General features: G+C 58.5%; 53 protein-coding genes, 1 tRNA gene and 1 pseudogene (1 of these 55 running past the window's edge). 33 read left to right on the forward strand and 22 right to left on the reverse strand.

All coding sequences use genetic code 11. The features are described 5' to 3' along the window. Positions 1-98 precede the first annotated feature (98 nt). Both RMV17_RS08945 and RMV17_RS08950 read right to left on the reverse strand, forming a co-directional pair. Positions 99-890 carry a hypothetical protein gene (locus RMV17_RS08945; RefSeq protein WP_311886293.1) on the reverse strand — a complete coding sequence of 264 codons (792 nt, stop codon included), beginning with the start codon at positions 888-890 and terminating at the stop codon, positions 99-101. Between the two features lie 99 nt (positions 891-989). Then, a complete protein-coding gene (locus RMV17_RS08950; protein WP_108226921.1) occupies positions 990-1943 on the reverse strand; it encodes an alpha/beta hydrolase in 954 nt (317 codons plus the stop codon). 130 nt (positions 1944-2073) lie between these two features. On the opposite strand from RMV17_RS08950, the gene aroC reads away from it, so the two are divergent. The 5 genes from aroC to mtnC all read left to right on the forward strand — a co-directional run bounded on the left by aroC (position 2074) and on the right by mtnC (position 6293). Further along, entirely contained in the window at positions 2074-3165 is a 1092-nt protein-coding gene (gene aroC, locus RMV17_RS08955; RefSeq protein WP_008080929.1) for a chorismate synthase, read from the forward strand. Between the two features lie 31 nt (positions 3166-3196). Then, entirely contained in the window at positions 3197-4342 is a 1146-nt protein-coding gene (locus RMV17_RS08960) for an MFS transporter (RefSeq protein WP_311886294.1), read from the forward strand. After that, positions 4339-4965, forward strand: a complete 627-nt coding sequence (locus RMV17_RS08965) for a methylthioribulose 1-phosphate dehydratase (protein ID WP_108226880.1) — start codon at positions 4339-4341, stop codon at positions 4963-4965. The genes RMV17_RS08960 and RMV17_RS08965 overlap by 4 nt, the downstream gene beginning before the upstream one ends. A gap of 94 nt (positions 4966-5059) precedes the next feature. Next, positions 5060-5605: an acireductone dioxygenase gene (locus tag RMV17_RS08970; RefSeq protein WP_311886295.1), complete on the forward strand. Its 546-nt coding sequence runs from the start codon at positions 5060-5062 to the stop codon at positions 5603-5605. Positions 5606-5609: 4 nt separating this feature from the next. Next, entirely contained in the window at positions 5610-6293 is a 684-nt protein-coding gene (gene mtnC, locus RMV17_RS08975; protein ID WP_311886296.1) for an acireductone synthase, read from the forward strand. Positions 6294-6484: 191 nt separating this feature from the next. On the opposite strand, the gene RMV17_RS08980 is transcribed toward mtnC, so the two are convergent. Beyond that, positions 6485-6763, reverse strand: coding sequence for a DUF3509 domain-containing protein (locus RMV17_RS08980; protein WP_008080936.1), 279 nt, complete (start codon positions 6761-6763; stop codon positions 6485-6487). A 390-nt stretch (positions 6764-7153) separates the two neighbouring features. On the opposite strand from RMV17_RS08980, the gene RMV17_RS08985 reads away from it, so the two are divergent. The 10 genes from RMV17_RS08985 (at position 7154) to RMV17_RS09030 (ending at position 16359) form a co-directional block, all read left to right on the forward strand. Beyond that, positions 7154-8992, forward strand: coding sequence for a long-chain-acyl-CoA synthetase (locus tag RMV17_RS08985; protein WP_311886297.1), 1839 nt, complete (start codon positions 7154-7156; stop codon positions 8990-8992). 97 nt (positions 8993-9089) lie between these two features. Further along, a complete protein-coding gene (locus RMV17_RS08990; protein WP_108226877.1) occupies positions 9090-9608 on the forward strand; it encodes an ankyrin repeat domain-containing protein in 519 nt (172 codons plus the stop codon). Positions 9609-9694: 86 nt separating this feature from the next. Further along, entirely contained in the window at positions 9695-10225 is a 531-nt protein-coding gene (locus tag RMV17_RS08995; protein ID WP_077571791.1) for a hypothetical protein, read from the forward strand. 77 nt (positions 10226-10302) lie between these two features. Then, positions 10303-10494 carry a PLDc N-terminal domain-containing protein gene (locus tag RMV17_RS09000; RefSeq protein WP_007914053.1) on the forward strand — a complete coding sequence of 64 codons (192 nt, stop codon included), beginning with the start codon at positions 10303-10305 and terminating at the stop codon, positions 10492-10494. Positions 10495-10731: 237 nt separating this feature from the next. Continuing rightward, entirely contained in the window at positions 10732-11607 is an 876-nt protein-coding gene (gene speE / locus RMV17_RS09005; RefSeq protein ID WP_311886298.1) for a polyamine aminopropyltransferase, read from the forward strand. Between the two features lie 246 nt (positions 11608-11853). Then, on the forward strand, positions 11854-12087 hold the full coding sequence (locus tag RMV17_RS09010) for a hypothetical protein (protein WP_007914057.1): 234 nt from the start codon (positions 11854-11856) through the stop codon (positions 12085-12087). A 209-nt stretch (positions 12088-12296) separates the two neighbouring features. Then, a complete protein-coding gene (locus RMV17_RS09015; RefSeq protein ID WP_007914059.1) occupies positions 12297-12644 on the forward strand; it encodes a ribonuclease E inhibitor RraB in 348 nt (115 codons plus the stop codon). A 542-nt stretch (positions 12645-13186) separates the two neighbouring features. Then, entirely contained in the window at positions 13187-14596 is a 1410-nt protein-coding gene (locus tag RMV17_RS09020) for a circularly permuted type 2 ATP-grasp protein (protein ID WP_007914061.1), read from the forward strand. Positions 14597-14608: 12 nt separating this feature from the next. Then, positions 14609-15559, forward strand: coding sequence for an alpha-E domain-containing protein (locus tag RMV17_RS09025; protein WP_016982907.1), 951 nt, complete (start codon positions 14609-14611; stop codon positions 15557-15559). Then, a complete protein-coding gene (locus RMV17_RS09030; protein ID WP_102901166.1) occupies positions 15556-16359 on the forward strand; it encodes a transglutaminase family protein in 804 nt (267 codons plus the stop codon). Before RMV17_RS09025 ends, RMV17_RS09030 begins: the two co-directional genes overlap by 4 nt. A gap of 121 nt (positions 16360-16480) precedes the next feature. Here the strand turns inward: RMV17_RS09030 and RMV17_RS09035 are convergent, their stop codons facing one another. Beyond that, positions 16481-17302 carry a cytochrome c gene (locus RMV17_RS09035; RefSeq protein ID WP_311887024.1) on the reverse strand — a complete coding sequence of 274 codons (822 nt, stop codon included), beginning with the start codon at positions 17300-17302 and terminating at the stop codon, positions 16481-16483. Positions 17303-17887: 585 nt separating this feature from the next. On the opposite strand from RMV17_RS09035, the gene RMV17_RS09040 reads away from it, so the two are divergent. The 3 genes from RMV17_RS09040 (at position 17888) to RMV17_RS09050 (ending at position 22077) form a co-directional block, all read left to right on the forward strand. Next, the gene (locus RMV17_RS09040; protein ID WP_034151730.1) at positions 17888-19093 is read left to right on the forward strand and encodes an acetyl-CoA C-acetyltransferase; all 1206 of its coding nucleotides are present in this window, start codon (positions 17888-17890) and stop codon (positions 19091-19093) included. A 24-nt stretch (positions 19094-19117) separates the two neighbouring features. Further along, a complete protein-coding gene (locus RMV17_RS09045; protein ID WP_311886299.1) occupies positions 19118-21262 on the forward strand; it encodes a 3-hydroxyacyl-CoA dehydrogenase NAD-binding domain-containing protein in 2145 nt (714 codons plus the stop codon). Positions 21263-21354: 92 nt separating this feature from the next. Next, positions 21355-22077, forward strand: coding sequence for an amidotransferase (locus tag RMV17_RS09050; RefSeq protein ID WP_034151728.1), 723 nt, complete (start codon positions 21355-21357; stop codon positions 22075-22077). 108 nt (positions 22078-22185) lie between these two features. Here RMV17_RS09050 and RMV17_RS09055 read toward each other — a convergent pair whose 3' ends face one another. From RMV17_RS09055 to RMV17_RS09065, 3 genes are all read right to left on the reverse strand, one after another. Continuing rightward, complete coding sequence (locus tag RMV17_RS09055) at positions 22186-23157, reverse strand: magnesium and cobalt transport protein CorA (protein ID WP_034151727.1); 972 nt, start codon at positions 23155-23157, stop codon at positions 22186-22188. Between the two features lie 134 nt (positions 23158-23291). Continuing rightward, positions 23292-24014, reverse strand: coding sequence for a 1-acylglycerol-3-phosphate O-acyltransferase (locus RMV17_RS09060; protein ID WP_311886300.1), 723 nt, complete (start codon positions 24012-24014; stop codon positions 23292-23294). Between the two features lie 217 nt (positions 24015-24231). Beyond that, on the reverse strand, positions 24232-24921 hold the full coding sequence (locus tag RMV17_RS09065; RefSeq protein ID WP_034151725.1) for a crotonase/enoyl-CoA hydratase family protein: 690 nt from the start codon (positions 24919-24921) through the stop codon (positions 24232-24234). A gap of 295 nt (positions 24922-25216) precedes the next feature. On the opposite strand from RMV17_RS09065, the gene RMV17_RS09070 reads away from it, so the two are divergent. Continuing rightward, a tRNA-Ser gene (locus RMV17_RS09070) sits at positions 25217-25306 on the forward strand. A 144-nt stretch (positions 25307-25450) separates the two neighbouring features. Continuing rightward, positions 25451-25771, forward strand: coding sequence for a YbjQ family protein (locus tag RMV17_RS09075; protein ID WP_016985528.1), 321 nt, complete (start codon positions 25451-25453; stop codon positions 25769-25771). Positions 25772-25832: 61 nt separating this feature from the next. Here the strand turns inward: RMV17_RS09075 and RMV17_RS09080 are convergent, their stop codons facing one another. Continuing rightward, positions 25833-26117, reverse strand: a complete 285-nt coding sequence (locus RMV17_RS09080) for a hypothetical protein (RefSeq protein WP_034151723.1) — start codon at positions 26115-26117, stop codon at positions 25833-25835. A 240-nt stretch (positions 26118-26357) separates the two neighbouring features. On the opposite strand from RMV17_RS09080, the gene RMV17_RS09085 reads away from it, so the two are divergent. The 4 genes from RMV17_RS09085 to RMV17_RS09100 all read left to right on the forward strand — a co-directional run bounded on the left by RMV17_RS09085 (position 26358) and on the right by RMV17_RS09100 (position 28089). Then, positions 26358-26546, forward strand: a complete 189-nt coding sequence (locus RMV17_RS09085) for a hypothetical protein (RefSeq protein ID WP_034151771.1) — start codon at positions 26358-26360, stop codon at positions 26544-26546. A gap of 324 nt (positions 26547-26870) precedes the next feature. Next, positions 26871-27242 carry a glycine zipper domain-containing protein gene (locus tag RMV17_RS09090; RefSeq protein WP_016983669.1) on the forward strand — a complete coding sequence of 124 codons (372 nt, stop codon included), beginning with the start codon at positions 26871-26873 and terminating at the stop codon, positions 27240-27242. A 137-nt stretch (positions 27243-27379) separates the two neighbouring features. After that, positions 27380-27799 (forward strand): YMGG-like glycine zipper-containing protein, encoded by a 420-nt coding sequence (locus tag RMV17_RS09095; protein ID WP_007914081.1) that lies wholly within the window; start codon positions 27380-27382, stop codon positions 27797-27799. A gap of 122 nt (positions 27800-27921) precedes the next feature. After that, positions 27922-28089: a hypothetical protein gene (locus RMV17_RS09100; RefSeq protein WP_007914082.1), complete on the forward strand. Its 168-nt coding sequence runs from the start codon at positions 27922-27924 to the stop codon at positions 28087-28089. A 112-nt stretch (positions 28090-28201) separates the two neighbouring features. On the opposite strand, the gene RMV17_RS09105 is transcribed toward RMV17_RS09100, so the two are convergent. From RMV17_RS09105 to RMV17_RS30105, 5 genes and pseudogenes are all read right to left on the reverse strand, one after another. Next, a complete protein-coding gene (locus RMV17_RS09105) occupies positions 28202-28594 on the reverse strand; it encodes a DUF6896 domain-containing protein (RefSeq protein ID WP_311886301.1) in 393 nt (130 codons plus the stop codon). 404 nt (positions 28595-28998) lie between these two features. Continuing rightward, on the reverse strand, positions 28999-29133 hold the full coding sequence (locus RMV17_RS30100; protein ID WP_409373131.1) for a DUF6896 domain-containing protein: 135 nt from the start codon (positions 29131-29133) through the stop codon (positions 28999-29001). A gap of 166 nt (positions 29134-29299) precedes the next feature. After that, positions 29300-29641, reverse strand: a complete 342-nt coding sequence (locus tag RMV17_RS09110) for an Imm50 family immunity protein (protein WP_311886302.1) — start codon at positions 29639-29641, stop codon at positions 29300-29302. Positions 29642-29950: 309 nt separating this feature from the next. Next, a complete protein-coding gene (locus tag RMV17_RS09115) occupies positions 29951-30265 on the reverse strand; it encodes a contact-dependent growth inhibition system immunity protein (protein WP_311886303.1) in 315 nt (104 codons plus the stop codon). After that, positions 30255-35042, reverse strand: a pseudogene (locus RMV17_RS30105) (RHS repeat-associated core domain-containing protein). Before RMV17_RS30105 ends, RMV17_RS09115 begins: the two are co-directional and overlap by 11 nt. Before the next feature lie 248 nt (positions 35043-35290). Between RMV17_RS30105 and RMV17_RS09140 the strand changes: the two are divergent. Beyond that, positions 35291-35986: an HAD-IA family hydrolase gene (locus RMV17_RS09140; protein WP_034152892.1), complete on the forward strand. Its 696-nt coding sequence runs from the start codon at positions 35291-35293 to the stop codon at positions 35984-35986. A 74-nt stretch (positions 35987-36060) separates the two neighbouring features. On the opposite strand, the gene RMV17_RS09145 is transcribed toward RMV17_RS09140, so the two are convergent. Further along, a complete protein-coding gene (locus RMV17_RS09145; protein ID WP_034152891.1) occupies positions 36061-36807 on the reverse strand; it encodes a 3-oxoacyl-ACP reductase family protein in 747 nt (248 codons plus the stop codon). A 126-nt stretch (positions 36808-36933) separates the two neighbouring features. Between RMV17_RS09145 and RMV17_RS09150 the strand changes: the two genes are divergently transcribed. Then, complete coding sequence (locus tag RMV17_RS09150; RefSeq protein WP_311886305.1) at positions 36934-37860, forward strand: LysR family transcriptional regulator; 927 nt, start codon at positions 36934-36936, stop codon at positions 37858-37860. A 118-nt stretch (positions 37861-37978) separates the two neighbouring features. On the opposite strand, the gene RMV17_RS09155 is transcribed toward RMV17_RS09150, so the two are convergent. The 3 genes from RMV17_RS09155 to RMV17_RS09170 form a co-directional block, all read right to left on the reverse strand. After that, positions 37979-38707 carry an aspartate/glutamate racemase family protein gene (locus RMV17_RS09155; protein ID WP_311886306.1) on the reverse strand — a complete coding sequence of 243 codons (729 nt, stop codon included), beginning with the start codon at positions 38705-38707 and terminating at the stop codon, positions 37979-37981. 54 nt (positions 38708-38761) lie between these two features. Further along, positions 38762-40300 carry an NCS1 family nucleobase:cation symporter-1 gene (locus RMV17_RS09160; RefSeq protein ID WP_311886307.1) on the reverse strand — a complete coding sequence of 513 codons (1539 nt, stop codon included), beginning with the start codon at positions 40298-40300 and terminating at the stop codon, positions 38762-38764. Between the two features lie 578 nt (positions 40301-40878). Continuing rightward, a complete protein-coding gene (locus tag RMV17_RS09170) occupies positions 40879-41613 on the reverse strand; it encodes a phosphoadenylyl-sulfate reductase (protein WP_034152888.1) in 735 nt (244 codons plus the stop codon). Between the two features lie 165 nt (positions 41614-41778). On the opposite strand from RMV17_RS09170, the gene thrH reads away from it, so the two are divergent. Continuing rightward, a complete protein-coding gene (gene thrH, locus RMV17_RS09175) occupies positions 41779-42396 on the forward strand; it encodes a bifunctional phosphoserine phosphatase/homoserine phosphotransferase ThrH (RefSeq protein WP_095047760.1) in 618 nt (205 codons plus the stop codon). A gap of 94 nt (positions 42397-42490) precedes the next feature. Here thrH and pabB read toward each other — a convergent pair whose 3' ends face one another. The 4 genes from pabB to RMV17_RS09195 all read right to left on the reverse strand — a co-directional run bounded on the left by pabB (position 42491) and on the right by RMV17_RS09195 (position 47145). Next, the gene (gene pabB / locus RMV17_RS09180; protein WP_311886308.1) at positions 42491-43834 is read right to left on the reverse strand and encodes an aminodeoxychorismate synthase component I; all 1344 of its coding nucleotides are present in this window, start codon (positions 43832-43834) and stop codon (positions 42491-42493) included. Positions 43835-44081: 247 nt separating this feature from the next. Next, complete coding sequence (locus RMV17_RS09185; protein WP_077571819.1) at positions 44082-45068, reverse strand: alpha-L-glutamate ligase-like protein; 987 nt, start codon at positions 45066-45068, stop codon at positions 44082-44084. After that, positions 45068-46603: an inactive transglutaminase family protein gene (locus RMV17_RS09190; protein WP_102900791.1), complete on the reverse strand. Its 1536-nt coding sequence runs from the start codon at positions 46601-46603 to the stop codon at positions 45068-45070. The genes RMV17_RS09185 and RMV17_RS09190 overlap by 1 nt, the downstream gene beginning before the upstream one ends. A 5-nt stretch (positions 46604-46608) precedes the next feature. Further along, complete coding sequence (locus tag RMV17_RS09195) at positions 46609-47145, reverse strand: ATP-dependent zinc protease (protein ID WP_016983749.1); 537 nt, start codon at positions 47143-47145, stop codon at positions 46609-46611. 357 nt (positions 47146-47502) lie between these two features. Here RMV17_RS09195 and RMV17_RS09200 point away from each other — a divergent pair, with 357 nt between their 5' ends. From RMV17_RS09200 to prpD, 6 genes are all read left to right on the forward strand, one after another. Beyond that, positions 47503-48225 (forward strand): GntR family transcriptional regulator, encoded by a 723-nt coding sequence (locus RMV17_RS09200; RefSeq protein WP_311887027.1) that lies wholly within the window; start codon positions 47503-47505, stop codon positions 48223-48225. Beyond that, entirely contained in the window at positions 48222-49112 is an 891-nt protein-coding gene (gene prpB, locus RMV17_RS09205; protein ID WP_034152882.1) for a methylisocitrate lyase, read from the forward strand. The genes RMV17_RS09200 and prpB overlap by 4 nt, the downstream gene beginning before the upstream one ends. 126 nt (positions 49113-49238) lie before the next feature. After that, a complete protein-coding gene (gene prpC / locus RMV17_RS09210; RefSeq protein ID WP_311886309.1) occupies positions 49239-50366 on the forward strand; it encodes a 2-methylcitrate synthase in 1128 nt (375 codons plus the stop codon). 205 nt (positions 50367-50571) lie between these two features. Then, positions 50572-53166 carry a Fe/S-dependent 2-methylisocitrate dehydratase AcnD gene (gene acnD / locus RMV17_RS09215; protein ID WP_311886310.1) on the forward strand — a complete coding sequence of 865 codons (2595 nt, stop codon included), beginning with the start codon at positions 50572-50574 and terminating at the stop codon, positions 53164-53166. 54 nt (positions 53167-53220) lie between these two features. Then, a complete protein-coding gene (gene prpF / locus RMV17_RS09220; protein WP_311886311.1) occupies positions 53221-54411 on the forward strand; it encodes a 2-methylaconitate cis-trans isomerase PrpF in 1191 nt (396 codons plus the stop codon). Between the two features lie 361 nt (positions 54412-54772). Continuing rightward, the gene (gene prpD / locus RMV17_RS09225; RefSeq protein ID WP_311886312.1) at positions 54773-56257 is read left to right on the forward strand and encodes a 2-methylcitrate dehydratase; all 1485 of its coding nucleotides are present in this window, start codon (positions 54773-54775) and stop codon (positions 56255-56257) included. On the opposite strand, the gene RMV17_RS09230 is transcribed toward prpD, so the two are convergent. Beyond that, positions 56250-56717: the 3' portion of an EamA family transporter gene (locus RMV17_RS09230; protein ID WP_196251128.1), read on the reverse strand. 438 nt of this gene lie beyond the right edge of the window; 468 of the gene's 906 nt are visible here — the last part of the coding sequence; its start codon lies off the right edge, out of view — the gene reads right to left on this strand; its stop codon occupies positions 56250-56252. The genes prpD and RMV17_RS09230 overlap by 8 nt on opposite strands.

Genomic DNA, 56717 nt, shown 5'->3' on the forward strand with positions numbered 1-56717 from the left:
ATTCCCACGCGGAGCGTGGGAACGATCAAGCACAGGGAAATGCATTCCAAGGTGGGAGCGAGCTTGCTCGCGAATGGCCGCGACGCGGTTTCAAGCGATCAGCGGTGCGTGGCAATCCAGATCAACAACCCCGCCTGAAACACCGCAAACGCCACCAGACAGGTTATCGTGAAGCGCAGCCCGGCATCTTCACGCTTGAACTTGCTGACCTTGTCTTCCTGCTTTTTCAGCTTCACTTCCTGCTCAGCCAGATTCTGTTCGGCTTGCTGAAGCATCTGCGCCGCTTCAAGAATCTCGACGATCTGCAGCTTCTCGCTGTTCCAGTCGCCGAGCAAATCGCTGACCAACACATCCTTGACGCTGCCCTTCAAGTGCTGGGCATCGGCGTACACCACATCAAAACCATGCACACGCAGGAAGTGATCGCGACGCAGGCGCGTGTCTTCGTTCAACGCGTCCTTGTTGTTCAAGTCCATGCCGTCGACGGTGTAGGTCGGCCAGCGTTTTTTCGCCCAATTGATGCCTTGCGCGGCCATGTAACGGCCGATGCCACGGTTCATCGGTTCGATCTGCAAGCCACTGTCGGGGCCGAAGTGCACACGCTTGGTGGTGTGATCCACCCACACGTCCAGCTGATTCTGCTCTTTGCGCACACGCTGGCCGGGCAGTTTGATCGCCATGCGCATCAGGCTTTTTTCTTTGCTGTTGCGCTCGGCATAGCCGAATTCGACGAAGCGCAAGGGGCGCCCGCCGGTGTTGCGATCGGTTTGCAGCGGGGCCAGGCGGAGCATCTTGTGGTGCTCGACGTGGACATCCGCCCACGGCAGCTCGACCGCTGGCGGTGCGTCTTTTTCAGCGGTGGTGTCGGGTGAAGTCTGGGTATCAGTCATAACGGCGAGATCCTGTCCAAGCCCTGCTTGTCGCCAGCCGTTGCGCTGGCGACAAAGACTTATCGGCCGTTTCTGTCAGGACTAGAGGGCAAACAACCGTTAACGGGTGCGAAGTCCGTCAATAAACTCGATGATCTTGCTGCCCAGTTCCGCTGCCAGGGGCAAATTTGGATCCTTGTACGAAGCCAATTGCCGCTTCATATCGTTGTGGACGATGCGCATGACGTGGTTCATGCCGTCGATCACCGCCAGTTCGGCGTCGGGTTTGGCGGCTTTCAGCGCCTGCGCATCGCCAACGCCGACCTGCATGTCGTTGCTGCCCTGGACGATCAGCGCCGGCATCTTCAATTGCGCGAAGGCTTTCGCCGGATCCTGACGGAACAGCGAAATCAGATACGGCTGCACGCTCGGGCGGAAAATCACCTGCAACGGTTGCGGCACATTGTCATCGGTGTGGCCGGCCTTGAGGCTGTCGAGCAGTTCGTTACTGCGCAGCATCAGCGGCGGCGGCAGGCTGCGGGCCAGTTGCTCGCGGATCACCTGATCGACCGGGCGGGCGCTGCCGGACAGGGAAATCACCGCTGCAGCATCGACTTTCGGCGCGGCGAGGCTGGCAATCAGCGCGCCTTCACTGTGGCCGAGCAGGATCAATTTGCCGAAACGCGGATCGGCCTTGAGTTTTTGCCCCCACGCCACCGCGTCCGCCGCATAGGCTTCCACCGACAAATTGCGCTCATCCGGCGTCGCCGCCAGGCTCGCCGCAACACCGCGCTTGTCGTAGCGCACGCTGGCGATGTTGTGTTTGGCCAGCACCCACGCCAGCCGTTTCAAGCTGTCGTTGCGCCCGCCGTCGGGGTTGTTTCCGTCGCGATCCGTAGGACCTGAGCCAGAAATGATCAGGACAACCGGCACCGGGTTGTCAGATTTTGGCAGCAGCAGCGAACCGAAAAGTTCGCCGGTGCCGGTATCCAAAGTAACCGGGCGTTGTAGGACAGTCGCTTGGGCAAAGCCCGTAAACAGGGTAAGACTCAAGATCAAAACTCGCAGCATCATCACGCCATCATTCGCCAAGGTGCCGGTTGGACTCGCCAGCACCAATAAGGTTCGAGGATGAACTACTCGGTTAGCCTGCGTATACTGGCGCGCATCACGAATTTGGGTTTGATTTCACGGAGCGTCCTGCATGTCCGGCAATACCTACGGCAAGTTGTTCACTGTCACCACCGCTGGCGAAAGCCATGGTCCGGCGTTGGTCGCCATTGTCGACGGCTGCCCGCCGGGCCTGGAGATCTCCCTCGAAGACCTGCAGCGCGACCTCGATCGCCGCAAGCCCGGCACCAGCCGCCACACCACCCAGCGTCAGGAAGCCGACGAAGTCGAAATCCTCTCTGGCGTGTTCGAAGGGCGCACCACCGGTTGCTCGATCGGCCTGCTGATCCGCAACACTGACCAGAAGTCCAAGGACTACTCGGCGATCAAGGATCTGTTCCGCCCGGCCCACGCCGACTACACCTACCACCACAAATACGGCGAGCGCGACTACCGTGGCGGTGGCCGCAGCTCGGCCCGCGAAACCGCGATGCGCGTGGCGGCCGGTGCGATTGCCAAGAAATACCTGGCCAGCCAAGGCATCGTCATCCGTGGCTACATGAGCCAGCTCGGCCCGATCGAAATCCCGTTCAAGACCTGGGATTCGGTGGAAGAGAATGCCTTCTTCAGCCCGGATCCGGACAAAGTCCCGGAGCTGGAAGCCTATATGGACCAGTTGCGCCGCGACCAAGACTCGGTCGGCGCCAAGATCACCGTTGTCGCCGAAGGTGTGATGCCGGGCCTGGGCGAGCCGATTTTCGACCGCCTCGACGCTGAGCTGGCTCATGCGCTGATGAGCATCAACGCGGTCAAAGGCGTGGAAATCGGCGCCGGTTTCGCCTCGGTCGCCCAGCGCGGCACTGAGCACCGCGATGAAATGACCCCGCAAGGTTTCCTCAGCAATAATGCCGGCGGCATTCTCGGTGGTATTTCTTCCGGTCAGCCGATCGTTGCGCACCTGGCGTTGAAACCGACGTCGAGCATCACCACCCCGGGTCGTTCGATCGATATCCACGGCAACCCGGTCGATGTGATCACCAAGGGCCGTCACGACCCGTGCGTCGGCATCCGCGCCACGCCAATTGCCGAAGCGATGATGGCCATCGTGCTGATGGATCACTTGCTGCGTCACCGTGGCCAGAACGCCGATGTGCGCGTGAGCACGCCGGTGCTGGGTCAGCTTTGATGGCGGGCTCTAAAGCCGTCGCGGCATAACCGTGGCGGCGCTCCCTTACTGGCGGCTGTCCAGTTTCTATCTGTTCTATTTCGCCTTGCTCGGTTCGACAGCGCCGTTTCTGGCGCTGTACTTCGACCACCTCGGCTTCAGTCCGGCGCGGATTGGTGAGCTGGTTGCGATCCCGATGCTGATGCGCTGTGTGGCGCCGAACATCTGGGGCTGGCTCGGCGATTACACCGGCAAACGCCTGGCCATCGTGCGTTTTGGCGCCGTGTGCACACTGCTGACCTTCTCGTTGATTTTCGTCAGCAAGACCTACGCCTGGCTGGCGATGGTCATGGCTCTGCACGCATTCTTCTGGCACGCGGTGCTGCCGCAATTCGAAGTGATTACGCTGGCGCATTTGCAGGGGCAGACCTCGCGTTACAGCCAGATCCGGCTGTGGGGTTCGATCGGTTTCATCATCACCGTGGTGGTGCTCGGCCGATTGTTCGAATGGCTGAGCCTTGATATCTACCCGGCAGCGCTGGTGTTGATCATGGCCGGCATCGTGCTCAGCAGTCTGTGGGTGCCGAATGCGCAACCGCCGCAAGGCAATCGGCCGAACGGCGAGGGCTTTCTCAAACAGCTGCGCAATCCCGGCGTGCTGGCGTTTTACGGTTGCGTGGCGTTGATGCAGATGAGCCACGGCCCGTATTACACCTTTCTGACCCTGCACCTTGAACGGCTCGGCTACACACGCGGCACGATCGGTATGCTCTGGGCCGTGGGAGTCGTCGCCGAAGTGCTGATGTTTATGGCAATGAGCCGGATTCTCGCGCGGTTTTCCCTGCGCCGGGTGCTGATGGCGAGTTTTCTGCTGGCGGCGCTGCGCTGGTTGCTGCTAGGTTCGTTCGCCGAGTTTCTCTGGGTGCTGTTGTTCGCGCAGATTCTGCACGCGGCGACCTTCGGCAGTTTTCACGCCGCTGCCATCGCCTTCGTGCAACGTAGCTTCGGCGCCCGCCAGCAAGGGCAGGGCCAGGCGTTGTACGCCGCACTGGCCGGCACCGGCGGTGCGCTTGGCGCGTTGTATTCCGGTTACAGCTGGAATGCCCTCGGCGCGACATTGACCTTTAGTATTGCCAGTCTCGCGGCGCTCGCTGCTGCCGTTATCATTGCCACACGTATGCAAGAGGACAGGCCATGAGCCTTACGCGTGAACAACTCGCCCAGCAAATCGTCGACGCCGGGCGCTTTCTTTATGGTCGCGGCTGGTCGCCGGCCACCAGCAGCAATTACTCGACGCGCCTGTCGCCGAGCGAAGCGCTGCTGACCGTGTCCGGCAAGCACAAGGGCCAGTTGGGCCTGGACGATGTGCTCGCCACCGATCTTTCCGGCAACAGCCTGGAGCCGGGCAAAAAGCCGTCCGCCGAAACCCTGCTGCACACTCAGCTTTATAGCTGGCGGCCGGAGATCGGCGCAGTGCTGCACACCCATTCGGTGAATGCCACGGTGCTGTCGCGCCTGACCCCTGAAGACTTTATCGAGTTCGAAGACTACGAATTGCAAAAGGCCTTCAGCGGCATCTCGACCCACGAATCGCCGGTGCGCGTGCCGATTTTCGACAACGATCAGGACATTGCGCGCCTCGCCGCCAAGGTGCAGCCTTGGCTCGACGCCCATCCCGATTGCGTCGGTTATCTGATTCGCGGCCACGGCCTCTACACCTGGGGCGCGCAGATGAACGACGCGCTGCGACAAATCGAGGCCTTTGAATTTCTGTTTGAATGCGAGTTGAAAACCCGCAGCGTCATGAACCGCCAAGGCTGACTTCACCGGAAGTAGCCCATTTGCCTGATGAAATGCTGTGCCCGACCGGTCTGCAAGAACCGGACGGCAAGGCCGATACCGAGGAATTGCCCCAATGAGCAGCCTGTCCGTCTATCACGTCTCAAGCCCCGAGATTCCTAACAAAGTGCTGACCCACTTTGAAGACATCGCCTCGACCCTGGCCGAGCAGGGCGTGCGCTTCGACCGCTGGCAAGCCGCCGCAAAGATCCAGCCCGGCGCCACGCAGGAAGAAGTGATCAGCGCTTATAAAGAACAGATCGACAAACTGATGACCGAGCGCGGTTATATCACCGTCGACGTCATCAGTCTGAACAGCGATCACCCGCAAAAAGCCGAACTGCGCGCCAAGTTCCTTGAAGAACACCGCCATGCCGAAGACGAAGTACGCTTTTTCGTTGCTGGCCGTGGCCTGTTTACTCTGCACATCGACGATTACGTCTACGCCGTACTGTGCGAGAAGAACGATCTGATCTCGGTGCCGGCCGGCACCAAGCACTGGTTCGACATGGGCGAGCACCCGCACTTCGTGGCGATCCGCCTGTTCAACAACCCTGAAGGCTGGGTTGCCAACTTCACCGGCGAAGACATCGCTGGTCGTTTCCCGCGACTGGAGGACTGATTCGATGTCGATCAAAGCCATTGTCACTGACATCGAAGGCACCACCAGCGCGGTCAGTTTTGTGTTTGACGTGCTGTTTCCCTACGCGGCCAAACATTTGCCGGATTTCGTTCGGCAGAACGCCGAACGCGCCGATGTTGCTGAGCAACTCGACGCCGTACGCCGTGACAGCAATGCACCGCAGGCGGATGTTGAACGGGTTGTTGAAATTCTCTTGAGCTGGATCGAGGAAGATCGCAAAGCCACGCCACTCAAGGCCTTGCAAGGCATGGTCTGGGCCCAGGGTTATCACGCCGGACAGTTGAAGGGGCATGTTTATCCGGACGCCGTTGAAGCGCTGCGACGCTGGCATGCGGCCGGTTATCAACTGTTTGTGTACTCGTCGGGGTCGATTCAGGCGCAGAAACTGATTTTCGGCTGCTCGGAGGCGGGGGATCTGACGCCACTGTTCAGCGGCTATTTCGACACGACTTCGGGGCCTAAGCGTGAGGCGCAGTCGTACACCAATATTCAGCAAGCCATTGGCGTCGCGCCCGAGGAAATTCTATTCCTCTCAGACATCGTCGAGGAACTCGACGCCGCGCAAGCAGCCGGTCTGCAAACCTGCGGCCTGGCCCGCGAAGGCGGCGAGCTGGGCAGCCACATCACCGTCGACACCTTCACCGGAATAGAACCCGAAGCTTTCTGATCCACACAATCCCTGTAGGAGCTGCGGAACGCTGCGATCTTTTGATCCTGATCTTCAAAAACAAGATCAAAAGATCGCAGCGTTCCGCAGCTCCTACAAAAAGTTAGCGATCGCAGTAAAGATCGCGCACAAAAAAAACAGGCCGTGAAGCGAGAGCTCCACGGCCTGTTTTGTTTAAAGCGGTTTAAGCGTTACAGCGAGTGATAAGTCGGCAGGGCAAAACGCTGCTGGCTCTGCAGCATGGCAATTTGCGGCAGTTCACTGGCTTGTTCAGCCAGGTCGCGGCGAATGGCACTGATCGCCCACGACAGTTGGTCGCCGGCATGCAGTTGTTGATAAGTCAGTGCGCGTTTAAACACTTTGCCGTCGCTGCTACGCAGAGTCAGCAGGATCCCGCCATCGGGACGTGGCGCAGTGGTGACGTCGAAGTTGGAGAACAGGGAGGTAAATTTTTCTTGGATCAGGCTCATGTCTTTCAGCTCCGTATGCACTTGAATGGCAAGCATGCAGAGGAGGTTGCAGCGATTGTGCCAGCATTTGAAAATAATAAATCCCTTTAAAATCAATAACTTATAAATTTAGAAAATTTCAGGCGTCGTGCAAACTGCATGAATGGCCATCGTGCATCCTGCATTTTGCGGGATCGTTGTCCAATCCACGGAACCAATCGCCAACCCGGTGATCACCGCAGCCGCCGGTCGATCCGCGGATACAAAACATTGCAAAAACCGCGTGTACACCGTGAGAAGCGCTGACGTATTTTCGATCTCGACCCACGCTCGCACGCGTCGGTTGCTTCAAGCCAAAGCCCGAAAAATAAAAACATCGACCTGCACGTCAAGGTCGAACGGGGAGCTTCCATGAGTCACGCGCCAAGCGACACGATTACCTGGGGCATGATGCTCCGCAAACTGCCGATGATTGCCAAAGCCATCCCACGGGTGGTCAAGGGCATGAAGGTGGCCAATGTCACGGATCCGACCCAAAGCTGTGGCCTTGGCTGGACGTTCGAGCAAGCGACGCTGCGCAACCCCGAAGGGCCGGCGTTATTGCAGGGCGATGTGCGGCTGACCTATGCGCAGGTCAACCAGTGGGCCAACCGCATCGCTCACTATCTGAACGGGCAGGGCATCGGCAAGGGCGACGTGGTCGCGGTGTTTATCGAAAACCGCCCGGAATTGCTAGTGACCATTCTGGCGCTGGCCAAGGTCGGTGCGGTCAGCGCGCTGCTCAATACCTCACAGACTCGCGACACGCTGATCCACAGCGTGAATCTGGTGGCGCCGGTGGCGATTGTCGTGGGTGAAGAACTGCTTCCCGCTTTTGCAGCGATTCGTGATCAAGTGACGATTACCGCGCCGCGCACCTGGTTTGTCGCCGATCAGGACACCTATAGCCATCCGGGCATCGCGCCCGAAGGTTACGTCAATCTGATCAGCGCCAGTGCCGACGCCTACAGCGAAAATCCGCCGAGCAGCCAGCAGATCTTTTTCGACGATCCGTGTTTCTACATTTACACCTCAGGCACCACCGGCCTGCCCAAGGCTGGAGTGTTCAAGCACGGGCGCTGGATGCGCAGCTCCGCCAGTTTCGGCATGATCGCCCTGAACATGAGCGCCGACGATGTCGTTTATTGCACTTTGCCGCTGTACCACGCCACAGGTTTGTGTGTGTGCTGGGGCTCGGCAGTCAACGGCGCCTCGGGCTTCGCGATCCGCCGCAAGTTCAGCGCCAGTCAGTTCTGGAATGACGTGCGCCGCTATCGCGCGACGACCATCGGTTACGTCGGCGAACTGTGCCGTTATCTGGTCGATCAACCGGCCTGCGCCGACGACAGCCGCCACGATGTGCGCAAGATGATCGGCAACGGTTTGCGCCCGGGCGCCTGGGCCGAATTCAAGACCCGTTTCGCTGTCGAGCACATCTGTGAACTGTATGCGGCGAGCGACGGCAATATCGGTTTTACCAACATTCTCAACTTCGACAACACCATTGGTTTTTCCCTGATGGCCTGGGAATTGGTGGCCTACGACCATGACAGCGGTGAACCGGTCCGCAGCCCTGACGGTTTCATGCGCAAGGTCGGCAAAGGCGAGCAGGGCTTGCTGCTGGCGCGGATCGACGAGAAGGCGCCGCTGGACGGCTACACCGATCCGCAGAAAACCGCCAAGGTCGTACTGCACGACGTATTTAGCAAAGGCGATCGCTTTTTCAACACCGGCGACCTGCTGCGCGATATCGGTTTTGGCCACGCACAATTTGTTGATCGCCTCGGCGACACCTATCGCTGGAAGGGCGAAAACGTCTCGACCACTGAGGTCGAAAACCTTTTACTGCAACATCCGCACATCTCCGAGGCGGTGGCTTATGGCGTGGAGATCCGCAATACCAACGGCCGCGCCGGCATGGCGGCGATTACCCCGGCGGAATCCCTCGCGACGCTGGATTTCGCCGAGTTGCTGAGCTTTGCCCGGGAGCGCATGCCAGCCTATGCCGTGCCGTTGTTCCTGCGAGTGAAGGTCAAAATGGAAACTACAGGCACCTTCAAATACCAGAAAACCCGACTGAAGAATGAAGGCTTCGACCCCGGCCAGACCAGCGATGACCCGATTTACGCCTGGCTGCCTGGCACGCAGACTTACGTGCGGGTCACCGACGAAGTGTTCGCGGAAATTCATCAGGGCAAGCATCGTTATTGAATCTGGCTATGGCGCGACTTGAGAAAAAGGGGGTGACAGCCAGCGTCTCGCTCTGGAAACTGTCGGCTTTCCGATTGACCGAAAGTGGAGTTGCCCCATGTCCGACCAAAGCCGCCAGATGACCCCTGAAGAAGCTGCCGAATTCACCGAGCAGGTTTTCAACAAGGCGCGCGACGGTGATGCCGAGATGCTTGATCGCCTGGTCACCGCCGGTTTGCCGGTCAACCTGAAAAACAGCAAGGGTGACACGCTGCTGATGCTGGCCAGCTACTACGGCCATGTCGATGCGGTGAACGTACTGCTCAAACACAAGGCCGATCCGGAAATGCGCAATGGCAACGGCCAGAGCCCGATTGCCGGTGCTGCGTTCAAGGGCGATCTGGCGGTGGTCAAGGCGCTGGTCGAGGCGGGCGCCGAGATCGAAGGCTCGTCGTTTGATGGGCGTACGGCGCTGATGATGGCAGCGATGTTCAACCGTGTTGAAATCGTCGACTACCTGATCAGCAAGGGTGCCAACGCGCAAGCCAAGGACGCCAATGGCGTGACGGCGCTGGACGCTGCACGGACGATGGGCGCGGTTGATACCACTGCGCAGCTGGAAAAGCTGTCGGGCTGAAATCCCTTCTGATGGACTGTGGCGAAGGGGAGAATGCGCTATCCTTCGCGCCCTCGAAATTCACCTTCGCCACAGGATCCGCCCTCATGAAAGCCGCACTCGTCGAACTCATCAGCAAAATCAGCTCCGGCTGCATGGGCGAGGACGAGATCCTGAAAGTCGCCGACGAAGCGGCACAGGCCTACGCCGATGCCGATGCTTTTCTGGCAGCCAACCCCGACATCAACTACGACGATACCTTCCCGATCCCGCTGGGCGAGTGGGTCGTGGTCGGCAGCCTGCCGGAAACCGTGCTGTTCCAGGCTGACACTTACGTCGACCTGTTCGCGCAGATCGTTGCCTCTTTTGGCCCGGGCGTTGATTTCAACCTCAAACCCAAGCAACTGGCCAAGACCGAAGCCCTGACTGCGCTCAATCGCATACAGGTGCAGATGAGCAGCATGAACAAGGAAAACGGCGGCTACACGCTGATGAACTTCAGCCAACTGCTCGACGACGAATTGCAAATGGTGTTGGTCTTCGGCAACGACGTGCCTCGGGTGCTGGAACTGTGCGCCGAAGTCGGCATCGCCGCCGCGCCATCGCTCGAAGCCCTGAAGATCGCCGTTCACGTCTGAGCGCAATTGCAATAAAAGGGAACCCTGCGCGCGACCGTCTATCCTAAAAGTGCATGCCACTATTCTGGAGCGACACCATGGGTTCCACGTTCAACGGTCTGATTGGCCTGATCATCCTTGCCCTCGACATCTGGGCCATCATCAATGTGCTGAAAAGCGGTGCCACCACCGGGATGAAAATCGTCTGGGTGCTGCTGATCATCCTCCTGCCGGTGCTGGGCCTGATCATCTGGGCGATTGCCGGACCGCGCGGCAACGTCAGAATCTAGCCGCAAACTTCGTGAGCGACCCAAAACCTGTGGGAGCTGGCTTGCCAGCGATAGGATCACTGCGGTGTCACTGACAAACCGAGTTGACCCTATCGCTGGCAAGCCAGCTCCCACAGGGATTGCGGGTTGTCGATGAAGTGAGGTTCGACCTGTCATCTTCGGCAACGTAGAATGCGCGCCTTTCCCGGGCAATCGTCCCCACGATTGGCGCCCGCGCATTCATCGGAGCACTTGACCATGACCGTCACCAAAACCAGCGAGTACCTGGAAACCCTCTACGAAGGCTACGGCCAGCGTTTTCGCATGGAAAAACTGCTGCACGAAGTGCGCACCGAACACCAGCACCTGGTGATTTTCCAGAACCCGCGCATGGGTCGTGTAATGGCGCTGGACGGCGTGATCCAGACCACCGAAGCCGACGAATTCATCTACCACGAAATGCTCACTCACGTGCCGATCCTCGCTCACGGCAGCGCCAAGCGCGTGCTGATCATCGGCGGTGGTGACGGCGGCATGCTGCGCGAAGTGACTAAGCACGCCGGCGTCGAGCACATCACCATGGTCGAGATCGACGGCACCGTGGTCGACATGTGTAAAGAGTTCCTGCCGAACCACTCCAGCGGCGCCTACGACGATCCGCGTCTGAACCTGGTGATCGACGATGGCATGCGTTTCGTCGCCACCACCACGGAAAAATTCGACGTGATCATCTCCGACTCCACTGACCCGATCGGCCCGGGCGAAGTGTTGTTCTCGGAGAACTTCTATCAGGCCTGCCATCGCTGCCTGAACGAAGGCGGCATTCTGGTGACCCAGAACGGCACGCCGTTCATGCAGATCGACGAAGTGAAAACCACCGCCGGGCGTCTGAACAGCCTGTTCCCGGACTGGCACTTCTATCAAGCGGCAGTGCCGACCTACATCGGCGGTTCGATGACCTTCGCCTGGGGCTCGACCAACCCGGCCTACCGCAAGCTGAGCCGTGAAATCCTGCAACAGCGCTTCATCGGCAGCGGCATCGTCACCCGTTACTACAACCCGGAAATCCACATTGGCGCGTTCGCCTTGCCGCAGTACGTGCTGCAGGCGATCAACAAGCCAAGCAACGACTAAAGAACACTGCAATATCCCTGTGGGAGCGAGCCTGCTAGCGAAATCGGACTGTTGATCGTTCCCACGCTCTGCGTGGGAATGTAGCCGGGGATGCTCTGCGTCCCAAAAGATCGCAGCCTTCGGCAACTCCTACCATAGATGTCGTTTTTTTCATCTGCGCCCGCTGTAATCCTTTTGAACCAACTTTCGGCGTACACAGTCGAGATAGGTGTAAGCCCATTTGCGGGTTTGATCGAGGAGGCACCGATGCAAAAGTGGAAAGTCACTTTCGTGGACGATCATGGTGAAATTGTCGATGAGGTGTTCGAGCGCGCGGAATGCCCCAGCGATGATGAGGCCGCTCGATTGATCAAGGCACGGCTTCTGCCCGTCGCCGCCGAACTGGACCTGAATGATCTGGAAGGGCGTACCGCCGATGCCGGGGTGAAAAGCCTGAAAACCCAGAACAGCATCGAAATCCGCAGCATCACTCCAATCTGAAAATCTTCCTTCATCCGAAGCAACCAGGCCTTGGCAGCAGCTCTATCTTGGGGCTACTCTGCAAGCGAGATCAGCGAACGGATCGCTAAGGTCTGGTCTTGTCAGCTACATGCTTGTTCCCGCGTGCAACCACGTTGCCGTCGTACTTTGGCCTAAGGCCCGGGGCGGGAATACGGAAAGTCTATCCATCTATGCGAGGGGGACGATTCATGAGCACAGCCTATCAAGAAGACATCAGCAGCAATGTTCTGCGCCGCATGAAAGAAGGCGGTTTCGATTTTTCCCGGTTCCATCCCATCGAGTTCTACGCGATTTTCCCGGACGAGGAGCGGGCGCGCAGGGCGGCAGGCAAATTTCGCGGTGAATCCATCAATGCCCAGGTCAGCGTGCGTGATGACGGTGCGTGGGCGCTGGAATTAAGCAAAGTGATGTACGCGACATATGACGATATCGGTGACTTCGAGCAGGGATTCTCTGCCGTGGTTGAACCTCTGGGCGGTATTATCGAAGGCTGGGGCGTGAAGCAGGAGGTGCGCAATCGCCACCGTTTGAACTGATCTCAGGTTATTTGATTACCAACGGCTGACCTCTGGGTTGGCCGTTGCCATTTTTAAAGATCAAAAGATCGCAGCCTTCGGCAGCTCCTACACAGATTCATGTAGGAGCTGCCGAAGGCTGCGATCTTTTGCTTTTGCTTTCAAAACATTTCCAAAAGGCAAAAAAAAGCCACCGGAGAGGGTGGCTAAAAGGGAAGACCGATAAGGAGAGGAAACCGGTCAGGGTTACAGCGGGGCGGGCTGCGAGGGCAGTCCAGGTCAGTTGAGCTGGCGACTTCGCGGCGCTGTGCGCGGGGAAGTTTTGCAGCGAATGCGCGGATTATCCGCAAGCAGCGCCGGGCAGTGAAATCAACTCTGACTATGCTGGTGATAGGCGATGCAGTGCGTCGCAATGAAGCGGGGGCAATCCGGTTGGGGCATTTGCCGCACAGGAATGGTGCGGTGCCTGCGGCGTGTATTTCCAACCGATTGAAATCAAAGCGTTTATGCCGATGGCACGGGCCTTGCGAAGGCCTGTATGTCCGGGTGACAAGGAGTACGGCATGATCCGCACCTATTTTGATGAGATGTACGATGCCGGCGGCCAGGTTCGCCCGCATTATCGGGAGTTCGCCCGCTGGCTGGCCGACACGCCTGACGAACTGCTGGCCCAACGGCGACGCGAGGCTGACTTGCTGTTCCATCGCGCCGGCATCACCTTCACGCTCTATGGGGACGAGCAGGGCACCGAGCGCCTGATTCCTTTCGACACCATCCCGCGCAGTATTCCCGCCAGTGAATGGCGGATCGTCGAGCGCGGCTGTATTCAGCGGGTCAAGGCGCTGAACATGTTCCTCGCCGACCTCTATCACGAGCAGCGCATTATCAAGGCCGGAATCATTCCAGCTGAACAGGTATTGGCCAACGAGCAATATCAGTTGGCGATGCAGGGCCTGGATCTGCACCGCGATATCTATTCGCACATCTCCGGCGTCGATCTGGTGCGCGATGGCGACGGCACCTATTACGTGCTCGAAGACAACCTGCGCACACCGAGCGGCGTGAGCTACATGCTCGAAGACCGCAAGATGATGATGCGCCTGTTCCCGGAGCTGTTCGCCGCCCAGCGCATTGCGCCGATCGATCACTACCCGAACCTGTTGCTCGATACCCTGAAAAGCTCAAGTCCGATCGACGACCCGAGTGTGGTGGTGCTGACGCCGGGTCGCTTCAACAGTGCATTCTTCGAACACGCGTTTCTGGCGCGGGAAATGGGCGTGGAACTGGTCGAAGGCGCAGATCTGTTCGTGCGTGACGACAAGGTGTTCATGCGCACCACCGACGGCCCGAAAGCGGTGGACGTGATTTACCGCCGCCTCGACGACGCGTTCCTCGATCCGCTGGCGTTCAACCCCGACTCGATGCTCGGTGTGCCGGGGCTGCTCTCGTCTTATCGCTCGGGCAACGTCGTGTTGGCCAATGCCATCGGCACCGGCGTGGCGGACGACAAATCGGTGTATCCGTTTGTCACCGACATGATCCGTTTCTACCTCGACGAAGAGCCGATCCTGAAGAACGTGCCGACCTGGCAATGCCGCAACCCGTCTGAACTTTCCCATGTGCTGGCCAATCTTCCGGATCTGGTGGTCAAGGAAACCCAGGGTTCCGGCGGTTACGGCATGTTGGTGGGGCCGGCATCGACGAAAGCGGAAATCGATGCCTTCCGCGAGCGGATCAAAGCCAAGCCCCACGCATACATCGCGCAACCCACATTGTCGCTGTCGACCTGTCCGACCTTTGTCGAAAACGGCATCGCGCCGCGCCATATCGACTTGCGTCCGTTTGTCTTGTCCGGGCGCGAAACCCGCGTGGTGCCCGGCGGTTTGACCCGCGTCGCATTGCGTGAAGGCTCCCTGGTGGTGAATTCCTCTCAGGGTGGCGGAACCAAGGACACCTGGGTGGTCGAGGATTGAAGGAAGCTTGCCATGTTAAGTAGAACTGCCTCGGATCTGTATTGGATGTCGCGTTACCTGGAGCGGGCGGAAAACCTCGCACGGATGCTCGACATCAGTTATTCGCTGTCGCTGATGCCGCAGGACGGTCGCGGCGATGGTTTGCACGAATTGGCCATGCCGCTGTTGATCACCGGCACCCTCGACGATTATCTGGAACGTCACGGCGCGCTACATGCTGAACGCCTGCTGCACTTTTTCGCTCTCGATGCGGCCAACCCGGCGAGCATCTACAGCTGCCTCGGCGCGGCGCGGGCCAGTGCCCACGCCGTGCGCGGGCGCATCACGGCGGACATGTGGGAAAACATCAATTCGACGTGGCTGGAGATTCGCGGGATCGCCGAACAGGGCCTTAGTCGCTATGGCATGAGCCGTTTCTGCGAATGGATCAAGGAGCGTTCGCACCTGTTTCGTGGTGCGTCCTACGGCACGATCATGCGCAACGATGCATTTCGCTTTATTCGCCTAGGCACCTTCATTGAGCGTGCGGACAACACACTGCGGTTACTCGATGCCCGCTATGAAATGGCTGGCGACCAAGCTGAAGCGGTCAGTGATGGCACCGCCCACGCCTATTACCAATGGAGTGCGTTGCTAAGAGCCTTGTCGTCGTTTGAGGCCTACACCGAAATCTATCGCGATGCGCCCGGCGCCCGGCATGTCGCCGAGCTGCTCTTGTTGCGCGCCGATGTGCCCCGCTCGCTGCGGGCCTGCACCGAAGAGATCGATCAGATTCTCGCGCAGTTGCCCGGCGCCAACGGCCGACCGGCGCAGCGTCTGGCGGCAGAGATGGACGCGCGCCTGCGCTACACCGGCATCAACGAAATTCTCGAGGAAGGCCTGCACGCGTGGCTGACCGAATTCATCCCGCTGGTGCGCCAGTTGGGCAACGCCATTCACAGTTCCTACCTGGAGGCTGCATGAGACTTTCCATAAGCCACGAGACCACCTATCACTACGAAGATCAGGTGCGGGCGAGCATCCAGTACCTGCGGCTGACACCTCACGACAGCGAGCGTCAGCACGTGTTGAGCTGGCAGCTCGATTTGCCGCGCCCGGTGCGCGCGCAACTCGATCCGTTCGGCAATATCCTGCACGTGCTGACCATGGATGAACCGCACGAGGCGATCATCATCGGTGCGCGAGGTCAGGTTGATATCGATGAGCTCCGCGAGGCCGAGCATGAGAGCCAGTCGGCGCTGCCGTTCCTGCGCTTTACCCGGTTGACCGAGGCGGATGAGGCGTTGCGCGCGTTTGCCGAGAGGTCCTGCAAACAGCGGCGGGATCGCACGGCGTTGATTGATTTGATGCACGGTTTGAATCAGCACATGACTTACACGCCGGGTTCCACCGAGGTCGATACCAGCGCCGCTGAGGCCTTCGCCGGGCGTGCGGGTGTTTGCCAGGATCATGCTCACGCATTTCTGGCATGCGCACGCAGCCTCGGGATTCCGTCGCGTTATGTATCAGGGTATTTGTACAGCGAAGATTGCGAGCATCTGGCCAGTCACGCCTGGGCCGAAGCGTGGCTGGATGACGCTTGGTACAGCTTTGACGTAACCAATCAACTGGCGCGGCCGGAGCGGCACCTGAAACTGGCGGTGGGCCTGGATTATCTGGATGCCTGCCCGGTGCGCGGCATGCGTCGGGGCGGTGGGTGTGAGCAGATGCACGCGAAAGTGTTCGTCTCGCCGACCCCCGTGATCTCCGTCCAGCAACAATAGATTCGGGATACCCCTATCGCTGGCAAGCCAGCTCCCACAGGATGACCGCTGATTCGAACTCTGCGCATACCCTGTGGGAGCTGGCTTGCCAGCGAAGTGGCCAGTCATAACACTCTAAGGCTTACGGCTTAACCTTCCGCCCAGCCATGTGTTGCAAATACCCGATCAACATCTGCAAATCCCCCTCCGGCAACACGGCCTCCGAAAACCCCGGCATTTTCGCCTGCGGCCACTGACGCAAACTCTGCGGATCACGAATGTAGCGCTTGAGGAAATCCGCGCCGAAATACTCGGTCGGGTTATACGGAATATTCAGATCCGGCCCGAATTGCGCATCCCCCGCACCGTTCAATCGGTGACACGCCAGACAGTTTTTCTGAAACAGCGCAAACCCTTGGTTCACCGGGTCATTCGCCTTCAACGCAGGATCCGGCAGCAGGGCAGGGAAGCGCTCGGCCACCGGCGCCATGCGCTTGATGCTTGCGACTTCGAACGGCCATTGCTCCGGGCTGATATTGCCCGCCTGCGGATCCGTCCAGACCAGATAAAACGGCCCGGCGCTGTGCTTGCCTTCCGACAGCGGTGGCCACGGCTGCGCCGGATCTTCGATGGCCAGCCAGGCCCGTGCGCCGTCGTGGTTGAGTAACGGAGCCGCAGCCAGTTCCGCGGCAAAGCCGTCCAGTGCCACCGCTTGCAGGTGATCCTGCGGTTTGATCCCGATCAGCAGCGCGGCCACAGGCACGGCGCGATAGGTCATCTCCTTCTTGTAGGACACATCGTTTTTGATCGTGAGGGTTTGCACTTGAGGATGCTTGAGCAGTTCTTCGGTCTGCCAGGTGCGGCTGTTTGCACCCAGTTGCAGATCCAACTGTGCGGCAGACAAGGGCATGCTCAGCAGCATGGCCCCGAACACAATGAGCGCTTTCAAATGATCGCCGTCCATGTCGTGAGAGTGCGCAAAGATTGGCACAGCCACGCTGGCCCGGGTAGCGGGCCAGTCACATTTTCAGTGGTGATAAACAGCACCTGCCGCTCGATTCAACCGATGACCTTGGTCAGATTCGGCAAAATCAACAACAGCGTCGTGGCGAAAAGAATGAGCCCTGCTTGACGAACTTTCGGTTGTTTGAACATGGCTTGACCGCCTTTATTGTTATTTCCTGATGCTTGCCTGCATATCCATGACGGCAAGCGCTGCACTTCCTGTTGAAGAACGTCGGCCTCGGCAAAACCCGACGACCCTGACGTACATGTACTACCTTAGGGCCCGCGTCACGCTTGGCTTAGATCCATTTCATATGGAGTTGCTGGAAATCGCGATTAAAAAAGCATGAGGCTTATTGCCAGCTTCTTTGCCGCCCGCTGGCTAGACAACTCGCCGACCTGAACCGGTTCACCCAGCCTTCTGTGACCGTCCGTCTGAGCGTGTGCGTCAAGCGTATTGAGCGCTGTGGTCATTGAATCCGCGACCGCTCGGGTCAAGAGTGAAGGCACAAGAAATCACTCACCGCACAGGTTCGAGGACGTCATGACCCAAGCTTTGATATTCGATGCATTACGCACGCCCCGCGGTAAGGGCAAAGCCGATGGTGCCCTGCACAGCGTCAAACCGGTGAATCTGGTCGCCGGCCTGCTGACCGCGCTACAAGCGCGCACTGCGCTGGACACCAGCCAGGTCGATGACGTGGTGCTCGGTTGCGTCACGCCGATTGGCGATCAAGGCTCGGACATCGCCAAAACCGCGGTGCAAGTGGCCGATTGGGATGTCAGCGTTGCCGGTGTGCAGATCAACCGTTTCTGCGCCTCGGGACTGGAAGCGGTCAACCTCGGCGCGATGAAAGTACGCTCCGGGTTTGAAGATCTGGTGGTGGTCGGCGGCGTCGAGTCGATGTCGCGGGTGCCGATGGGCAGCGATGGCGGCGCCTGGGCGCTGGACCCGCAAACCAACCTGCACAGCCACTTCACCCCGCAAGGCGTTGGTGCGGATTTGATCGCCACGCTTGAGGGGTTCAGTCGTCACGACGTCGATGCCTACGCGCTGCACTCGCAGCAGAAGGCCGCGCGCGCGCGGGCCGATGGCTCGTTCAATAAATCGTTGGTGCCGGTGCAGGATCAGAACGGCATCATCCTGCTCGATCAGGATGAGTTCATTCGCGCCGAGTCGACCCTTGAGGGCTTGGGCAAGCTCAAACCGAGTTTCGAAATGATCGGGCAAATGGGCTTCGACGCGACCGCGCTGCGGGTGTACAGCCATGTCGAGCGGATCAATCACGTGCACACGCCGGGCAACAGTTCCGGGATCGTCGACGGTGCGGCGCTGATGCTGATCGGCTCCGAGGCCAAAGGTCGGGCACTGGGCCTGCAACCGCGGGCGCGAATTGTCGCCACGGCGGTGACCAGCACCGATCCCACCATCATGCTCACCGGCCCTGCGCCGGCAACGCGTAAAGCGCTGGCCAAGGCTGGACTGCGCGCGGAAGACATCGACCTGTTCGAAGTCAACGAAGCGTTTGCTTCGGTGGTGCTGAAGTTCATCAAGGACATGGCCGTCGATCCGGACAAGGTCAATGTCAACGGCGGCTCCATCGCCATGGGCCACCCGCTGGGCGCCACGGGGTGCGCGATCCTCGGCACCTTGCTCGATGAACTGGAAGCGCGGCACCTGCGCTATGGCCTGGCGACGCTGTGCGTCGGCGGCGGCATGGGCATTGCCACCATCATCGAACGCCTCTGAGCCCCGAATTCAAGGAACCTTGTTATGAGCGAAGCCATTCGTTACGAAAAAGGCCAGGACGCGATCGTCGTGCTGACCATCGACATGCCGGGCCAGAGCGCCAACACCATGAACGCTGTGTACCGCGAGGCGATGGCCGCGTGCGTCACCCGGTTGGTGGAAGATAAAGACAATATCGCCGGCGTCATCATTACTTCGGCGAAGAAAACCTTCTTTGCCGGCGGCGACCTCAATGAACTGATCAAGGTCGGCAAGCCTGAAGCCAAAGCCTTCTATGACATGGTGCTGGCCCTCAAGGGGCAATTGCGCACTCTGGAAACACTCGGCAAACCGGTGGTCGCGGCGATCAACGGCGCGGCGTTGGGCGGCGGTTGGGAAATCTGCCTCGCCTGTCATCACCGCGTGGCATTGGACGATGCATCGGTGCAACTCGGTCTGCCGGAAGTGACCCTTGGCCTGTTGCCGGGCGGCGGCGGGGTGGTGCGCATGGTGCGCATGCTCGGTCTCGAGAAAGCGCTGCCTTATTTGCTTGAAGGCAAAAAGGTGCGCCCGCAACAGGCGTTGCAGGCCGGCCTGATCGATGAGCTGGCGGCGGATCGTGAGGCGCTGCTGGCCAAGGCGCGTGCGTGGATTGTTGCCAACCCGAACGCGGTGCAACGCTGGGATGTGAAGGGTTATCAGATTCCGGGCGGCACGCCGTCGAATCCGAAAGTTGCGCAGATGCTGGCGATTGCGCCGTCGATTCTGCGCAGCAAGACCCAAGGGACAATGCCCGCGCCAGAGAAAATCCTCTGCGCGGCAGTCGAGGGCGCTCAGGTCGATTTCGACACCGCGCACCTGATCGAAACCCGTTACTTCACCGAACTGACCACCGGGCAGATCTCGAAAAACCTGATCGGCACGTTCTGGTTTCAGCTCAACGAGATCAACGCCGGAGGTTCGCGGCCGCAGGGTTTTGCGCCGTATGTCACGCGCAAGGTCGGCGTGCTTGGCGCAGGGATGATGGGCGCGGGGATTGCATTTGTCAGTGCTTCGGCGGGTATTGAAGTGGTGCTCAAGGACGTCAATCTGGCTGCCGCCGAAAAAGGCAAAGCACATTCTGCCGCGTTACTGGACAAGAAAGTCGCCCGCGGACAGATGGATGCTTCGAAGCGTGATGAGGTGTTGGCGCGGATCCAACCGTCCGAGAGTGATGCCGACCTGGCGGGTTGCGATCTGATCATCGAAGCGGTATTTGAGGACCGCGATCTCAAGGCCAGGGTTTCCTCTGCCGCCCAGCAAGTTGTCGGCGCCGAAGCGGTCATCGCTTCGAATACATCGACGTTGCCTATCACCGGGCTGGCTACGGCGGTGCCTGATCCTGGCAAGTTCATCGGCCTGCATTTCTTCAGCCCGGTGGAAAAAATGCCGTTGGTGGAAATCATCAAAGGTACACAGACCAGCGATGAAACCCTCGCGCGCGGTTTCGATTTCGTTCTGCAAATCAAGAAAACCCCGATCGTGGTCAACGACAGTCGCGGCTTCTTCACTTCGCGCGTCTTCGGCACCTTCACCAACGAAGGCATCGCCATGCTCGGCGAGGGCGTGAGTGCGCCGATGATTGAGACCGAAGCGCGCAAGGCCGGGATGCCGGTCGGGCCTCTGGCGATCTCCGACGAAGTTTCCCTCAGCTTGATGAGCCATATCCGTCAGCAAACCGCCAAGGACCTACAGGCAGAAGGGAAACCGCTGATTGAGCATCCGGCCTTCGCCGTGATTGACTTGCTGCTCAACGAATACAAGCGCCCGGGCAAAGCGGCAGGTGGCGGTTTCTATGATTATCCGGTCGGCGGGCAGAAACATTTGTGGCCCGAGTTGAAGACGCATTTCGAAAAGGCTGATGGGCAGATTTCGCCCAAAGACGTGCGCGATCGGCTGCTGTTCGTGCAAGCGATCGAAACCGTGCGCTGTCTGGAGGAGGGTGTGCTGACTTCGACGGCGGACGCTAACGTCGGCTCGATCTTCGGAATCGGTTTTGCAGCGTGGACGGGCGGTGCGTTGCAGTTCATCAATCAATACGGCGTGAAAGATTTCGTCGCCCGCGCGCAGTATCTGGCTGAGCAGTATGGCGAACGTTTTGCGCCGCCTGCGTTGCTGTTGGATAAAGCAGCGAAAGGTGAAATGTTCTAAGGGCAGCGAGCATTCCGGGGCTTGCCTTGCCAGGGTGTTTCGAGGCAGGCTCTGGGGTGTTCATTATTCCCATCACGTGTCAGGTATTTTTTATGTCGCTACGCATCTGCATTCTGGAAACCGACATCCTGCGTCCGGAACTGGTCGATCAATATCAGGGGTACGGGCAGATGTTTCAGCGCCTGTTCTCGCAGCAACCGATTGCCGCCGAGTTCACCGTCTACAACGTGATGCAGGGCGAATACCCAAGCGACGACCTGACCTTCGACGCATACCTCGTCACCGGCAGCAAGGCCGATTCGTTCGGCACTGATCCGTGGATTCAGACCCTCAAGGAATACCTGCTGACGCGTTACGAGCGCGGCGACAAACTGCTTGGCGTGTGCTTCGGCCATCAACTGTTGGCGTTGCTGCTCGGTGGCAAGAGCGAGCGCGCGACCCAGGGCTGGGGTGTTGGCACCCACAACTACAAACTGGCGGCCAAGGCGCCATGGATGAGCCCGGTACGTGAGGAACTGACGCTGTTGATCAGTCACCAGGATCAGGTCACAGCGCTGCCGGAAAACGCGACGGTGATTGCTTCCAGCGATTTTTGCCCGTTTGCGGCCTATCACATCAACGATCAGGTGTTGTGCTTCCAGGGGCATCCGGAATTCATCCACGATTATTCGCGAGCGCTGCTGGATCTGCGTCAGGAAGCGTTGGGTTCGCAGGTCTACACCAAGGGCGTGGCCAGCCTCGAGCAGGAACACCATGGTGCGACGGTTGCGGAGTGGATGATGCGTTTTGTGGCGCATAAGCCAGAAACTGTCTAAGGCCAAAAGCTTCGCGAGCAGGCTCGCTCCCACATTGGATTTTCGGTGCGCCACCGATCAATGTGGGAGCGAGCCTGCTCGCGAATGTTCCAGACAACTCGGTCTGCTCTACAACCACCCAGACTTCTTGAAACTCGCCCACAAACTTACACACCCCACCGTAATAAACCCCAGCACACCGAAATAGCCGTAATGCCAACTCAACTCTGGCATGTTCTGGAAGTTCATCCCGTAAATCCCCGCCACTGCCGTCGGAAACGCCAGAATTGCCGCCCAGGCAGCAAACTTGCGCTGCACCACGCTTTGCCGTGAGGCTTCGAGCAGAACACCAATCTCGATGGTCTGGCTGGCAATATCGGCCAGGGTGGTCAGGTCTTCCATCTGCCGCGTGACGTGAATCTGCACATCGCGGAAGTACGGGCGCATGTTCTTGTCGATAAACGGGAAACTCAGCTTCTGCAACTCCTCGCCAATCTCCACCATCGGCGCTGCGTACCGACGCAGGCGTACGACATCGCGGCGCAAGCCGTGCAGCTTCTGAATGTCACGCTCGTTCAACGCGCTACACAACACGTTGCGCTCCAGTTCATCAATTTCGGCGTGGATGGCTTCGCCCACCGGTTGGTAGTTCTCGATGACGAAATCGAGCAGCGCATAAAGTACGAAATCTTCCCCGTGTTCCAGCAGCAGCGGACGCGCCTCACAACGTTGGCGGACATGCGCGTAGGACGCCGAGTGACCGTTACGCGCCGTGATGATGTAGCCCTTGCCGGCAAAAATGTGCGTCTCGATGAATTGCAGAATGCCGTTCTCGCGGATGGGCGAGTAGGTGACGATAAACAAAGCGTCGCCAAAGGTTTCCAGCTTCGGTCGACTGTGTTTTTCCAGGGCATCTTCAATGGCCAGTTCGTGCAAGTTGAACTGACGTTGCAGATTGGATAGCTCCTGAGCGTCCGGCTCTTCCAGGCCGATCCAGACAAAGTGCCCGGTTTTCGCGGCCCAGGCAGCGCCTTCGTCGAGGGTAATATTGGTGACTTTCTTGCCTGCGCTGTACACCGCAGCAGCAACAACTCGACCCATGGTGGTGATTCACTTCTTCTTGGCAGGTGGCAGGGAATACAAGGCTTCAGCTTAGCCGTGTCGCTGCTTGAGAGTCAGTGAAATCTGTACAGTTCACCGGGCAAAAGAAAACCCGCACAGTGCGGGTTTTCTTTTCAGGCGGCTTGCAGTTGCCGATCCATCGACTCAATGCACTCGCGCATCTGCTCGCGACACTGATTGATGAGCATCGGCATGTCGTCCATGGTCAATCCGGCTGTAGGAATCGCCGGCAGCGAGCGTATGAGGATTTTCCCGCTGCGCCAGCGATTCAGACGCATGTGCTTGATGTAACTGCTGACGCAAACCGGAACGATCGGCACGCCGGCGGCAATCGCCATCTGGAACGCCCCTTTCTTGAAGGGCAGCAATTCTTCGCCGAGGTTGCGTGTACCTTCGGGGAATACCCAGATCGAAGTGTCTTCGTTCTGCAGGGTGTTGGTGGTGGTCAGCATAGATTGGCGTGCCTTCTGCGCATTGCCACGGTCGATCAACACATTGCCGGCCAGCCAGAACAATTGCCCGAACAGTGGCACCCACTTGAGGCTCTTCTTGCCGATGCACACAGTACGGCGTGGCACTACGTTGCCGAACACGAACAAGTCATAGTTGGACTGATGGTTGGCGATGATCACGCAGCTGTCGGGTTTGTTCATCAAACCGCTGACATCGGACTTTACTCGTAAACGCAAAATACACATCGCCGGCAGCGCGTAGAAACGGGCGCACAGACGGCTGTTGTCCGGATTGAACGGACGGCAGATCCCGAGAATCACCCCGAGCACACCCGCCAGAATAAAGTGCAGGCCCATCAATAACATACGAAACACGAACAGCATTTTCAGGCCCCACCGGGACAAAAGGTGGCGCAGTGTACGGATGTGCACTGTTTTCGGCAATTGCCACTATAGAGTCCGGAGATAGCCGATGTTTAAGCGCATGTTTCCGAATTGATGGTCAGACGTGTACTAGAGCTGTCGCAGACTTTTAAACCATGCGTGCAAGAAAAAGCCCGACACGACGGTCGGGCTTTTCTCTACGTTCTTGAATCCAGGCTCAACCCAGATGCTCCTGATCCTGAATGATCGCATTATCCAGCGCTTCCAGCAGTGCCTTACGGACTTTCAACTTGGTGTTCTTGTGCGCGAGCATGTTGATCTTCTTCAACTGGCGCGCAGCGGCGAGGGCGGCACCTTGCAGTTCCTCGGCGGCAACCACCTTGTCGAGGAAGCCGGCATCCACGGCGCTTTTCGGATCGAACATCTCGCCGTTGATCACCGAGCGGTGAAACGCCGAGCGACGCAGGCGATCGCGAGCCAGCTCGATACCGGCGTGGTGCATGGTCATGCCGATCTGCACTTCGTTCAGACCGATGCTGAACGGGCCGTCGACACCGATACGGTAATCGGCAGACAACAGAATGAAAGCGCCTTTCGCCACCGCATGACCTGGGCACGCGACGATGACCGGGAACGGGTGAGAAAGCAGGCGCCGCGCCAAGGTCGACCCCGCGGTTACCAGCGACACAGCTTCTTTAGGGCCGGCGGTCATCACTTTCAGGTCATAGCCGCCGGACAGAATCCCCGGCTGACCGGTGATGATCACGATGGCACGATCAGTCACCGCCTGATCCAGCGCCGCGTTGAACGCCGCAATCACGTCCGGAGAAATGGCATTGACCTTGCCGTTGCTCAAGGTCAGGGTCGCGATACCGTCTTCGAGGTGGTAGGAAATCAACTCACTCATGACGCTATTCCTTGTAAGAAAGATGGGCAGACGTTACCCACCGCCGCAAGCCAGGTAAAGCGCCGTGACTGACTCGCCAGTCACCGTTTCACGGCCCATCCAGCGTGGTGAAGCATTCTGCTTCTATATAGAAGGGCCGCGCCCACCGAAGATTGGCCGGTTTGCCATGGCCTGCCAGCGGGCAAAACGACTTTTTCTCTTAACCGCATGAAAATTCTGAAAAAAAGTTTGCCATCGCAAAAGCTTTCGACTACATTAGCGCGCCTCGACAGACAGAACATGTTTGAAGAGATACGGTGAAGTGTCCGAGTGGCTTAAGGAGCACGCCTGGAAAGTGTGTATACAGGAAACTGTATCGAGAGTTCGAATCTCTCCTTCACCGCCACATTCAGTACACAAAACCCCTGATTTCGAAAGAAGTCAGGGGTTTTGTGGTTTCTGGCGTCTGGATTTTTATTGGCTTCAGCTTGAATTCCGCTTTGAGCTATTACAATCGCGGATTTTTTCATCCATATAGGGACGACATTCCATGATCATTTCCACCACTCACGCCATTGAAGGCCGGCAGATCACGGCATACCTGGACATCGTCAGTGCCGAATCGGTGCAGGGGGTCAATGTGATCCGTGACATGTTTGCCGGTATGCGCGATTTTTTCGGTGGGCGGTCGCAGACGCTGGAGCGGGCTTTGAAGGAGGCGCGTATTCAGGCGACCGAAGAAATCAGGGAGAGGGCGCGTGCTTTGCAGGCAGATGCGGTGGTCGGGGTGGACTTCGAGATCAGCATGCCTGGCGGGAAGGGCGGGATGGTTGTTGTGTTTGCGACGGGGACGGCGGTGAAGTTGCGCTGAGTTTGTTTGACGGGTGTGTAAGCCCATTCAGAGGTTGAATGGGCTCAATCTTGCGGTGCAATCAGCCTTGTGGCTTGAGGATCACGGTGCCTCTTTCGTCATAGGTCAGTGGTGTATCAATGGCGACGAGAGGGGGGGTATCAGAAGGCGGGTTGGGTTCGACTGGCTTGCTGGGATGGTAAATGACCCCTGGTTGCAGAACCGGTGTATCCGGACCCGGATACTTGATGGTGATTTCACCGGAAGCGATCTTCTCCTTGAGTTTTTCCGCGCCAGCCTTGCCGGCTGCGATCTGTTCGTCCGTGAGTTTTACGACAGGCATATTGGGGAATCCGTTGATTTGCATGTTCTCTCCTTGAGATTCATTTGTATGAAAAAGGGCAACGGCCGGTGCTCAGGATTCTTTAGCAAAGCGTGACCAACGGTTCATCGTTGTGTTTGAATTTTGTAGGCCGCTCGTCGGGCGTCGGCTGATCTGAATAACAAGTCCAGGAATGACCGGCTAGTCTCAAAAGCCTTGGAGGTCGATATTTTTTCAGGCAAAAGGGTTTTTGCCGGTGTCGATCTGTTGCGACGGGGCGAAGGTATGACTGATCCGTATATAGAAGACGATGGCGCTGAATTTTCCTTCAATAACTGCGTACGGTGCGGCCAGACCGAGTATCAGTCAGGTTTTGGCGAGGATCCGGTGCAGATCGGCAAAATCAAATCCGCGGCACCCAAGGGACCGAAGGCGAAATTTCTCCCCAAGGTCACCACGCGATCCAGAAAATAATCATTATTCTGAATAACCCCGTCATTTCGCGGGGTTTTTTATGGCTGAATGCGTGAGGAAATTTCTTACAGGCGATGGCGATGAATTCGCTGAGCTTTCACAAACTTTTCACGTCTGCCGCAGTAGGGTGAAGCCATCCGTTAGAAAGCAAGTCTCCAGCCCGTTTCCCCAGCGGGCTTTTTTTTGCCTGTCATAAAACCTTTTCCAGAATCGCTGTCCAATCGGCGCTGAGCGCGCGAAGCCTCTGATTTTGGCTGGACTTTTGCGCGGCGACGGCATTAAATCCCGGCCCTTTTTGTCATCCCTATTTTTGAGGTTTACGTCATGCGTTTAACACTGCCCGCTCTGGTTCTAGGGCTTCTGGTTGCTCAAGGTGCAATGGCTGCCGGCGATGGTACTGCGGCGCTGGGCGGTGGTCTGGGTGGCGCACTGGGTAATGTCGTCGGCCAGAAGATGGGCGGCAGCACTGGCGCGGCCATTGGCGCCGGCGTAGCAGGCGCGGCGGGCAGCGCAATGGCGGCGCGCAAGGGTAGCCGGACCAAAGCGGCGATTGGCGGCGGTGTCGGTGCAGCCGGTGGTTCGGTGATCGGCAACAGCCTGGGCGGCAGAACCGGCGCCACGATTGGTGCAGGCCTGGGTGGCGCAGCTGGCGGCGCAGTGGGCAGCAACTTGTCCAAAGGTCACAAGCGTCACTGAGACTGATCGTTTGTCAGAAAAAGCCCGGCTCGATGTCGGGCTTTTTCATGGCTGAACGTTTTCCCCGTTTGCGTCTCCAATCTCACATAGGCCCATGTCTGGGCGGACTGTCCCGCTTCGGGAACTGTGAGGTTCATATGCGCTTGTCATTATCTGCACTGTTTTTCGGCTTGCTGGTAGCACAAGGGGCGATGGCCGCTGGTGATGGCACCGCCGCTGTGGGTGGCGGCCTGGGCGGCGCGCTCGGCAATGTGGTCGGTGGACAACTCGGTGGCAGTACTGGCGCGGCGGTAGGTGCGGGTGTTGGTGGCGCGGCGGGCAGTGCCGTCGGCGCGAATAAACGCAATCGAACAGAAGCCGCCATTGGCGGTGGTCTCGGTGCGGCGGGTGGCTCGGTCGTCGGCAACAGTCTCGGCGGCTCTACGGGTTCGACCATTGGCGCAGGATTGGGCGGCGCGGCGGGTGGTGCGGTCGGTAATAACCTGGGTGACGATGGTGGCTCTCATTCGGGTGGCGGTCATAAGCACAAGAATAAACATAAAAACCGCCATCATTGATGGCGGGTTAAACGGAAACCCGGCATTTTGCCGGGTTTTTTGCATTTGCTCGTCGGGCTTCGGAACGATTGGTTGTAGGGCTTTTCGAACGTCATACACGCCACGAGATGATGAGGTTTGCCATGACTCCCGAGACTGAAGGCAAGGAAGAGAAAGGTTCGAGTGGACTGCCGTTTATCAATGATCCGGGGAATGAGGATCCGGGGTCGCTGATGGATGATGCGACGGTGCCGTTGAATGATTCGGATGAGGCGGATATGGAGTATGAAGAGGATGAGGATGAGCAGTGAGGGGTAATAGGTTGAGTTGAAAGTCTGGAATTGGTTTTAAGGGCCTGAGTGAACAGGCCCTTTTTGTGGTCGTGTCTAATCGGTATCTTTTGAATTAGCCAATACATACAGGTTACTTATACCTGACATTTTTTTGATTTTTTTTTAGCTCTATATATTCTTTGAGTTCTTTTTTAATGGTTTCTTCATCGCAATATTTTCTATGTTTAGAGGGTCTTTCACGGGCAAAATTGTATAGGCGCCAAGTATCAAACCCATTGATTTCACCGTTAGGGCCATAGTCGAAGTCTACGCTTCCTGTCGATAAATTGATGCGGCAGCCAATACCATGCAATTCATATTTAACGCCTCGAGTAACTCTCCCGCATCGCTTTATTGCCTTGGTGCGCCAAAGCCTTCGAATGTCTCGAGTGCCAAATTTTCGCTCAAATATCAGGGTGCTGGACTCCACCATGGAGATGAAGTCATTTATCAGGATGTCCAAAGTTTCATTTTGGTCGCTCATCTTCTTCTCCGGTGATCCAATCTGTCCAGGCCCACATTGTTTGCTGACTCTAATATATCTTCAGTGTTTTTAAGGCGCATTTTACGTTTTGAGGTTGGATGTGAGTATAAATTTCATATTGGTGGAAGTTTTCCTTGCTGCTACGCGATGGAGTCTGCTCGAAATATAGGTATGTCATTATGTTGGATTTGTTGTTCTAATTTTTAGAAGGATTTGAAGTTGGTTTCTAATCTAAGTTTATTCAGGTGTGCAAGTCGCGCGAGAAAATATAAAGGTCATCGGATAGCGACATTTTTTTCAATTGTCTTTAGCGAAACGAGCTCCTTGAGTTCTTTTTCGAGTGTATTCATGTCGCAGTAATGTTCATGCACGAGCGGCCTTTCTAAGGCGTAAATGTAGAGGCGTCATACATCAAAGCCATTGATCCTTTTGTTAGATCCAAAATCGAAAACTATTGATTCTGATGGGAAGTGAATGGCGCACCCGACGCCGTGTAGTTCATATTGAATTCCATTGGTTATTTGTCCGCGGCGTTCGATTTGTCCGCTCCGCCATAGTCATAGAATATTTCGATTGCCAAATTTCTCTTCGAATAGCTTTGTGCCTTCATCGACTTTGGAGAGAAAGTCAGTGATCAGTAATTTTTTTGGGGGGGCAATTTTTCATAACTACCGATGTTTTATATTTTATGGAGTGGATCATTCTTCAGATAAACAGTATCGAGGATTCTTCTGCGGTTGCTGAAACTTTAAAACGAGAGTCCATTTTTGCGATTGTTAATTGAAATTTTTTTTGGTTTGGCAAGTTGCTTATGAATAATTCCTCTATTTCACTGCACGTTATTCCAATTCGACAAGTGTTGAATTCGATGTTCTTCCATTTTCTTGGAGGCGCGTCCGGGGTTTCGGATATATCGAATCCTAGGATGACAGTGGAATAATTATTTTCGATTTTTAAGGTAAAAAGATTTATTTCGCCAATGGCTATTGGAGAGCTAAAAATCATGTTAAAAAAGGTGCTTCCCTGTATGTCGTTCCAATGCTTCATGGTTGACTCCTGAAAGAGTAGTGATAGATGCGTCAATTCTCTCTTCGGTATTTTTCACGAGCTGTTCATTTAAATGACCAACTCGTGGGAATGGCATCGCTGGCGAAGCATCGCGCGAAGAGTATTTCGAGGTATGGCATGTATGTGATTGATATCCTCGCCGCTTCCGACATCATGCACCGGAGCTAATTGGACAACGTTGAGGTAAACATTATGGATCTCCTATGAAAGCGGGGTTGCCAGCAAAGGGATAACTGATACACCAATATTTCAGTTAATCAAAAATGATGGGGGCTTATCCAAGGGGACTTAAATATTACTGTATGGAGCTTTTCTGATAACCACAAAAATGTGTTTCAACCACGTATTTCCGTCTTGCCAGTCATGCCAATAGCAATAACAGCATCCAATTTCTTTCAGTAAAAAATCTCGAATTTTATTTTCTGTCACATTCATCACCAGCAAGGCATTGATTTCCTTTATCACGCCCTCCACTACGCAATCTTCTGAGTCTGCTAGGAAAGCTCTAATAACATCGTCTGCCAAGTCAAACTCACACATCCAATCCTCATGAAAATAGGCTCCGAGAAACTGGAATAGTTTAGGAAAATCTTCAGTTGTCATTTACAAAGCCCGTCAAGATAAAATAACCAAGTTGTGAAGTGGTGTCTCGCCGCAGCACTAGTCTAATACTAAATAGCGGATCTAGCGTTCCACTCTGTCTCACAACACCCACGCCAGCAGGAACAGACACTCGCTCATTGATTACAAGATTGTTTGTGTTACCTACTAGAAAATTATCAATATTTACTTTGTTACTCCTGATAACATTAGAGAGTGCAGCTTCAGCCTCTGCCCTATTATGAAATGTTGACGCAATAGGTATGTTCGGCTCAGCCATTAGTCTAGCTCTCAGTTGAGCCTCCGATCTATTGACATGTCTCGCAATAGCATGTCCACCGCGAGACTCGTGGGCCTCTAATCCCCCTCCTGGAACAATTTCACTATACGGCCCATCTGCCTGTATCGCTCCAGGACACGGAGTGCAGGCCAACCCCAACGGATCCACCCACCCCGTCGGATTCGGCACGTACTGGTACTGATTCAACCCACCGGCCAACTTGATCGGATCCGGCGTCAGATACCGTCCCAGCCTCGGGTCGTAATACCGGTGGCGGTTGTAATGCAGGCCGCTTTCGCCGTCGAAGTATTGCCCCTGAAAACGCAGCGGCTGGTTCAGGTAGTCCTCGCCGGCCAGGGTCAGGGCGGCGACTTTGCCGTAGGCGTCGTATTGCGCGGACCAGACGATGTCGCCGCTGTAGTCGGTGAGTTCCTGCGGGGTGCCGAGGTGGTCGAGTTGGTAGTAGAAGGGGCAGGCTTTTTGCGGGCCTTTGCCGTCGAGCAGCGCCAGCGGGCGGAAGGTGCCGGGTTCGTAGACGTAGCTGCGGTATTCGCTTTCGCTGCTTTCGGCAACGAGGTGGTCGCCTTGCCAGAAAAACTCGGTGGTCTCGCCATTGACGGTTTTGCTGATGCGTCGGCCGAAGGCGTCGTAGCGGTAACTGGCGGTCTGGCCGTCGGGGCGGGTCAGGCCGATCAGGCGGTGCTGGCTGTCGTAGCGGTATTCAGTGACGAGTGTCTGTGCGCGGCCACGACGTTCGCGGATCAGGTTGCCGAAGGCGTCGTAGTCATAGTGGCGGTCGCCCTGCATGAGCAGGCGGTTGCCCTGGATCTGGCTGGGGCCGGGGCGGTCCTGCATCAGCAGGTTGCCGGCCGGGTCGTGGGCGAAGCTTTCCGGCAGTTCGTCGCGTGAGTGACGTACGCGGATGAGGCGGTCGAGGGCGTCGTAGCCGTAGGTACGCTGGCCGTGACGGCTGTCGGCGATGTGGGCGAGATTGCCGTTGGCGCTGTAGGCGTAATCGCGGTGGTACAACGCAGCGCGCTGATGACCTACGGCGTGGGCGAGTAATCGTCCCTGATCGTCGTAGGAATATTCGCTGAGCAGCAGGCCCTGCTGGCGTTGCAGTTCACGACCGGACTGGTAGACGTGACGGGTCAGCGGCGTGCCGTTGAGGTCGATGTCGGTCAGCGCGCCACCCTTGGCGTGGCGGTAGTCGAGCACGCTGTTGTCCGGCAGGCGCATGCGCTTGAGCTGGCCGCAGGCGTCGTAGCGGTAGCGCAGGGTGCCCCAGCCTTGATGCTCGGTGATCAAGCGGTCCTGACGGTCGTACTCGAAGGCCAGCGGGTGTTGCTGGCCGTCGTCGACACCAATCAGACGGCCGAGGCGGTCGTATTGGTAACTGACCTTGATGCCGTCGGGCAGGGTTTTGACCAGCAGGCGCCCGGCCGCATCGCGCGCATACGCCGTGACTAACTGCGAGCCGTCATCGCCGAACTCGGTCTTTTCCAGCAGATGCCCGTTGAGGTCATAGGCGTACGCCGTGCGGCGACCGTCAAAACCGCTTTCCTGACGAATCAGCCCGGTCGGCGTGTAATCCAGCCGGTACTTTTCACCGGATTCGTTTTCGATCTCGGTGAGCAATAACTGCGCGTGGTCGTAGCGGTACTGCACCCGCGTGCCGTCGGGGTTGATCCGCCGCGAAACCAGGTGCAGATCGTCGTCGTATTCGTAGCGGGTAATGCGCCCGAGTTCATCGCGCTCGGAAGTGACCTGACCGTAGGCGCCGTAGCTGTAGGCGCGGGTGCTGCCGGTAGGAAACGTCGTCTGAATCAATCGGCCGACGGCGTCCCAATGCTGACGGGTGACCGCACCGTGTTCGTCTGCGGTGGTGGTCCGCCGCCCCAGTGCGTCGTAGGAAAAACGCCGCACGCCACCGTCGGGCAGGGTTTCTTCGGTCAACTGGCCAAGGCTGTTCCAGACCAAGCGATGGCGACTGCTGTCCGGGTAGCGGATCGACAGCAACTGGCCACGGGTGTCGTAGTAGTAATGGGTGACCTGACCGTCGGGGTCGACCGCTTCGGTGACATCGCCCTCGGCATTGCGCCGGTAGATCCATACCGCGTCGCCGCGTGAACGCCGATAAAGGAAACCGTTGCGATACTCGTAGGACGTAGGCGCCTCGTCCGGCGGAATCAGCGCCACCAGCCGTCCGACCTCGTCGTAGCGGTATTCGGTGACCGCGCCTAACGCATCCTGCTCGGCGATCAAACGCCCGGCATCGTCATAGGCCTTGAGCTGCTCGCCACCGTCGGCCTCGACCTTGCGCACCAGCCGCGCTCGCTCGTCGTGCACGTAAGTCTCTTCGGTGCCATCGACGTAATGCACCGCGACACTGCCGTCGTCGCTCCAGACATAACGCGTGTCCATCTGCGAAAACGACGCCCAATGGCGCACGCAACGGGCGGCTTTCCCCGACCGCTCCCACTCCCAGAAGAAACTCGCGCCGCCGGCCAGTTGCCGCTGCAGGATCACGTGAGCGTCGTCGTAGTCGTAACGCTCGCTGTCGCCGACGGCGTTGCTGGCTTCAATCAGGTGCTGATAGGCGTCGTAGCGGTAGCTGACCAGCGCCTGTTCGGTGCTCCAGGCACCGTCGCGAAACACCTGGTAATCAACACCGAGCAACTACGCCCGGTCATAGCGCAACAACAGCGAACGCCCGGCGCCGTTGTCCAGGCGCTGCACCCGGTCAGAGCGATCGCGCTGCACCGTCAGACGATTGCCATAGGCATCGCTGATCGCCGTCAGCCGTCCCGCGCGAAAGTGATAGAACCGCGCCGTTTCCCCGGCCAGCGCAAGGATCAGTTGCTCCGGCTCATCGCCCAGAAAAATCGCCGCCCGCGACAGGCTATTGTGAATCGCCGGTCGTTCAACACTCGGCAATGGAAACCGGGTGCGCCGGTTTTCGTGATCGACCCAGACCACAAAGTCGCCTTCAAACGCCAGCCGATGCGCCAGCGAATGACTCCAGCCAAACCCCAGCCCGACATCGATCTCGGCGGCGCTAGAGCGATACAACCGGGTGAACTCAAACGACAACACACCATCAAGCAGCGCATCGTTCAGAGTCAGCAGCTCTTCGCCGGTGACCATCGACACCGGGCAACCATTGGTGCAGGTGCGCGGCACGCAATCAGCGCTGTCGCCGTTGGGGTTTTTCGCCTGATCCGGCGAATCGTCGTGAGGTTCATGCCGTTCCAACCGGCTCGAAGCGCCAGACTTGTCCCGCGCCAGCGGAGCCGGATTCGGCACCGTCAACACCAGTGAATCGGCCTGACGAATGTTCAGCGGTATCGCCGGTGTCGGTTTCAACTCGACGTCACGCGCGTGAAGCATCAACGGCCGCAAGGCGCTCGCGTGTTTGTTCAGTTCCGGTGCCGACGTCAGCTCCGCCAGCCGCAACGCTGAAGCCGCCAGCCACTCGCGCGCCCGCGGCGACTTGACCTGCGCCAACGCCTTGCTGCTCAAGCGTAGTGGCACGCCGACGCCGCCCGACAACGCCGTCAGCAGAAAACCGATCAGCAGTTCGGCCCGAACCTCGGCCACCACTTCGGCCAGATACTGCGGCGGCAGCATCTTCAACCAACTGGTAAACGCCGCCAGATGAATGAACAGCAGTGGTTCGTCACTGAGGATCAACAGGCCGTTGGCAATGGCGTCGCTGGAGGCATTCAACAACGCCTCAAGCTCGGCCTCGCTGAGGTATTCCAGCAATTTTTCACTGTTGGCCTGCAAGTCGGCGAGCAGGGCAAATACCTGTTTGATGTCGTCCCAGACGCGATTCAGGGCTTTCTCGAATCCACGCCAATCGGCCTGTTGCAATTGACCATAACGGTCCAGAAACCCGGCGCTGGAAAACTCCTTCCACTGTGGTTGAAACCCTGCCCACTCAGCGCGCAGCCAGCCTTCCAGGCCTGCAATGACACCCTCATAAGAGGCATACAAAGCACGCACATGGTCGGTGGACACATCGGGAAAGAAGGTGATGCGATAACGCTGGCCCCGATCGCAATCAGTCACCTGCAGAATGCCGCTGGGGCCGATGGTGTAACGCAGCGGCTCGCCGAACGTCAGCACACCGCCGACATCGGCAAGCACCGGTTCGAGCGTCACCGGCGTGTCGCCAATCGGCACGAACCGCGCGGCCTCGAACATGTGCACCAGCGTCAGCGACCCACTGGCCGAGCACATGACCACCGATGAACTGAGCGGTTGGCGCGACTTGATCGGCGCGCTGAGGCGCACGTCGTTGCCGACAGTGAAGACCTGCTCGACATCCAGCGCGGTCCCGGTCCAGAACTGCTCGGCCCAGGCGTCGTAGTTGTTCAGGCACAGGCGGAACTCGCGGATCAGGTGTTCGAAGTCCGGCTCGTCGGGATTCAAAGCAGCAACAACGAGCAGGCCGATGCTGTTGTTCAGAGCCAGAAGCCGTTCGGGTTGAAACATGGGCAGGCACTCGCGCACGTGAAGAAAGAGGTGCGCGGACTTTGCGGGGGATCAATCAGGAAAGAAGTCGGGCGAGTAGGCAATGCCTGTAGGATGTTTCGCTAAATACTTGCGAGTCGTTCATCGCCGCAACGGACATTGCCCGTTGCTCAATGTCTGTCGCGCTCGTTATGCTGCTGAACCCTTTAATCAGATCCGAGCAGCGGCGCCACCTGCCGCCTGGGATGTCTTTGTTAACGGATCCGATGATGAATGCACCGCTGAAGGCGTTCGGCCCGATCAAGGCCGTGATTTTCGATATGGACGGTTTGCTGCTGGACACCGAGGGCATTTACACCGAAGTCACCTCGTTGATTGCCGGGCGCTACGGGCGCACCTTCGACTGGAGCATCAAGCAGAACATCATTGGTCGCGGGGCCAACGATCTGGCGAACTACGTGGTGCAGGCGCTGGATCTGCCGATCACCGCCGAAGAGTTTCTGGTGATTCGCGAGCCGCTGATGCGCGAACGTTTTCCCACCGCACAAGCGATGCCGGGCGCAGAGGAATTGATTCGCCATCTCAAGGCGCACAACATCCCGATTGCTGTTGGCACCAGTTCCTCGCGTCAATCGTTCGGCCAGAAAACCACGCTGCACCGTGATTGGTTTGCGCTGTTCGATTTCATCGTCACGGCGGACGATCCGGAAGTCGGCGCGGCGAAACCGGCGCCGGATATTTTCCTCACCGCTGCCCGGCGCCTGGGCGTGGCACCTGAGGATTGCCTGGTGTTCGAGGATTCACCGTTCGGTGTGACCGCAGCGAAAGCTGCAGGCATGACGGCTATTGCCATCCCCGATGCCGCCATGGCCGATGAAAAGTACGCACACGCTGACGGGATTCTTCGCACGCTGAAAGCGTTTACCCCGAGTGCTTGCGGCTTGCCGGCGCTGGAATGGGCGTAAACATCTGACACAAAAAAACGCCGCCCCTCGGTAACAAGAGGGGCGGCGTTTTTCGTTCAGTCGGCTCAGATAAATCAGGCGCCGAAACCACCGTCGATGGTCAGGCTGGCACCGGTGATGTAACCGGCTTCCGGGCCTGCCAGGTAGGCGACGAAACTGGCGATTTCTTCGGCTTTACCGTAACGACCCACAGCCATCAGTGGAATCAGGCTTTCGGCGAAATCACCGTGCGCCGGGTTCATGTCGGTGTCGACCGGGCCGGGTTGCACGTTGTTGACGGTGATGCCACGAGGGCCGAGGTCGCGGGCCAGGCCTTTGGTCAGACCGACCAGTGCCGACTTGCTCATTGCATACACACCGCCGCCGGCGAAGGGCATGCGGTCAGCGTTGGTGCTGCCGATGTTGATGATGCGTGCGCCTTCGCCCATATGTTTGGCGGCTTCTTGCGAGGCAATGAACACGCTGCGAATGTTGATTGCCACGGTCTGGTCAAAGTCTTCAAGTTTGAAGTCTTGCAGCGGTGCGACGGCCAGTACGCCAGCGTTGTTGACCAGAATATCGACGCGGCCAAAGGCTTCGACGGTGGCGCTGACGGCGTGGCGAATGGCGGCGGCATCGGCGCTGTCAGCCTTGATCGCCAGGGCTTTGCCGCCGTTGGCGGTGATGCTGTTCTGTAACTCTTCGGCTTTGGCGGTGGAGCTGACGTAAGTGAAGGCTACTGCAGCGCCTTCAGCGGCCAGACGTTTGACGATGGCAGCGCCGATACCACGGGAACCGCCTTGAATCAGAGCGACTTTGCCGCCGAGGTGTTGAGTGGTCATGTTCGATCTCCAGACTATTCAAGGCAGGATGCCTTGGTGTTGGTGCCGAGTATCGGCGTGGTATCGACAACTGTGTAGACCATGATTGCTATAGTCTGTGTAAACCAGAAGTTTATAGTGGCGATCATGGAAACCTTCAGCAGCATCGAATGCTTCGTGCGCAGTGCCGAAGTCGGCAGCTTTGCCGAGGCTGCTCGACGCTTGAGTCTGACTCCGGCGGCAGTCGGCAAGAGCGTGGCCAAACTCGAGGTTCGGCTCGGCGTGCGGCTGTTCCAGCGTAGTACACGCAGCTTGAGGCTTACCGAGGCCGGGCAACTTTTTCTGGATCAAGTCAGCGGTAGTCTGACGACGATTCAAAATGCCGTGGCCAACCTGTCCAGCGTCGAAGGGCTGCCGGCGGGAACGCTGAAAGTCAGCATGGGCGCAGCGTTTGGCTGTCTGCATATCGTGCCGATGCTCGGTGAGTTTCTGCGGCGATATCCGGCGATCAATCCGGACTGGCATTTCGATAATCGACAGGTCGATCTGATCGGACAGGGCTTTGATGCGGCCATTGGTGGCGGTTTCGAACTGCCGCAGGGCGTAATCGCACGCAAGTTGAGCCCGGCGCATCGGATATTGGTCGCGTCTACCGACTATTTACAGGCCAATCCCGAGATCCTCGAACCGGACGACCTGAGCCATCACGACGGGATTCTGATCCGCTCGCCGCAAACCGGACGCGTGCGTTCTTGGCAATTGACCGGACGCAATCCACAGAATTGTCGGCCGTTGATGCTCAGGGCGCGGATGACCATGAGCGATTCCGAGGCGGCTTGCAGGACGGCGGCGCAAGGCTTGGGGATTGCGCTGGTGAGCATGCCGTTTGCGGTGAGCTATCTGGAGGCGGGGACGTTGCAGCGGGTGCTGCCGGACTGGTTTGTCGATGATGGCAATATTTCGATTTACTACGCCGAACATAAATTGTTGCCGGGCAAGACTCGGGCGTTTGTGGATTTTTTGATTGAGCAGTTTGCCGAGATGGGGCTGGCGCAGCGGTTTAGTGCCATCTGAGCAGGCATCAGACCGAGGTGCGGCCTTCGCGAGCAAGCTCGCTCCCACAGGGAAATGCATTCCAAATGTGGGAGCGAGCTTGCTCGCGAATGGGGCGACTCGGTTTCCGAGGATTACCTCAGCGGGCAAACCGCCCCGGCCAACCAATGATGTTCTTCGGTCGCGGTGTCGCGTAAGTCCGCACTTTCGAGGTTGATAACTTCAATCGAACCAGCGATTCCGCAATCGTCACCGCCGCCGTCACCCCGTCCACCACCGGCACCCCGGTACGCCGACGAATCTGCTCATCCAGCCCGGCCATGCCGCCGCAACCCAGGCAGATCACCTCGGCTTTGTCCTGCGTAACCGCCAGTTCTGCCTGATGCACGATGGCTTCCAGGGCACGCTGCGGCTCGTGTTCCAGTTCCAGCACCGCCAAACCACTGGCCCGTACCGAAGCGCAACGATCCCACAGACCGGACAGTTTCAACCGATCCTCAATCAGCGGCACGGTGCGATCCAGCGTGGTCACCACCGAATACGCATGCCCCAAAAACATCGCCGTACTCGCCGCTGCATCGGTGATGTCCACCACTGGTACGTTGAGCAATTCCTGCAAACCTTCACGACCATGTTCGCCGTAACCGGCCTGAATCACCGCGTCGAACGGCTGATCGTAGGCCATCACCCGATCCATCACCGCGATGGCCGCCAGATAGCTTTCGAAGTTGCCTTCAATCGAGTCGGCACCGAAGTACGGCGTCAAACCGACGATTTCGGTACCGGGTGACGCAACAGTCTGCGCTGAACGGGCGATGGCCTCGGTGATGGATTCGGTGGTGTTGACGTTGACCACGAGAATACGCATGGAGAAATCCTTATAGCGGGCAGTTCTGCGGCCCGAAACCGGGCCGCGAGGGAATTAATGGCAGACGTTGTCGACAGCGATCGATTCGCCGCTGATATCGGCGTAGTGCGGCTGGCGCTTGGCGATGATCAGGTAAAGCATTCCGGCAATCCCCGCGCCGATCAGCCAGGAGAACGGTGAGACGCTGTGGAAGCCTGGAACCAGCGCCAGGACGATGGCGATCAATGCCGCAGGAATAAACGCCGCCACCGCGCGGAAATTGACCCCGAGGCTGTAGTAATAAGCGCCGTTGGGATCTTCGCTGTAGAGCTGCGGGACGTTGATCCGGCCTTTGCGGATTAGCCAGTAGTCGACCATGATCACCCCGTACAACGGGCCGAGCAGGGCGCCGAGGCCAGACAGGAAATAGACGATCACCAGTGGGCTGTTGTAGAGATTCCACGGCAGGATCAGCACTGCGATGGTCGCGCTGATCAAGCCGGCGCGGCGGAAAGTCAGGTACTTCGGCGCGAGGTTGCTGAGCACGAAGGCCGGGGCGACGAAGTTGGCCATGATGTTCACCGCCACAGTGACGATCAGGAATGCCAGGCAGCCGAGCACCAGGAAGAAGGTGTTGGGAATCGAGGCGATGATCTCGGTCGGGCTTTCAATGATCCGGCCATTGATCTGAAATTGCGCACCGCAGAGCAGGACGGTAATCGCAGCGAACACCAGAATATTCACCGGCAAACCCCAGAAGTTTCCTACCTTGATGGTTTTGCGGCACGGCGAAGAGCGGGCGAAGTCGCAGAAATTCAGAATCAACGTGCCGTAGATCGCCAGCCACAACGCGCCGCCGGCAAAGATGTTGCGCCACATCTCGCCACCGGTCAGCGGTTCGCGGATCGACCAGGCGATGGTCGCGTCGGCCTGGAAGTACATCCACGTGGCGAGGGCGGCGACGGTCAGCAGAATTACTGGCCCGGCAAACGCTTCGTAACGACGAACCATCTCCATGCCATAGGCCAGAATCGCCAGCTGCACGAACCAGATCGCCACGAAGCACACCCAACCCAAAGTGGACAGACCGAGAATCGAGTTGTGGTCGTATTCGGCGAATCCGGGATGGACCGCCGTAAGCAGCACTCGGAACACCACCGAAGCCAGATACGTCTGAATCCCGAACCAGGCGATGGCGATAACCGCCCGGATCAATGCAGGAATTTGCGCGCCATAGATGCCGAAACTGATCCGGCTGATCACCGGAAACGGTACGCCGGTTTTCTGCCCCATGTACCCGGACAGGTTCATGAAGAAATACACCAGCGCCGCACCAATCCCCAGCGACAGCAGAATCTGCCAGCCACCCAGGCCCAGGGCGTACAGGCCAATGGCGAACGAGTAGTTGGCGATGTTGTGCACATCGTTGGTCCACAGGGCGAAGATGCTGTATTTGCCCCAGCGTCGACCTTCGGCCTTGGTTGGCGCCAGATCGCTGTTGTGCAGACGCGGACTCAGTTGCAGCGGCTCAATCAGGCCATCGTGCGGCGACGGTTGATCGAGAGCAGAGGCGGGCAGATTCAGCGCGATGTTATTGGAGAGACTTGTACGCATTCCGGCAGGCTCCTGATGTTCAAGGCCACGATGACTGTGCATAAGCCGTCAGGCTCGACAAATCTTCGTCGCGGCAGTGAAAGCATCACTGGTTATGGGGCATCTGCAGCCTGTACGGGATAGGGCGCTTCAGGCTTGCGGATCGAAAGTGTGTATGTTTTGCAGTTTTGTATACAAAACATGTATGCACCTAAGCCAGATTTGTGCCAGTCGTTGATCTATGCGCAGCAGTGCTCATTTCGAAAAGTTATCGATGAGCGCTAAGTGTCTGAAAATAATTGGTTAAAAATTGACCGATTGACCAAGTATTTATTTTTGGCGGGGGATTTTGACAGCGGGCGAGGGCGGGGAATTTTTAGGCGTGATGTAACTTTTCAGGGCGTGGAAATAAAAAAGTGCACACATAAATGGCACCGATGGTGACATTCGTGTGTACACATTTTCAGAGTCGCTGCAGCACCTTGTGGGAGCGAGCTTGCTCGCGAATGCGGTATATCAGTGACGCAGTCCAGTGACTGACACGACGCTTTCGCGAGCAAGCTCGCTCCCACAGGGAATGGCGTAACTATTCAGAAGGTTTACGCCTTGCTGATGATATTCCCGGCATGCAGCCCACACTCTTTCTGCGTCGCCTCTTCCCACCACCAGCGGCCTTCGCGCTCGTGCTGGTTCGGCAGGACCGGGCGGGTGCACGGTTCGCAGCCGATGCTGATAAAGCCGCGCTCATGCAGGCTGTTGTACGGTAGCTCGAGCATGCGGATGTAACCCCAGATCTCTTCGCTGGTCATCTGCGCCAGCGGGTTGAACTTGTACAAGGTGCGCTCCGGGGTGGAGAACGCGGTATCGATCTCCATCACTGCCACGGCGCTACGCGTGCCCGGGCTCTGGTCGCGGCGCTGGCCGGTAGCCCAGGCTTTGACATCGGACAGTTTGCGCCGCAGCGGTTCGATCTTGCGGATTCCGCAGCATTCGCCATGGCCGTCCTTGTAGAAACTGAACAGGCCTTTTTCCTTCACGAACGGTTCCAGTTTCGTGTAGTCCGGCGACACCAGTTCGATGTCGATCTTGTAGTGCTCGCGAACTTGATCGATGAAGCGGTAGGTCTCCGGATGCAGGCGGCCGGTGTCGAGGCTGAACACCTTGACGTTCTTGTTGAGCTTCCAGGCCATGTCCACCAGCACCACATCCTCGGCGCCGCTGAAAGATATCCACAGATCATCACCGAACTCGGCAAACGCGAGTTTGAGGATGTCTTGCGCGGATTTGTTGGCATAGGTCGTGGCGAGTTCCACGACGTCGAACGTTGCACTCATCAGGGCGGCTTCCTACAGGTCGGTGGCGCTGGGCGCTCTATATGGCGCTGATGGTAACAAAAAGCTGCACGGCTCGGGGACGTGCTGTGCGTTGCGCGTCTGCATGTGAGTCGCTAGAGTTCGGCCTCGCTCGACTCAAATAATCAATACAAACGGGAGTGTCTTGTGGAAATTGCTTGCCTGGATCTTGAAGGGGTGTTGGTGCCGGAAATCTGGATCGCCTTCGCCGAAAAAACCGGAATCGAATCCCTCAAGGCCACAACCCGGGACATTCCCGATTACGACGTGCTGATGAAGCAGCGTCTGCGCATCCTCGATGAGCACGGCTTGAAGCTGTCGGATATTCAGGAAGTGATCGCCACACTGAAGCCGCTGGACGGCGCGGTGGAGTTCGTCAATTGGCTGCGCGAACGCTTTCAGGTGGTGATTCTGTCGGACACGTTCTACGAGTTCTCGCAGCCGTTGATGCGTCAACTGGGCTTCCCGACCTTGCTTTGCCATCGTCTGATTACTGACGAAACCGGGCGAGTGACCAGCTATCAGTTGCGTCAGAAAGATCCCAAGCGTCAGTCGGTGCTGGCGTTCAAAAGCCTGTATTACCGGGTGATTGCGGCGGGGGATTCGTATAACGACACGACGATGCTGGGCGAGGCGGACGCCGGGATTCTGTTTCATGCGCCGGAGAATGTGATTCGTGAGTTCCCGCAGTTTCCGGCGGTGCATACGTTTGCCGAGTTGAAGCAGGAATTCCTCAAAGCCTCTAACAGAGAGTTGAGTTTGTAGTCATCTGGAAGGGCCCCTTCGCGAGCAGGCTCGCTCCCACATTTGGAATGCATTCACCCTGTGGGAGCGAGCCTGCTCGCGAAGCTTTAAGCTTTTAAAGGTTCTGCAGGGTTTCGAGGAGGATTCTGACTTTGGTGATCGACTCCTGATACTCCGCCTGCCAGTCCGAATCAGCAACAATCCCGCCGCCGCCCCAGCAACACACCTGCCCATCCTTGACCAACAGACTGCGAATCGCGATGGAACTGTCCATCTCGCCGCGCACGTCCAGATACAGCAGCGACCCGCAATACAATCCACGCCGCGTCGGCTCCAGTTCATCGATGATCTGCATCGCGCGAATCTTCGGCGCGCCAGTGATCGAGCCGCCGGGGAAGCTGCCGGCAATCAGATCCAGTGCATCGCGGTCATCCGCCAATTCACCGGTCACGCTGCTGACCAGGTGATGCACGTTCGGATAGCTTTCCAGGCTGAACAGCTCCGGTACTCGTACCGAACCGATGCGACAGGTGCGGCCGAGATCGTTGCGCAGCAGGTCGACGATCATCAGGTTTTCCGCGCGATCCTTGGGGCTGGCCAGCAGTTCGGCGGCGTTGGCGGCATCTTCGGCGGGTGTCAGGCCGCGCGGGCGAGTACCTTTGATCGGGCGGGTTTCCACCTGGCGCTGGCTGACTTTGACGAAGCGCTCGGGTGACAGGCTCAGCACGGCGCCGCCGTCGGGCAGGCTCTGGAAACCGGAGAACGGTGTCGGACAAGCTTCGCGCAATGCGCAGTAAGCCAGCCAGGGATCACCCTGACACGATGCGCGGAAACGTTGAGCGAAGTTGACCTGATAGCAATCGCCGGCCTGGATGTAATGTTGGATGCGTTCGAAGGCCTGACGGTATTCGGCGGCCGCTAGGTCGGCGGTCATCGGGTTGTTCAGTTTGAACGGTGCCAGTGCCTCAGCGTGCGGCTCGGTGAACAGTGCGATCAGCCGCTGTTTCTCGCTGTCGAGCACGGACGGATGAAAGACCAATTGGCTGGTGGCCGTCTGGTGATCGCTGATCAGTGCCCAGGCGTACAGGCCAAAGCGTGCATCCGGCAACTGCAGATCATCGCGGGCCTGACTCGGAAGGGTTTCCAGGTGCCGGCCGAAGTCGTAGCTCAGATAGCCGATCAAGCCGCCAGTGAATGGCAGCTCGAAACCGGCAGGCAAATCAGCCTCGCCGAGGCGACTCAGATTGTTTCGCAGACGTTGCAGGAAATGCTCGCCGCTCTCGTCCGGCAACACCGCCAGTTGTTCCAGCGGCCAGGCGCTGAGCAGGTCATAACGGCCACGGTCGGCACTTGGCCGGCCACTGTCGAGCAGCACGGCGCCGGGGGCGTTGCGGATGTCCGCGAAATAGTCGGCGGGATTGGCGCGGTAGGGCAGCGGGTGTACGGAACAGGTCAACATGGGCGGGGCAGATCGGCCGTTGAGGCGGGGAGGGGATTGTAGTCCTCTCCGATGCCAGATCAAAGTCAAAAGCCTCCCCCTCACCCCAACCCTCTCCCCCAAGGGGGCGAGGGGGGAAGGGAGCTGATCTTCATGCTTTTCAAAGCCTGAGTTTTACTCAAGACGGTCAGGTCGGCGTACCTCGAACATCCACCTCACCCTAGCCCTCTCCCTCTGGGAGAGGGCTAGGGTGAGGGGCTTTCCAGCTTCAGCCCTCGACGGCTGGAATATGCCCAAACATTTCCTGAGTAAACGCCACCCGCTCTTCAACCGTCTCCGTCACCCCACGCGCCTTCAGCTCTTCCAGTCGCGCTTCCACCGCGTGCGTACGCAACGTCAGCCCACAGTCGTTAGCAATCTGAATATTCAGCCCCGGCCGCGCATTCAGCTCCAGAATCAGCGGACCCTTCTCCTGATCGAGCACCATATCAACGCCGATATAGCCCAACCCGCACAGCTCATAGCAGCCGGCGGCAAGTTTCATGAAACCGTCCCAGTAGGGCAGTTGCACGCCGTCCACCGCGTTGGTGGTGTCGGGGTGTTTGGTGATGATGTTGTTCAGCCAGGTGCCGCGCAACGTCAAACCGGTCGCCAGATCGACACCGACGCCAATCGCGCCCTGGTGCAGGTTGGCCTTGCCGCCGGACTGCCGGGTTGGCAGGCGCAGCATCGCCATCACTGGATAGCCCATCAGCACAATGATGCGGATGTCCGGCACGCCTTCATAACTGATGCTTTTGAAGATCTGATCCGGGGTCACGCGGTATTCGATCAGCGCGCGGTCACGGTGGCCGCCCAGCGAGTACAAACCGGTAAGGATGCTCGAGATGTGATGCTCAAGCTCCTCATGGGCGAGGATCTTGCCAGACACCGTGCGATAGCGGCCCTCGAAGCGGTCGGCAATCACGATGATGCCGTCACCGCCCGCGCCCTGCGCCGGTTTGATCACGAAGTCGCTGCGCCCGCCGATGATCTCGTCGAGTTTGTCGATTTCCTTCTCGGTGGAGATCACGCCATACAGCTCCGGCACGTGAATGCCGGCCTCGATGGCGCGTTCCTTGGTGATGATCTTGTCATCGACGATCGGGTACAGGCTGCGCTTGTTGTACTTGAGCACATAGTCGGCGTTACGCCGATTGATGCCCATGATGCCGCGCGCCTCCAGCGCCTTCCAGGTCTTCCAGAAACCGAACATCAGGCGTCAGCCTTCTTCAGGAAAGCCTTGAAACGCACCAGTTCGGTCAGGCGGTAGCCGCGATAGCGACCCATCGCCAGCATGAAACCGACCAGAATCAGCAGGATCGCCGGGAAGGTGAACACGAAGTACACCAGCTCAGGCACGGTCATGATCAGGTGCGCCAGAGAAGCGGCGAACAGCGTACCAATCGCGACTTTCATCGCATGGCTGGCGCCGCGCTCTTCCCAGGTGATCGACAGACGTTCAATGGTCATGGTCAGAATCACCATCGGGAACAGCGCAACAGACAAGCCGCGCTCCAGACCCAGCTTATGGCTGAACAGACTGATGGCCGCGATCAACACCACGACAAAGGTCAATACCACCGAGAGTCGCGGCAGCATTTGCAGCTTCAGGTGTTCCAGATACGAACGTAATGACAAGCCCAGCGCGGTGATCACGGTAAACAGCAGAATGCCGAAGCCCAGCTGTGTTTCGCGGAAGGCGAGGGCGATCAGTACCGGGGTGAACGTGCCGAGTGTCTGCAGGCCGATCAGGTTGCGCAGGATCAGGATTACCAGCACACCGATCGGGATCATCACCATGATCATGAACGTCTGCTGGGTCTGCAGCGGCAGGCCGTACAGCGAGTATTCGAGGAAGTTGGCGTCGGTGTTTTCGTCGGTCAGCTTGGCCAGACGAATCGCATTCATCTCGCTGTTGTTCAGGCTGAAGGTCACGTTGGCTTTCTTGCCACCGTCGACGGTGATCAGGTTTTCATCGCCAGTCCACCACAGCAGGCGGTCGGTCGGCAGGCCTTGCTCGCCGGTTTCCGGGTTGAAGTACAGCCAGTCGTTGCCGTTGAAGCTGCGCAGCCACAGTTCAGGCATTTGTGGCTGGTCGGCGACGAGGCGGATGGTGTGGACTTTTTCCACCGGGACGTGGGCGATGGACAACAGCAGTTCAACGATTTTGGCTTTGTGCGGCGTCGACGGATCGCCGGCCAGCAGCAGTTTCACGTTGTCATCGTTGACGTTGTTGACGCGTTTGATCGCCTCGCCAATGAACGTTTCGACGTCGGCCGAATGCTGGCGAATCGGCGCAAGCAGGGCTTCGGCGGCGATTTTCTCAGGGCCTTCGATAGCGATGCTGTCGCGGAAGGTCGGGCCTTTGATCTTGGATTTTTCGGCGGTGTAACGCTTGGTCAGCACCAAACGGTAATAAAGCGTCTGGTTGCCCTTGGCCCGACGCGCCGACCAGGTGACCTTGCGGTTGCCGTCGACGCGGTTGACGGCGACGCCGTAGTTATTGGAGATAAAGCTCTCGTTGAGACTGACGTAGTCGCGGCTCAACGGTGGCACGAACATCTGGATCTTCACCGGATCCTTGGTGCTGGCGACGAACTCGACCTTGGCGTCGATGTTCCACAAGTCGTCGGTCGCATCTTCGGTCACCGGGATGCCGAGTACGAAAATCTGATAGGCCGTAACCGAAACGCCCAGGAGCACCAGAATGGTGATCAGGATTTTCAGGTGGAAGGTTAGAGAACGCATGGAAATTACTCGGCGGTATGAGCGGCGATGGTGCAGGCGGGTTTGCCGGCAGCGTATTTAAGACTGGGGTCGACCAGCGCGTCGAAGCGTTTAAGTGCTTCGGAGCCGATCAAAAGCGGATATTGGAACGCACTTCGGTCGGTCAGGTTCACTTCGATGCTGCGCATCGCTGATCCCATACAGATATCCAGCTCGATCACCGGACGGGCGGTGTACTTCTTGCCTTCTTCCGGGTCGTAGTCGCCAGCACGGCGCTTGATCTTGCTGACCCGCGCCAGCGGCCGTTCGATCGGGTGGGAGTGCGCGGCGTCGATGGCCAGGTAGAAACGCACCCAGGACTCACCGTTGCGTTTAAAGCGTTTGATGTCGCGGGCACTCAGCGAGGCGGTTTTCGCGCCGGTGTCGAGTTTGGCCGCGACTTCGAGATTGATGCCGTCAAGCGAAGCGTATTCGTTGAGGCCGTACACGGTTTTTTCCCCCGCGGCGGCGAGGCCGGGCAGGCAAAACAGGGCAAAAAATGTGGGAAAAGGCTTGAGTCTCATAAATCCTGGTGCGCAGCGTTCCGTTTTCGGTTCAGGTCCTTGGCAAAACTTGCGCAAGGCCCTTCGTGTGCCTGGCAGCTTTATATGACAAGCCGTACAAATGGCCAGCAAATGCGGGCGGCATTCTAGCACGGTGGTTTTATGGCGCCAGCGCTGGGGGCGGTCTATAGAAGATCAAAAGATCGCAGCCTTCGGCAGATCCTACAGGGTATACGCCGATCCAATGTAGGAGCTGCCGAAGGCTGCGATCTTTTAAGGTTATTAGACGATTGTCGACAATACCTATTTATCCTTTGACTGATGCGGGCTAATTGGCTAGTTTTTGCCGCATCGGATTTAAAGGTGTCGACAATCATGCTGGATCAACTCGATCCCCCGGTCATCAGCGGCGACGATTCCGAGACGCTTTCGGAAAACGTCTTCCGGCGCATTCAAGCGGCCATCGTCAAAGGTGAGATCGCCCCGGGCAGCAAGATCTCCGAGCCGGAGCTGGCGCGCACCTACGGCATCAGCCGCGGGCCGTTGCGTGAGGCGATTCATCGGCTCGAAGGCCAGCGCCTGCTGGTGCGCGTACCGCACGTTGGTGCGCGGGTGGTCTCGCTCAGCCACGCCGAATTGCTCGAACTCTACGAAATCCGCGAATCCCTCGAGGGCATGGCCTGCCGTCTGGCGGCCGAACGCATGAGCGTCGAAGAAATCGATGAACTGCGCGGGGTGCTGGAAACCCACGAGCGCGACGCCGCGTTTCAGGCTGGCGTCGGTTACTACCAGCAGGAAGGCGATTTCGACTTCCACTACCGGATCATCCAGGGCAGCGGCAACCGCACGCTGACGCAGATGCTCTGCGGTGAGCTGTACCAACTGGTGCGCATGTACCGCATCCAGTTCTCGACCACGCCGAACCGCCCGCGCCAGGCCTTCGCCGAACACCACCGGATTCTCGATGCCATCGCCGACCGTGACGGCGAACTCGCGGAATTGTTGATGCGCCGTCACATCGGCGCCTCGAAACGCAACATCGCCCGTCATTACCAGGACGGCGCCCACAATAAGACAGCCACTGAACGAGGTGAGTCATGAGTTCCAAGCACAGCACTCCAGGCCAGCGTTTCCGCGATGCGGTCGCCAGCGAGCATCCATTGCAGGTGGTCGGCGCGATCAACGCCAACCACGCGCTGCTGGCCAAGCGCGCTGGTTTCAAGGCGATCTACCTGTCCGGTGGCGGGGTGGCCGCAGGCTCGCTCGGCGTGCCGGATCTGGGCATCACCGGTCTGGATGACGTGCTGACCGACGTGCGCCGCATCACCGACGTTTGCGATCTGCCGCTGCTGGTCGACGTCGACACCGGTTTCGGCTCGTCGGCGTTCAACGTGGCGCGCACGGTCAAATCGATGATCAAGTTTGGCGCAGCGGCGATTCACATCGAGGATCAGGTCGGCGCCAAGCGCTGTGGCCACCGTCCGAATAAAGAGATCGTCAGCCAGCAGGAAATGGTCGACCGCATCAAAGCCGCCGTTGATGCCCGCACCGATGACAGCTTCGTGATCATGGCGCGCACCGATGCGCTGGCGGTGGAAGGTCTGGAGTCGGCACTCGATCGCGCAGCCGCGTGCATCGAGGCTGGTGCCGACATGATTTTCCCGGAAGCCATCACTGAACTGGAAATGTACAAGCTGTTCGCCAACCGTGTGAAGGCGCCGATCCTGGCCAACATCACCGAGTTCGGCGCAACGCCGCTTTACACCACCGAGCAACTGGCCGGCGCCGACGTGTCGTTGGTGCTGTATCCGCTGTCGGCGTTCCGCGCGATGAACAAGGCGGCGGAAAACGTCTACACGGCGATCCGCCGCGATGGCACGCAGCAGAATGTCATCGACACCATGCAGACTCGCATGGAGCTTTACGATCGCATCGATTACCACACCTTCGAGCAGAAGCTCGATGCGTTGTTTGCCGCGAAGAAATAAAGATCAAAAGATCGCAGCCTGCGGCAGCTCCTACATGAACCGCATTCCCCTGTAGGAGCTGACGAGTGCAACGAGGCTGCGATCTTTTCGCCACACTCCCTAACAAATTCAAGATTGGAGATAGAAATGGCCGAAGCAAAAGTACTCAGTGGCGCCGGGCTCCGTGGCCAGGTTGCCGGGCAAACCGCACTGTCCACCGTGGGCCAGGCCGGTGCCGGGCTGACCTATCGCGGCTACGACGTGCGCGAACTGGCAGCCGATGCGCAATTTGAAGAAGTCGCCTACCTGCTGCTCTACGGCGAGCTGCCGACCCAGGCGCAACTGGACGAATACCAAGGCAAACTGAGCAAACTGCGCGACCTGCCGCAGGCGCTGAAAGAAGTGCTCGAACGCATCCCCGCCGACGCCCACCCGATGGACGTGATGCGCACCGGTTGCTCGTTCCTTGGCAACATCGAACCGGAGAAGGACTTTTCCGAGCAACGCGACAAGACCGACCGTTTGCTCGCCGCATTCCCGGCGATCATGTGCTACTGGTATCGCTTCAGCCACGACGGCAAGCGCATCAATTGCGTCAGCGACGAGCCAACCATCGGCGGCCACTTCCTGCACCTGCTGCACGACAAGAAGCCGAGCGAGCTGCACGTCAAAGTGATGAACGTCTCGCTGATCCTTTACGCCGAACACGAATTCAACGCCTCGACCTTCACCGCCCGCGTTTGCGCCTCGACCCTGTCCGATCTGTATTCCTGCGTGACCGCCGCCATCGGTTCGCTGCGCGGCCCGTTGCACGGCGGCGCCAACGAAGCAGCGATGGAAATGATCGAGCGCTTCTCGTCGCCGGAAGACGCGATCAAAGGCACCCTCGGCATGCTCGAGCGCAAAGACAAGATCATGGGCTTCGGTCACGCGATCTATAAGGACAGCGATCCGCGCAACGAGGTGATCAAGGGCTGGTCGAAAAAGCTCGCGGACGAAGTCGGTGACAAGGTGTTGTTTCCGGTTTCCGAAGCCATCGACAAGACCATGTGGGAGCAGAAAAAACTGTTCCCGAACGCCGATTTCTACCATGCCTCGGCGTACCACTTCATGGGCATCCCGACCAAACTGTTTACGCCGATCTTCGTCTGCTCGCGCCTGACCGGCTGGGCTGCGCATGTGTTCGAACAACGCGCCAACAACCGCATCATCCGTCCAAGCGCCGAGTACGTCGGCGTCGAACAGCGCAAGTTCGTGCCAATCGAACGTCGCTGAAATGGTGAGGGCCGAATACTGATCTCGAAGCTCACCTAAATTCCTGTGGGAGCTGGCTTGCCAGCGATGACGGCGTCACATCCAACAATGATGCTGACTGACCCACCGCATCGCTGGCAAGCCAGCTCCCACAGGGTTCAGTGTGAATTTTGAGGTCGGTGTCTGGCCCCACCCTTTGAAACCACCGTGACCGAGTCCTGACCCGATGAACACAGCATTCCGCAAAACCCTGCCCGGCAGCCCTCTGGATTATTTCGACGCCCGCGCGGCCGTCGAGGCGATCCAGCCCGGCAGTTACGACACTCTGCCGTACACCTCCCGCGTGCTGGCGGAAAACCTCGTGCGTCGCTGCGACCCGGCCACGCTCACCGATTCCCTCATGCAACTGATCGAACGCAAGCGCGACCTCGACTTCCCGTGGTTCCCGGCGCGTGTGGTCTGTCATGACATTCTCGGCCAGACCGCACTGGTCGACCTTGCAGGCCTGCGCGACGCCATCGCTTTGCAGGGCGGCGACCCGGCGCAGGTCAATCCGGTGGTGCCGACGCAATTGATCGTCGACCACTCGCTGGCAGTGGAAGCGGGCGGTTTCGACAAGCAGGCGTTCGAGAAAAACCGCGCCATCGAAGACCGTCGCAACGAAGACCGTTTCCACTTCATCAACTGGACCAAAAAGGCCTTCAAGAACGTTGATGTGATCCCGCCCGGCAACGGCATCATGCACCAGATCAACCTGGAGAAAATGTCGCCGGTGATTCAGGTGCGTGAGGGCGTCGCGTTTCCCGACACCTGCGTCGGCACTGACAGCCACACCCCGCACGTCGATGCGCTGGGCGTAATCGCCATTGGCGTCGGCGGCCTCGAGGCCGAGAGCGTGATGCTCGGTCGCGCGTCGTGGATGCGCCTGCCGGAAAGCGTCGGCGTCGAGCTGACCGGCAAGCTGCAACCGGGCATCACCGCCACCGACATGGTGCTGGCGCTGACCGAATACCTGCGCAAACAGAAAGTCGTCGGCGCGTGGCTGGAGTTCTTCGGTGAAGGCGCCGCGGCGTTGACCCTCGGCGACCGCGCGACCATCTCCAACATGGCCCCGGAATACGGCGCCACCGCGGCGATGTTCTACATCGATCAGCAAACCATCGACTACCTGAAACTCACCGGTCGTGAAGACCAGCAAGTGCAGTTGGTCGAGCAATACGCCAAGCTGACCGGTCTATGGGCGGACAGCCTGAAAGGCGCGCAATACGAGCGCGGTCTGACTTTCGACCTGTCCTCGGTGGTGCGCAACATGGCCGGCCCGAGCAACCCGCATGCGCGCGTTGCGGTATCCGATCTGGCCGCCAAAGGCATCTCCGGCCAGTGGGATGACGTGCCGGGGCAAATGCCCGACGGCGCGGTGATCATCGCTGCCATCACCAGTTGCACCAACACCAGCAACCCGCGCAACGTCATCGCCGCCGGCCTGCTGGCGCGCAATGCCAACAAGCTTGGTCTGACCCGCAAGCCGTGGGTGAAATCCTCACTGGCGCCGGGTTCGAAAACCGTGGCGCTGTACCTCGACGAAGCGGGGCTGACCACGGAGCTGGAGCAGCTCGGCTTCGGCGTCGTCGCCTTCGCTTGCACCACGTGCAATGGCATGTCCGGCGCGCTCGATCCGGTGATCCAGCAAGAGATCATCGACCGCGATCTGTACGCCACCGCCGTGCTCTCGGGCAACCGCAACTTCGACGGCCGCATCCACCCGTACGCCAAACAAGCGTTCCTCGCTTCGCCGCCACTGGTGGTCGCGTACGCCATCGCCGGGACCATCCGTTTTGATATCGAGAAAGATGTCTTGGGCGTGGTCGACGGCAAGGAAATCCGCCTCAAAGACATCTGGCCGAGCGACGAAGAAATCGACGCCGTGGTGAAGTCTTCGGTCAAGCCTGAGCAGTTCCGTCAGGTCTACATTCCGATGTTCGCCGTCCATGAAGACACCGGTCCGAAAGTCACGCCGCTGTACGACTGGCGCGAGATGAGCACCTACATCCGCCGTCCGCCGTACTGGGAAGGTGCGCTGGCCGGCGCCCGTCCGCTGAAGGGCATGCGCCCGCTGGCGGTGCTGCCGGACAACATCACCACCGATCACCTGTCGCCATCCAACGCGATCATGCTCGACAGCGCCGCCGGCGAATACCTGGCGAAAATGGGCCTGCCGGAAGAGGACTTCAACTCCTACGCCACCCACCGTGGCGACCACTTGACTGCACAACGCGCGACCTTCGCCAACCCGAAACTGTTCAACGAAATGGTCGTGGAAAACGGCAAGGTCCAACAGGGTTCGCTGGCGCGGGTCGAGCCGGAAGGCAAGGTCATGCGCATGTGGGAAGCCATTGAAACCTACATGGAACGCAAGCAGCCGCTGATCATCATCGCCGGCGCCGATTACGGTCAGGGTTCGTCCCGCGACTGGGCGGCGAAAGGCGTGCGTTTGGCCGGCGTCGAGGCGATTGCCGCAGAAGGTTTCGAGCGCATTCACCGCACCAACCTGGTGGGCATGGGCGTGTTGCCGCTGGAGTTCAAGCCGGGCACTGACCGTCACACCCTGGCCATCGACGGCAGCGAAACCTACGACGTAATCGGCGAGCGCAAACCGCGCGCGGACCTGACGCTGGTGATCCATCGCCAGAACGGCGAGCGCGTTGAGGTGCCGGTGACTTGCCGTCTCGATACCGCTGAAGAAGTGTCGATCTACGAGGCTGGCGGCGTGTTGCAGCGCTTCGCTCAGGACTTTCTCGAAGAGTCGGCGGTTGCCGTTTAAAACAAGTTAAGTGGCCAAGGGATGATGAGTCCCTTGGTCCTTTGAGGAGCAACCATGGCTCACGCACCACAAATAAAAATCCCCGCCACCTACATGCGCGGCGGGACCAGCAAAGGCGTGTTCTTCAGCCTCAAGGATCTGCCCGAAGCGGCGCAGATTCCCGGCCCGGCTCGCGACGCTTTATTGCTGCGCGTGATCGGCAGCCCCGACCCTTACGACAAGCAGATCGACGGCATGGGCGGCGCGACTTCAAGCACCAGCAAAACCGTGATCCTGTCGAAAAGCATCAAGGCCGATCACGACGTTGATTACCTGTTCGGTCAGGTCTCGATCGACAAGCCGTTCGTAGACTGGAGCGGCAACTGCGGCAACCTCTCGGCAGCGGTCGGCTCGTTCGCTATCAGCAATGGCCTGGTCGATGCCAGCCGCATTCCGCACAACGGTGTCGCGGTGGTGCGCGTGTGGCAGGCCAACATCGGCAAAACGATTATTGCCCACGTGCCGATCACCAACGGCGAAGTGCAGGAGACCGGTGATTTCGAACTCGACGGCGTGACCTTTCCGGCGGCCGAAGTGCAGGTCGAATTCATGGATCCGGCGGCGGAAGAAGAGGGTGGCGGTGGTTCGATGTTTCCTACCGGCAACCTGATCGATGAGCTGGAAGTGCCGGGTGTCGGTACGTTCAAGGCGACCATGATCAACGCCGGTATCCCGACGATTTTCATCAACGCCGAAGACATTGGCTACACCGGCACCGAGTTGCAGAGCGCGATCAACAGCGATCCGAAGGCGCTGCAGATGTTTGAGACGATTCGGGCTTACGGCGCATTGCGCATGGGCTTGATTGCAAATCTCGATGAAGCAGCGAAACGGCAGCACACGCCGAAAGTCGCGTTTGTCGCCAAGCCTGCGGATTACGTGGCGTCGAGTGGCAAAGCGGTTGGCGCCGGAGACGTCGATTTGCTGGTTCGCGCGTTGTCGATGGGCAAGTTACATCACGCGATGATGGGCACGGCGGCGGTGGCGATTGGGACTGCGGCAGCCATTTCCGGCACGTTGGTGAACCTTGCAGCGGGTGGTGTTGAACGTAGTGCTGTGCGTTTCGGGCATCCGTCCGGGACGTTGCGCGTTGGCGCTGAAGCCAGTCTGGAGAACGGCGAGTGGGTGGTGAAGAAAGCCATCATGAGCCGCAGTGCGCGCGTGCTGATGGAAGGCTACGTCCGTGTTCCCGGAGACTCTTTCTGACCGAACAAACTTTCCCTCACCCCAGCCCTCTCCCGGAGGGAGAGGGAGCCGACCGAGGTGTCTGGGGTTGTACATCGACCTGAAAGATCGAGTCGATTATGGATCCGGGTGCTGATCGAGGTGTTTGAAATTGTACATTGACCAGATCGATTATGGATTCAATGGAGATCGTTCAAGTCGGTGAAGCTCTACAGCATCCCCCAATCGGTTCCCTCTCCCTCGGGAGAGGGTTAGGGTGAGGGGCCACCCACTGAAGAAACCCAAAACAAGCAGGCACCCCAGACCTGCAATCAACCAGACCCAACCCGCCAAGCCCTGAGGAAGACCGCACCACTCATCATTCCCGCACAGGAGAACCGCAATGAGCGCCAACGTCGACCTGAACAACCGCCCCGACTACGACCGTGTCCTGCAGGACATCGCCGATTACGTCCTCACCTTCAAAGCCCCCTCTGCCGAAGCCCTCGATACCGCCCGCAATTGCCTGATGGACACGCTGGGCTGCGGTCTGCTGGCACTGCGTTTTCCCGAGTGCACCAAACACCTAGGCCCGATAGTCGAAGGAACGGTGGTTCCTTACGGTGCGCGGGTCCCCGGCACCAGCTATCGACTCGATCCGGTCAAAGCCGCGTGGGACATCGGCTGTATCGTCCGCTGGCTCGACTACAACGACACCTGGCTCGCCGCCGAATGGGGCCATCCCTCGGACAACCTCGGTGGCATTCTCGCGGTGGCCGATCACCTCTCGCAAAAGCGTCTGGCCAACGGCGAGGCGCCGTTGACCATTCGCGATGTGCTCGAAGCGATGATCATGGCCCACGAGATTCAAGGCGTGATCGCTCTGGAAAACTCCTTCAATCGCGTAGGACTCGATCACGTCATTCTGGTGAAAGTCGCTTCAACCGCCGTTACCGCCAAACTGATGGGCGCTAATCGTGAGCAACTGCTGTCGGCGTTGTCTCACGCGTTTGCCGATGGTCAGGCCCTGCGCACCTATCGACATGCACCGAACGCCGGTTCGCGAAAGTCCTGGGCGGCGGGGGATGCGACGAGTCGTGGTGTGCGTCTGGCCGACATCGCCATGCGCGGCGAAATGGGCATTCCCGGCGTGCTGACTGCGAAACAGTGGGGCTTTTATGACGTGCTGTTCAGCCATACCAACAGCGATCTGGCGCTGAAACCGGAAGATAAACGTGCTTTCAGTTTTTCGCGGCCGTTCGGCAGTTACGTGATGGAAAACGTGCTGTTCAAGATCAGCTTCCCCGCCGAGTTTCATGCGCAAACTGCCTGCGAAGCCGCGGTGACCTTGCACCCGCAAGTGCGTAATCGTCTGCATGAAATCGACCGGATCGTCATCACCACTCACGAATCGGCGATTCGCATCATTTCCAAAGTCGGGCCGCTGGCCAACGCTGCCGATCGCGATCACTGCATCCAGTACATGACCGCCGTGCCGCTGGCCTTTGGCAATCTGGTCGCCGAGCAGTACGAAGACGATTTCCACCGGGCGCATCCGATCATCGATGTGCTGCGCGAGAAAATGGTCATCGTCGAAGAGCCGCGTTTCACCCGCGAATACCTGGAGCCTGACAAACGCTCGATCGCCAACGCCGTGCAGGTGTTTTTCAAGGACGGCAGCAGCACTGAAAACGTCGTCGTGGAATACCCGATCGGTCATCGCCGGCGCCGTGCCGAGGGCATTCCGTTGCTTGAGGACAAGTTCAAAGCCAACCTGGCCACGCGCTTCACCGGCCAGCGCAGCAGCGAGATCTTCGCGTTGTGCAAGGATCAGGCGCTGCTTGAAGCGACGGCCGTTAACCGCTTTGTGGATATGTTGGTTATCTGAACCACTTTTCCACAGGCAATTTGGTGATCGCAAAGCCGCTCAACAAAATCGCCGAATAGATCATCAGCTCCCGGGACAGGGTTTGCCCCTCGTACCAGGCGCCGATGATCACGGCGAACACCGGGAAAATGATAAACACGAACGACAGAATGATCGGGCTCAAGCGTTTAAGCAGCAAAAAGTAAACGATGAATCCGCCGACCGAGGCCACCAGCCCGAGATAGAACAGGGCGCCCCACGAGCGGGCGCTGACATCACTGAATACCGGCGTCTCAACGCTCAATCCGACAATAAATAACATCGCCCCGGCAATGCCGATTGGCAGTGTGTTGTAGGTGATCACACTGATGGCGCTGCCGTGCTTTTTCGTCACCACGTAGCACAGCGCATGCATCACCGCTGCGCACAGAATCGCCAGCACCCCCAGCCATTCGGCCTGATCCAGATGCAGACCCTGACT

This window comes from Pseudomonas sp. VD-NE ins (genome assembly GCF_031882575.1).
GTDB lineage: Bacteria > Pseudomonadota > Gammaproteobacteria > Pseudomonadales > Pseudomonadaceae > Aquipseudomonas > Aquipseudomonas fluorescens_BZ.

What these genes read in the sequence shown, in the direction of transcription:
- RMV17_RS08945 (WP_311886293.1), bottom strand. Translation starts at nt 890, where the DNA reads ATGACTGATACCCAGACTTCACCCGACACCACCGCTGAAAAAGACGCA.
- RMV17_RS08950 (WP_108226921.1), bottom strand. Translation starts at nt 1,943, where the DNA reads ATGATGCTGCGAGTTTTGATCTTGAGTCTTACCCTGTTTACGGGCTTT.
- aroC (WP_008080929.1), top strand. Translation starts at nt 2,074, where the DNA reads ATGTCCGGCAATACCTACGGCAAGTTGTTCACTGTCACCACCGCTGGC.
- RMV17_RS08965 (WP_108226880.1), top strand. Translation starts at nt 4,339, where the DNA reads ATGAGCCTTACGCGTGAACAACTCGCCCAGCAAATCGTCGACGCCGGG.
- RMV17_RS08970 (WP_311886295.1), top strand. Translation starts at nt 5,060, where the DNA reads ATGAGCAGCCTGTCCGTCTATCACGTCTCAAGCCCCGAGATTCCTAAC.
- mtnC (WP_311886296.1), top strand. Translation starts at nt 5,610, where the DNA reads ATGTCGATCAAAGCCATTGTCACTGACATCGAAGGCACCACCAGCGCG.
- RMV17_RS08980 (WP_008080936.1), bottom strand. Translation starts at nt 6,763, where the DNA reads ATGAGCCTGATCCAAGAAAAATTTACCTCCCTGTTCTCCAACTTCGAC.
- RMV17_RS08985 (WP_311886297.1), top strand. Translation starts at nt 7,154, where the DNA reads ATGAGTCACGCGCCAAGCGACACGATTACCTGGGGCATGATGCTCCGC.
- RMV17_RS08990 (WP_108226877.1), top strand. Translation starts at nt 9,090, where the DNA reads ATGTCCGACCAAAGCCGCCAGATGACCCCTGAAGAAGCTGCCGAATTC.
- RMV17_RS08995 (WP_077571791.1), top strand. Translation starts at nt 9,695, where the DNA reads ATGAAAGCCGCACTCGTCGAACTCATCAGCAAAATCAGCTCCGGCTGC.
- RMV17_RS09000 (WP_007914053.1), top strand. Translation starts at nt 10,303, where the DNA reads ATGGGTTCCACGTTCAACGGTCTGATTGGCCTGATCATCCTTGCCCTC.
- speE (WP_311886298.1), top strand. Translation starts at nt 10,732, where the DNA reads ATGACCGTCACCAAAACCAGCGAGTACCTGGAAACCCTCTACGAAGGC.
- RMV17_RS09010 (WP_007914057.1), top strand. Translation starts at nt 11,854, where the DNA reads ATGCAAAAGTGGAAAGTCACTTTCGTGGACGATCATGGTGAAATTGTC.
- RMV17_RS09015 (WP_007914059.1), top strand. Translation starts at nt 12,297, where the DNA reads ATGAGCACAGCCTATCAAGAAGACATCAGCAGCAATGTTCTGCGCCGC.
- RMV17_RS09020 (WP_007914061.1), top strand. Translation starts at nt 13,187, where the DNA reads ATGATCCGCACCTATTTTGATGAGATGTACGATGCCGGCGGCCAGGTT.
- RMV17_RS09025 (WP_016982907.1), top strand. Translation starts at nt 14,609, where the DNA reads ATGTTAAGTAGAACTGCCTCGGATCTGTATTGGATGTCGCGTTACCTG.
- RMV17_RS09030 (WP_102901166.1), top strand. Translation starts at nt 15,556, where the DNA reads ATGAGACTTTCCATAAGCCACGAGACCACCTATCACTACGAAGATCAG.
- RMV17_RS09035 (WP_311887024.1), bottom strand. Translation starts at nt 17,302, where the DNA reads ATGGACGGCGATCATTTGAAAGCGCTCATTGTGTTCGGGGCCATGCTG.
- RMV17_RS09040 (WP_034151730.1), top strand. Translation starts at nt 17,888, where the DNA reads ATGACCCAAGCTTTGATATTCGATGCATTACGCACGCCCCGCGGTAAG.
- RMV17_RS09045 (WP_311886299.1), top strand. Translation starts at nt 19,118, where the DNA reads ATGAGCGAAGCCATTCGTTACGAAAAAGGCCAGGACGCGATCGTCGTG.
- RMV17_RS09050 (WP_034151728.1), top strand. Translation starts at nt 21,355, where the DNA reads ATGTCGCTACGCATCTGCATTCTGGAAACCGACATCCTGCGTCCGGAA.
- RMV17_RS09055 (WP_034151727.1), bottom strand. Translation starts at nt 23,157, where the DNA reads ATGGGTCGAGTTGTTGCTGCTGCGGTGTACAGCGCAGGCAAGAAAGTC.
- RMV17_RS09060 (WP_311886300.1), bottom strand. Translation starts at nt 24,014, where the DNA reads ATGCTGTTCGTGTTTCGTATGTTATTGATGGGCCTGCACTTTATTCTG.
- RMV17_RS09065 (WP_034151725.1), bottom strand. Translation starts at nt 24,921, where the DNA reads ATGAGTGAGTTGATTTCCTACCACCTCGAAGACGGTATCGCGACCCTG.
- RMV17_RS09075 (WP_016985528.1), top strand. Translation starts at nt 25,451, where the DNA reads ATGATCATTTCCACCACTCACGCCATTGAAGGCCGGCAGATCACGGCA.
- RMV17_RS09080 (WP_034151723.1), bottom strand. Translation starts at nt 26,117, where the DNA reads ATGCAAATCAACGGATTCCCCAATATGCCTGTCGTAAAACTCACGGAC.
- RMV17_RS09085 (WP_034151771.1), top strand. Translation starts at nt 26,358, where the DNA reads ATGACTGATCCGTATATAGAAGACGATGGCGCTGAATTTTCCTTCAAT.
- RMV17_RS09090 (WP_016983669.1), top strand. Translation starts at nt 26,871, where the DNA reads ATGCGTTTAACACTGCCCGCTCTGGTTCTAGGGCTTCTGGTTGCTCAA.
- RMV17_RS09095 (WP_007914081.1), top strand. Translation starts at nt 27,380, where the DNA reads ATGCGCTTGTCATTATCTGCACTGTTTTTCGGCTTGCTGGTAGCACAA.
- RMV17_RS09100 (WP_007914082.1), top strand. Translation starts at nt 27,922, where the DNA reads ATGACTCCCGAGACTGAAGGCAAGGAAGAGAAAGGTTCGAGTGGACTG.
- RMV17_RS09105 (WP_311886301.1), bottom strand. Translation starts at nt 28,594, where the DNA reads ATGAGCGACCAAAATGAAACTTTGGACATCCTGATAAATGACTTCATC.
- RMV17_RS09110 (WP_311886302.1), bottom strand. Translation starts at nt 29,641, where the DNA reads ATGAAGCATTGGAACGACATACAGGGAAGCACCTTTTTTAACATGATT.
- RMV17_RS09115 (WP_311886303.1), bottom strand. Translation starts at nt 30,265, where the DNA reads ATGACAACTGAAGATTTTCCTAAACTATTCCAGTTTCTCGGAGCCTAT.
- RMV17_RS09140 (WP_034152892.1), top strand. Translation starts at nt 35,291, where the DNA reads ATGAATGCACCGCTGAAGGCGTTCGGCCCGATCAAGGCCGTGATTTTC.
- RMV17_RS09145 (WP_034152891.1), bottom strand. Translation starts at nt 36,807, where the DNA reads ATGACCACTCAACACCTCGGCGGCAAAGTCGCTCTGATTCAAGGCGGT.
- RMV17_RS09150 (WP_311886305.1), top strand. Translation starts at nt 36,934, where the DNA reads ATGGAAACCTTCAGCAGCATCGAATGCTTCGTGCGCAGTGCCGAAGTC.
- RMV17_RS09155 (WP_311886306.1), bottom strand. Translation starts at nt 38,707, where the DNA reads ATGCGTATTCTCGTGGTCAACGTCAACACCACCGAATCCATCACCGAG.
- RMV17_RS09160 (WP_311886307.1), bottom strand. Translation starts at nt 40,300, where the DNA reads ATGCGTACAAGTCTCTCCAATAACATCGCGCTGAATCTGCCCGCCTCT.
- RMV17_RS09170 (WP_034152888.1), bottom strand. Translation starts at nt 41,613, where the DNA reads ATGAGTGCAACGTTCGACGTCGTGGAACTCGCCACGACCTATGCCAAC.
- pabB (WP_311886308.1), bottom strand. Translation starts at nt 43,834, where the DNA reads ATGTTGACCTGTTCCGTACACCCGCTGCCCTACCGCGCCAATCCCGCC.
- RMV17_RS09185 (WP_077571819.1), bottom strand. Translation starts at nt 45,068, where the DNA reads ATGTTCGGTTTCTGGAAGACCTGGAAGGCGCTGGAGGCGCGCGGCATC.
- RMV17_RS09190 (WP_102900791.1), bottom strand. Translation starts at nt 46,603, where the DNA reads ATGCGTTCTCTAACCTTCCACCTGAAAATCCTGATCACCATTCTGGTG.
- RMV17_RS09195 (WP_016983749.1), bottom strand. Translation starts at nt 47,145, where the DNA reads ATGAGACTCAAGCCTTTTCCCACATTTTTTGCCCTGTTTTGCCTGCCC.
- prpB (WP_034152882.1), top strand. Translation starts at nt 48,222, where the DNA reads ATGAGTTCCAAGCACAGCACTCCAGGCCAGCGTTTCCGCGATGCGGTC.
- prpC (WP_311886309.1), top strand. Translation starts at nt 49,239, where the DNA reads ATGGCCGAAGCAAAAGTACTCAGTGGCGCCGGGCTCCGTGGCCAGGTT.
- acnD (WP_311886310.1), top strand. Translation starts at nt 50,572, where the DNA reads ATGAACACAGCATTCCGCAAAACCCTGCCCGGCAGCCCTCTGGATTAT.
- prpF (WP_311886311.1), top strand. Translation starts at nt 53,221, where the DNA reads ATGGCTCACGCACCACAAATAAAAATCCCCGCCACCTACATGCGCGGC.
- prpD (WP_311886312.1), top strand. Translation starts at nt 54,773, where the DNA reads ATGAGCGCCAACGTCGACCTGAACAACCGCCCCGACTACGACCGTGTC.